The 56,980-nt window shown below is 64.2% G+C and carries 52 protein-coding genes and 1 rRNA gene (1 of these 53 cut by a window edge); 29 read left to right on the top strand and 24 right to left on the bottom strand.

Annotation, left to right across the window (positions count from 1 at the left end; genetic code table 11):
• The 5 genes in view from ACR65J_RS05370 to ACR65J_RS05350 are tightly spaced (at most 52 nt apart) and all read left to right on the top strand, a layout consistent with a single transcriptional unit that may run on beyond the window.
• Positions 1–313, top strand: partial view of a proline racemase family protein gene (locus ACR65J_RS05370; RefSeq protein ID WP_440166764.1) — the end only. The gene continues 764 nt to the left of window position 1, outside the view; the window shows 313 of its 1,077 coding nt (coding positions 765–1,077); its start codon lies beyond the left edge, outside the window; its stop codon occupies positions 311–313.
• Positions 314–358: 45 nt separating this feature from the next.
• Entirely contained in the window at positions 359–1,834 is a 1,476-nt protein-coding gene (locus tag ACR65J_RS05365; RefSeq protein ID WP_440166762.1) for a gamma-aminobutyraldehyde dehydrogenase, read from the top strand.
• A gap of 5 nt (positions 1,835–1,839) precedes the next feature.
• On the top strand, positions 1,840–2,613 hold the full coding sequence (locus ACR65J_RS05360) for an SDR family NAD(P)-dependent oxidoreductase (protein ID WP_440166760.1): 774 nt from the start codon (positions 1,840–1,842) through the stop codon (positions 2,611–2,613).
• Positions 2,610–3,356, top strand: a complete 747-nt coding sequence (locus ACR65J_RS05355) for an SDR family NAD(P)-dependent oxidoreductase (protein ID WP_440166758.1) — start codon at positions 2,610–2,612, stop codon at positions 3,354–3,356. The genes ACR65J_RS05360 and ACR65J_RS05355 overlap by 4 nt, the downstream gene beginning before the upstream one ends.
• 52 nt (positions 3,357–3,408) lie before the next feature.
• Complete coding sequence (locus tag ACR65J_RS05350) at positions 3,409–3,675, top strand: hypothetical protein (RefSeq protein ID WP_440166756.1); 267 nt, start codon at positions 3,409–3,411, stop codon at positions 3,673–3,675.
• Positions 3,676–3,991: 316 nt separating this feature from the next.
• Here ACR65J_RS05350 and ACR65J_RS05345 read toward each other — a convergent pair whose 3' ends face one another.
• From ACR65J_RS05345 to ACR65J_RS05320, 6 genes are all read right to left on the bottom strand, one after another.
• Entirely contained in the window at positions 3,992–4,738 is a 747-nt protein-coding gene (locus ACR65J_RS05345; RefSeq protein ID WP_440166754.1) for an aspartate/glutamate racemase family protein, read from the bottom strand.
• Positions 4,739–4,872: 134 nt separating this feature from the next.
• A complete protein-coding gene (locus ACR65J_RS05340; protein ID WP_440166752.1) occupies positions 4,873–5,151 on the bottom strand; it encodes an HPr family phosphocarrier protein in 279 nt (92 codons plus the stop codon).
• Positions 5,152–5,188: 37 nt separating this feature from the next.
• Positions 5,189–6,034 (bottom strand): PRD domain-containing protein, encoded by an 846-nt coding sequence (locus tag ACR65J_RS05335; protein ID WP_440166751.1) that lies wholly within the window; start codon positions 6,032–6,034, stop codon positions 5,189–5,191.
• A 99-nt stretch (positions 6,035–6,133) separates the two neighbouring features.
• Entirely contained in the window at positions 6,134–7,546 is a 1,413-nt protein-coding gene (locus ACR65J_RS05330; RefSeq protein ID WP_440166749.1) for a glycoside hydrolase family 1 protein, read from the bottom strand.
• Between the two features lie 51 nt (positions 7,547–7,597).
• Positions 7,598–9,493, bottom strand: a complete 1,896-nt coding sequence (locus ACR65J_RS05325) for a beta-glucoside-specific PTS transporter subunit IIABC (RefSeq protein ID WP_440166747.1) — start codon at positions 9,491–9,493, stop codon at positions 7,598–7,600.
• 484 nt (positions 9,494–9,977) lie between these two features.
• Positions 9,978–10,442 (bottom strand): Lrp/AsnC family transcriptional regulator, encoded by a 465-nt coding sequence (locus tag ACR65J_RS05320; RefSeq protein WP_440166745.1) that lies wholly within the window; start codon positions 10,440–10,442, stop codon positions 9,978–9,980.
• A gap of 120 nt (positions 10,443–10,562) precedes the next feature.
• On the opposite strand from ACR65J_RS05320, the gene ACR65J_RS05315 reads away from it, so the two are divergent.
• The 11 genes from ACR65J_RS05315 to ACR65J_RS05265 all read left to right on the top strand — a co-directional run bounded on the left by ACR65J_RS05315 (position 10,563) and on the right by ACR65J_RS05265 (position 21,029).
• Positions 10,563–11,792 carry a MalY/PatB family protein gene (locus tag ACR65J_RS05315; protein WP_440167410.1) on the top strand — a complete coding sequence of 410 codons (1,230 nt, stop codon included), beginning with the start codon at positions 10,563–10,565 and terminating at the stop codon, positions 11,790–11,792.
• A 14-nt stretch (positions 11,793–11,806) separates the two neighbouring features.
• Entirely contained in the window at positions 11,807–12,271 is a 465-nt protein-coding gene (locus ACR65J_RS05310; RefSeq protein WP_440166743.1) for a RidA family protein, read from the top strand.
• A gap of 130 nt (positions 12,272–12,401) precedes the next feature.
• Positions 12,402–13,844, top strand: a complete 1,443-nt coding sequence (locus ACR65J_RS05305; RefSeq protein WP_440166741.1) for an amino acid permease — start codon at positions 12,402–12,404, stop codon at positions 13,842–13,844.
• A 57-nt stretch (positions 13,845–13,901) separates the two neighbouring features.
• The gene (locus tag ACR65J_RS05300) at positions 13,902–14,273 is read left to right on the top strand and encodes a carboxymuconolactone decarboxylase family protein (protein ID WP_440166739.1); all 372 of its coding nucleotides are present in this window, start codon (positions 13,902–13,904) and stop codon (positions 14,271–14,273) included.
• Positions 14,274–14,369: 96 nt separating this feature from the next.
• On the top strand, positions 14,370–15,452 hold the full coding sequence (locus ACR65J_RS05295) for a branched-chain amino acid aminotransferase (RefSeq protein ID WP_440166737.1): 1,083 nt from the start codon (positions 14,370–14,372) through the stop codon (positions 15,450–15,452).
• Positions 15,453–15,559: 107 nt separating this feature from the next.
• Complete coding sequence (locus tag ACR65J_RS05290) at positions 15,560–16,810, top strand: MFS transporter (protein WP_440166736.1); 1,251 nt, start codon at positions 15,560–15,562, stop codon at positions 16,808–16,810.
• Between the two features lie 57 nt (positions 16,811–16,867).
• Complete coding sequence (locus ACR65J_RS05285; protein WP_440167409.1) at positions 16,868–16,930, top strand: thioredoxin domain-containing protein; 63 nt, start codon at positions 16,868–16,870, stop codon at positions 16,928–16,930.
• A gap of 358 nt (positions 16,931–17,288) precedes the next feature.
• Positions 17,289–18,182 carry a LysR family transcriptional regulator gene (locus tag ACR65J_RS05280; RefSeq protein WP_440166734.1) on the top strand — a complete coding sequence of 298 codons (894 nt, stop codon included), beginning with the start codon at positions 17,289–17,291 and terminating at the stop codon, positions 18,180–18,182.
• 140 nt (positions 18,183–18,322) lie between these two features.
• The gene (locus ACR65J_RS05275) at positions 18,323–18,604 is read left to right on the top strand and encodes a hypothetical protein (RefSeq protein WP_142118113.1); all 282 of its coding nucleotides are present in this window, start codon (positions 18,323–18,325) and stop codon (positions 18,602–18,604) included.
• A 167-nt stretch (positions 18,605–18,771) separates the two neighbouring features.
• Entirely contained in the window at positions 18,772–19,815 is a 1,044-nt protein-coding gene (locus ACR65J_RS05270) for an alcohol dehydrogenase catalytic domain-containing protein (RefSeq protein WP_440166733.1), read from the top strand.
• The gene (locus ACR65J_RS05265) at positions 19,812–21,029 is read left to right on the top strand and encodes a flavin monoamine oxidase family protein (RefSeq protein ID WP_440166732.1); all 1,218 of its coding nucleotides are present in this window, start codon (positions 19,812–19,814) and stop codon (positions 21,027–21,029) included. The genes ACR65J_RS05270 and ACR65J_RS05265 overlap by 4 nt, the downstream gene beginning before the upstream one ends.
• Before the next feature lie 123 nt (positions 21,030–21,152).
• On the opposite strand, the gene ACR65J_RS05260 is transcribed toward ACR65J_RS05265, so the two are convergent.
• Positions 21,153–22,205, bottom strand: coding sequence for an LLM class flavin-dependent oxidoreductase (locus ACR65J_RS05260; protein ID WP_440166731.1), 1,053 nt, complete (start codon positions 22,203–22,205; stop codon positions 21,153–21,155).
• Between the two features lie 246 nt (positions 22,206–22,451).
• Here ACR65J_RS05260 and ACR65J_RS05255 point away from each other — a divergent pair, with 246 nt between their 5' ends.
• The 7 genes from ACR65J_RS05255 to ACR65J_RS05225 all read left to right on the top strand — a co-directional run bounded on the left by ACR65J_RS05255 (position 22,452) and on the right by ACR65J_RS05225 (position 30,646).
• On the top strand, positions 22,452–23,462 hold the full coding sequence (locus ACR65J_RS05255; RefSeq protein ID WP_440166730.1) for a LacI family DNA-binding transcriptional regulator: 1,011 nt from the start codon (positions 22,452–22,454) through the stop codon (positions 23,460–23,462).
• Positions 23,459–24,436, top strand: a complete 978-nt coding sequence (locus ACR65J_RS05250; RefSeq protein WP_440166728.1) for an ABC transporter permease — start codon at positions 23,459–23,461, stop codon at positions 24,434–24,436. The genes ACR65J_RS05255 and ACR65J_RS05250 overlap by 4 nt, the downstream gene beginning before the upstream one ends.
• Positions 24,437–24,443: 7 nt before the next feature.
• Positions 24,444–25,403: a carbohydrate ABC transporter permease gene (locus ACR65J_RS05245; protein ID WP_440166726.1), complete on the top strand. Its 960-nt coding sequence runs from the start codon at positions 24,444–24,446 to the stop codon at positions 25,401–25,403.
• A gap of 72 nt (positions 25,404–25,475) precedes the next feature.
• Positions 25,476–27,083: an ABC transporter substrate-binding protein gene (locus ACR65J_RS05240; RefSeq protein ID WP_440166723.1), complete on the top strand. Its 1,608-nt coding sequence runs from the start codon at positions 25,476–25,478 to the stop codon at positions 27,081–27,083.
• Between the two features lie 111 nt (positions 27,084–27,194).
• Entirely contained in the window at positions 27,195–28,703 is a 1,509-nt protein-coding gene (locus tag ACR65J_RS05235; protein ID WP_440166721.1) for a glycoside hydrolase family 32 protein, read from the top strand.
• Between the two features lie 26 nt (positions 28,704–28,729).
• Positions 28,730–29,659 (top strand): carbohydrate kinase family protein, encoded by a 930-nt coding sequence (locus tag ACR65J_RS05230; protein WP_440167407.1) that lies wholly within the window; start codon positions 28,730–28,732, stop codon positions 29,657–29,659.
• Positions 29,660–29,701: 42 nt separating this feature from the next.
• A complete protein-coding gene (locus tag ACR65J_RS05225) occupies positions 29,702–30,646 on the top strand; it encodes an alpha/beta fold hydrolase (protein WP_440166719.1) in 945 nt (314 codons plus the stop codon).
• Positions 30,647–30,725: 79 nt separating this feature from the next.
• Here ACR65J_RS05225 and ACR65J_RS05220 read toward each other — a convergent pair whose 3' ends face one another.
• The 6 genes from ACR65J_RS05220 to ACR65J_RS05195 form a co-directional block, all read right to left on the bottom strand.
• On the bottom strand, positions 30,726–31,232 hold the full coding sequence (locus ACR65J_RS05220) for a gluconokinase (RefSeq protein ID WP_440166717.1): 507 nt from the start codon (positions 31,230–31,232) through the stop codon (positions 30,726–30,728).
• Positions 31,232–31,543 (bottom strand): putative quinol monooxygenase, encoded by a 312-nt coding sequence (locus tag ACR65J_RS05215; protein ID WP_440166715.1) that lies wholly within the window; start codon positions 31,541–31,543, stop codon positions 31,232–31,234. The genes ACR65J_RS05220 and ACR65J_RS05215 overlap by 1 nt, the downstream gene beginning before the upstream one ends.
• The gene (locus ACR65J_RS05210; RefSeq protein ID WP_440166713.1) at positions 31,540–32,463 is read right to left on the bottom strand and encodes an NAD(P)-dependent oxidoreductase; all 924 of its coding nucleotides are present in this window, start codon (positions 32,461–32,463) and stop codon (positions 31,540–31,542) included. The genes ACR65J_RS05215 and ACR65J_RS05210 overlap by 4 nt, the downstream gene beginning before the upstream one ends.
• Positions 32,464–32,466: 3 nt before the next feature.
• Positions 32,467–34,386: a TRAP transporter large permease gene (locus ACR65J_RS05205; RefSeq protein WP_440166711.1), complete on the bottom strand. Its 1,920-nt coding sequence runs from the start codon at positions 34,384–34,386 to the stop codon at positions 32,467–32,469.
• A gap of 83 nt (positions 34,387–34,469) precedes the next feature.
• Positions 34,470–35,501: a DctP family TRAP transporter solute-binding subunit gene (locus ACR65J_RS05200; RefSeq protein ID WP_440166709.1), complete on the bottom strand. Its 1,032-nt coding sequence runs from the start codon at positions 35,499–35,501 to the stop codon at positions 34,470–34,472.
• Positions 35,502–35,596: 95 nt separating this feature from the next.
• A complete protein-coding gene (locus ACR65J_RS05195; protein WP_440166707.1) occupies positions 35,597–36,949 on the bottom strand; it encodes an NAD(P)H-dependent oxidoreductase in 1,353 nt (450 codons plus the stop codon).
• A gap of 234 nt (positions 36,950–37,183) precedes the next feature.
• Here ACR65J_RS05195 and ACR65J_RS05190 point away from each other — a divergent pair, with 234 nt between their 5' ends.
• Entirely contained in the window at positions 37,184–38,218 is a 1,035-nt protein-coding gene (locus tag ACR65J_RS05190; RefSeq protein ID WP_440166706.1) for a LacI family DNA-binding transcriptional regulator, read from the top strand.
• Here ACR65J_RS05190 and ACR65J_RS05185 read toward each other — a convergent pair.
• Positions 38,204–38,644: a hypothetical protein gene (locus tag ACR65J_RS05185; protein WP_440166704.1), complete on the bottom strand. Its 441-nt coding sequence runs from the start codon at positions 38,642–38,644 to the stop codon at positions 38,204–38,206. The genes ACR65J_RS05190 and ACR65J_RS05185 overlap by 15 nt on opposite strands.
• A gap of 384 nt (positions 38,645–39,028) precedes the next feature.
• Between ACR65J_RS05185 and ACR65J_RS05180 the strand changes: the two genes are divergently transcribed.
• Positions 39,029–39,607 (top strand): pentapeptide repeat-containing protein, encoded by a 579-nt coding sequence (locus ACR65J_RS05180; protein WP_440166702.1) that lies wholly within the window; start codon positions 39,029–39,031, stop codon positions 39,605–39,607.
• Positions 39,608–39,771: 164 nt separating this feature from the next.
• On the opposite strand, the gene ACR65J_RS05175 is transcribed toward ACR65J_RS05180, so the two are convergent.
• From ACR65J_RS05175 to ACR65J_RS05155, 5 genes are read right to left on the bottom strand one after another with little or no spacing between them, the layout of a single operon-like run.
• Positions 39,772–41,145, bottom strand: a complete 1,374-nt coding sequence (locus ACR65J_RS05175; protein ID WP_440166700.1) for an NtaA/DmoA family FMN-dependent monooxygenase — start codon at positions 41,143–41,145, stop codon at positions 39,772–39,774.
• Between the two features lie 12 nt (positions 41,146–41,157).
• Positions 41,158–42,219, bottom strand: a complete 1,062-nt coding sequence (locus ACR65J_RS05170; protein WP_440166698.1) for an LLM class flavin-dependent oxidoreductase — start codon at positions 42,217–42,219, stop codon at positions 41,158–41,160.
• The gene (locus tag ACR65J_RS05165) at positions 42,216–43,271 is read right to left on the bottom strand and encodes an ABC transporter substrate-binding protein (RefSeq protein ID WP_440166696.1); all 1,056 of its coding nucleotides are present in this window, start codon (positions 43,269–43,271) and stop codon (positions 42,216–42,218) included. The genes ACR65J_RS05170 and ACR65J_RS05165 overlap by 4 nt, the downstream gene beginning before the upstream one ends.
• Positions 43,272–43,280: 9 nt before the next feature.
• The gene (locus ACR65J_RS05160) at positions 43,281–44,090 is read right to left on the bottom strand and encodes an amino acid ABC transporter ATP-binding protein (RefSeq protein ID WP_440166694.1); all 810 of its coding nucleotides are present in this window, start codon (positions 44,088–44,090) and stop codon (positions 43,281–43,283) included.
• Positions 44,090–45,118: an amino acid ABC transporter permease gene (locus ACR65J_RS05155; protein WP_440166692.1), complete on the bottom strand. Its 1,029-nt coding sequence runs from the start codon at positions 45,116–45,118 to the stop codon at positions 44,090–44,092. Before ACR65J_RS05155 ends, ACR65J_RS05160 begins: the two co-directional genes overlap by 1 nt.
• A gap of 281 nt (positions 45,119–45,399) precedes the next feature.
• Between ACR65J_RS05155 and ACR65J_RS05150 the strand changes: the two genes are divergently transcribed.
• The 4 genes from ACR65J_RS05150 (at position 45,400) to ACR65J_RS05135 (ending at position 50,871) form a co-directional block, all read left to right on the top strand.
• Positions 45,400–47,331, top strand: coding sequence for an FAD/NAD(P)-binding protein (locus ACR65J_RS05150; protein ID WP_440166690.1), 1,932 nt, complete (start codon positions 45,400–45,402; stop codon positions 47,329–47,331).
• Positions 47,332–47,351: 20 nt separating this feature from the next.
• Positions 47,352–47,897 carry a GNAT family N-acetyltransferase gene (locus tag ACR65J_RS05145; protein WP_440166688.1) on the top strand — a complete coding sequence of 182 codons (546 nt, stop codon included), beginning with the start codon at positions 47,352–47,354 and terminating at the stop codon, positions 47,895–47,897.
• Between the two features lie 48 nt (positions 47,898–47,945).
• A complete protein-coding gene (locus ACR65J_RS05140; RefSeq protein WP_440166686.1) occupies positions 47,946–49,724 on the top strand; it encodes a helicase HerA-like domain-containing protein in 1,779 nt (592 codons plus the stop codon).
• Between the two features lie 154 nt (positions 49,725–49,878).
• Positions 49,879–50,871 (top strand): hypothetical protein, encoded by a 993-nt coding sequence (locus ACR65J_RS05135; protein WP_440166684.1) that lies wholly within the window; start codon positions 49,879–49,881, stop codon positions 50,869–50,871.
• 68 nt (positions 50,872–50,939) lie between these two features.
• Here the strand turns inward: ACR65J_RS05135 and ACR65J_RS05130 are convergent, their stop codons facing one another.
• From ACR65J_RS05130 to rrf, 5 genes are all read right to left on the bottom strand, one after another.
• Entirely contained in the window at positions 50,940–51,809 is an 870-nt protein-coding gene (locus ACR65J_RS05130; RefSeq protein ID WP_440166682.1) for a type IV toxin-antitoxin system AbiEi family antitoxin domain-containing protein, read from the bottom strand.
• 168 nt (positions 51,810–51,977) lie between these two features.
• Positions 51,978–53,996, bottom strand: coding sequence for an NHL domain-containing thioredoxin family protein (locus ACR65J_RS05125; protein WP_440166680.1), 2,019 nt, complete (start codon positions 53,994–53,996; stop codon positions 51,978–51,980).
• Positions 53,996–56,152: a bifunctional copper resistance protein CopD/cytochrome c oxidase assembly protein gene (locus ACR65J_RS05120; protein WP_440166678.1), complete on the bottom strand. Its 2,157-nt coding sequence runs from the start codon at positions 56,150–56,152 to the stop codon at positions 53,996–53,998. The genes ACR65J_RS05125 and ACR65J_RS05120 overlap by 1 nt, the downstream gene beginning before the upstream one ends.
• Before the next feature lie 118 nt (positions 56,153–56,270).
• Complete coding sequence (locus tag ACR65J_RS05115; RefSeq protein ID WP_011693739.1) at positions 56,271–56,555, bottom strand: HU family DNA-binding protein; 285 nt, start codon at positions 56,553–56,555, stop codon at positions 56,271–56,273.
• A 350-nt stretch (positions 56,556–56,905) separates the two neighbouring features.
• Positions 56,906–56,980 (bottom strand): 5S ribosomal RNA (gene rrf, locus ACR65J_RS05110); the annotation flags it as partial.

Here is a 56,980-nt window from a genome sequence, read left to right as displayed (position 1 = left end):
CCCGTCGGACCCGTCCACCTGGACTGGTGCGCTGGACCGCTCCCCCTGCGGGACCGGCACATCGGCCCGGATGGCAGCCCTGCACGCCCGTGGGCAGCTGGCCATCGGCGAAGACTTCTCCCACCACAGCATCATCGGCAGCGAATTCATCGGGCAGCTGACAGGAACAACGACGGCGGGCGGCCGCGAAGCGGTCCTTCCCACCATCCGGGGCCGCGGCTGTGTGACCGGCCGCACCCAATGGCTGCTGGACCCCACCGACCCCTTCCCCTCCGGCTACACCGTCGGCGACATCTGGGCCCCGGGCGCCTAAAGCACCCACTTAGACACTTTTCCGAAACAACTGAAAGCAGGAGTTGTGAGCCAGTTCATTAACGGCAAACTCGCCGACGGCAGCACCAGCGAAACCGTGGACGTCATCGACCCGTCCAACGGCAAAACCATTCGCACCATCACCCTGGCCGGAAGCGACGACGTCAAACAAGCTGTGCAGGCAGCCCGCGACGCGTTCCCCGCCTGGTCCCGTGCCACCCCCGGTGAACGGTCCGCCGTCCTCACCAAGTTTGCCGCGCTCATGGAAGAACGCGCCGAAGAATTTGCCCAGCTCGAATCCCGCCAGGCCGGCAAACCCATCCGCCTCACCCGCGAATTCGACGTCCCCGGCACCATCGACAACATCGCCTTCTACGCCGGCGCAGCCCGCAACCTCGAAGGCAAAGCCACCGGCGAATACTCCCCCGACCACACCTCCTCCATCCGCCGCGAAGCGATCGGCGTGATCGGTTCCATCTCACCCTGGAACTACCCGCTGCAGATGGCCGCCTGGAAGATCCTGCCCGCCGTCGCCGCCGGCAACACGATCGTCCTCAAGCCTGCGGAGATCACGCCGTTGACCAGCCTGCTGTTCGCAGAAGTGGCCACCGAAGCAGGCGTCCCTGACGGCGTTATCAACGTCCTCACCGGCCGCGGCTCCACCATCGGTGCCGAACTGCTGCGCCACCCGGACGTGGACATGCTCTCCTTCACCGGGTCCACCTCCGTAGGCCGGACCGTCCTGGACGCCGCAGCCACCACCGCCAAGCGCGTCCACCTCGAGCTCGGCGGCAAGGCCCCCTTCGTCGTCTTCGACGACGCGGACCTTGAGGCAGCCATCCATGGTGCCGTCGCCGGATCACTGATCAACACCGGGCAGGACTGCACGGCCGCCACCCGCGCCATCGTCCACCGCTCGCTCTACGAGAAATTCATCGAAGGCGTCGCCGACCTGTACGCCAAGGTCAAGCTCGGGCCCACTGCCGACCCCGCCACCGACCTCGGCCCGCTCGTCTCCCGCAAGCACCAGGAAACCGTCGCGGGGATGGTGGACCGGGCCCGCGGCTACGCCCGCGTCATCGGCGGCGGCATCCCTGAAGGGGACCTGGCGGGAGGCTCTTACTACCGGCCCACCCTGGTCGCCGACGCCACCCCGGACAGCGAAATCTTCCGCGACGAAGTCTTCGGCCCCGTCCTTGCCGTCACCCCGTTCGACACCGACGACGAAGCCATTGAACTGGCCAACGACACCCCCTACGGCCTGGCCGCTTCGGCATGGACCAAGGATGTCTACCGTGCCCTGCGAGCCACCCGCGAAATCCGCGCCGGCGCCGTCTGGGTCAACGACCACATCCCGATCATCAGCGAAATGCCACACGGCGGCTTCAAGCAGTCCGGCTTCGGCAAGGACATGTCCACCTACTCCTTCGACGAATACACCGTGGTCAAGCACGTCATGTTCGACCTCACCGGACAGCAGGCCAAGGAGTGGCACCGCACCATCTTCACCCTGGAGGGGTAGGCAGAATGACGACGACGGGACGTGGGCGCCGCTTCGACGGCAAGACCGCACTGGTCACCGGGGCTGGCGGCGGGATCGGATCCGCCATCAGCCGCCGGCTGGCCGCCGAAGGTGCCCACGTGTTCGTGGCCGATGCCAATGAAACAGCCGCAAAGGAAGTAGCCGACGACCTGACGGGTGAAGGTTTCTCCGCCGAGGCGCTGGTCTTCGACCTTCTCGACCCCGAAGCGTCAGCGGCGGCCGTCCAGCACATCGTTGATGCCCGCGGCCGGATTGACGTGCTGGCCAACAACGCCGGCGTTAACCGACGCGGGGACCTGCTCTCCCTTTCGGAGTACGACTGGGACCTGTCCTTTGCCGTCAATGTGGACGCACTGTTCCACCTGTGCCGTGCGGTGCTGCCGCACATGATCGGCGCAGGTGGGGGTGCCATCGTGAACACGGCTTCCCAGTGGGGCCTGTACCCGGCGCCAGGACACATCGCCTACAACGTCTCCAAGGCCGCCGTCGTCGCCTTCACCAAAAACCTGGCCCGCGACTACGCCCCGAACAATATCCGGGTCAACGCCGTCGCACCCGGCGAAGTGCACGCGCCCATGCTCGAAGCCGGGCTCGCCCGCAGCGGCCGCACTGTGGCCGACCTTGACGCCCTGGTCCCGTTCGGCCGGATTGGCAAACCGGAGGAAATCGCCGCCTTGGTGGCCTTCCTCGCCTCCGACGAAGCCCCCTACATCTGCGGCTCCGTCATTGAAATCACCGGCGCCCAGGCCGTTGCATGACCGGGCCCATGGACGGGAAGACCGTCCTGGTGACGGGAGCGTCGCGCGGCATCGGCCGCGCGACAGTTGAAGTCCTGCACCGCGAGGGCGCGCACGTCGTCCTCCACTACGGGAACGACAAGGATTCCGCCCACGCCACCGCCGACCGGCTCGGCGACCGTGTCCACCTGGTCCAAGGCGATCTTCGGAACCCGGCGGAGCGCGAACGGGTCTGGACGGAGGCTGCCGCCTGGCGCGGCGGCGTCGACGTGCTGGTCAACAACGCCGGCGCCTGGCTCGCCTCACACATTGATAACGACGGCGAGTGGCAACAGGGCTGGCAGGCTAACTACGAACTGAACCTCCTCGCCCCGGCAGACCTGTGCCGGCAAGCCATCCTCGGATTCCGGGAGCGCGGTGGCGGGATCATTATCAACGTGACCAGCCGCTCCGCCCACCGCGGGGACGACGCAGAACACCTCGCCTACGGTGCTGCCAAGGGCGGCCTGCTTGCCCTCACCAAGGGAATCGCCCGCGGCTACGCGAGGGAGAACGTCCTCGCCTACGCGATCGCCCCGGGGTGGGTGGCCACCGACATCGCAGGCGACCTCGCCACGGACCCCGCCGTCCTTGAAGGGCTTCCGTTAGGTGAGGTCACTCCGCCCGGTGAGGTCGCGGAGGTTATTGCCTTCCTCGCCTCCGGCAAGTCCCGACACACCACCGGCGCCACCATCGACATCACCGGCGCCGATTACGTGCGCTGAAAACGCCCACCACCTTCATCGTCCTTGACCTAAAACCTTCGAAAGGAAACCCATGAACCAGCGACACGTTAAGGACTGGCGCACGCTCGAAGGCGCGAATGTTGAAATCCGCTATCAGGGATCCATCGTCTGCAGTGGATTCGTCGATGCTGTTACGGATGACGGCTCCATCCTCTGGATCCACTCAACCGTCGAGGGCCGGCAGCTCTTTGAGAAGGCCAGCTTCTACCAGGTCTGGGCATGCGAAGAGCGAACCGGGTTCCACTACCAGGTATCGATGAGCGAACAGCCGGAACGTGACCCGCTGCCGGCCTCCTGAAATGGACGCGCCCGGTCGATGACTGATTCCCTGAGGTGCCGTTCACTGCACGGGCGCCTACCCTTCTTTCCGTGACTGTGGGGTTGGAGCTTGCAGCAGCAGGCATCGCAGGGTGGCTGCGGCCAGCCTCGGTCCTGCAAGGACGGGATTGCCGAGGTGCGCGGAAAGGGTTTTGCGGCCGGGGAAAGCCAGTACTGGGCCAGCAGGACGGCATCGTATGCAGAACCTTGTTCCTCGCAGGCATTTTGCAGCGTTCTGGCGAGGAGGGCATAACGTTCTACCGCGTCATTAAGAGGCCCAATGTTGGATGCCAGAATCAAGATCCTCTCGTAGGGGCCTTTGAGGACGGCAAGGAAGGCGCTTTCACAGCCGCATCTTTGGCAAAGATGAATTCTCCTGCGGCCCGGGCGTGGAGAGTTGTGGTGTCGATGATGTCGGCATCATTGAGCTGGTCCGCGACGATAGTCATGTCAGTGCATGCCAGGAGGATGGCCTGCGCGCCTCGGTCACGTAACTGGGCTGCGGCGCGTTTGAGGACAGCGGAGGCATCTCCGTCGGTTATACCCTTGACCAGTTCGTTGAAGATCACCTGGTCGATGTGTGCGGCGGTTGCACGGTCGGGGTATTCAATGCTGAAACCGGCTGCTGGGAACACCTCCTCGTACAGGCCTGCTGATTGCGTGAGGCTGGTGCTGAGGATTCCTACACGCTGCAGGTGGCGACGTTGCAGTTCCTGTGCCACCACGGCGCGGATGTCGAGAACAGGCAGTGCTGTCTCCGCTTCCAAAGCTTGAACAGCACTGTGGCTTGTGTTGGAAGTCAACACTAGAAAGTCTGCCCCTCCTGCAGCAAGGTGCTTGCCGGCGTCGATCAGAAGCGCGTTGAGCGCTTCGAGGTTTCCTGCACCAACGGCGCGGGCGGCTTCTTCGAAGTTGATGGTCCATAGCAGTGAGTTCGGAGTGTGGGCCGGGTCCACGTTTGCCGCTGACTGAGTCATCTCGAGGTAGTAGACGCAGTTCGTTTTGGGCGCCAGGCCGATGAGGCCAGGGATTTTCTTTCTCATGGTGAGGTTCCTCGTCGTAGATGCGCGTGGTGGTGATCCTGCTCCAGCTGGCAGTGATTCTCCACCCGACAGTGAAGTAGACGTAGTCGATCACCGCTGGTGAGAATTCCGACCGTCGTGTACGGGAGAGCCTGTCAGGCGTCGTGGTTGGTCTCGAGTAGCCCGACCAGTCGATCCAATGCCTGCTCCGACCCGGTACCTTCGGTCCGCAGAATCACCCGGTCACCGTACTCGAGGCCGAGGCTCATAAGGGAAAGAACTGACGTAGCATCCATTGCTTCGTCAGCAGGCTCTTCCTCGCGTCCGATGGTGATGTCCAAGCCGTCGTATTCGTTTGCTGCTTCCACAAAGACTGTTGCGGGCCGGGCGTGTAAGCCAGACGTGCTCGCGATGATGGCAGTGCGTTCGAACATGTAACTCTTCCGTTCAGTTGTTGAAGAAATTGGGTGATTACTGCAGCCGGAGGTCTTCGACCATGCGGGCTACATGCAGCGTCAGGTAGGTGACTTCGTCTTCAGTAAGCGGCTCGCCCAGGCGCAGCTCGAGCACCGCCTGGAGCTTCAGCGCCGTACCGTAGGCCTCGGGATACGACTCACGGATCGCTTTGCTCAGCGCTGTCGCGCCGTCGTTTAGTTGTTGACCTGTCTGAGCACGGACGAAGAAATAGCGTAAATGGGTGATGAAGCGCGCGGCATTTACAGTGTCGCGATCGAACGGTCGTTCGTAGGCCTGCTCCAGGACCTCGAATAGCTGGGTGAAGACGCCGGTCATTTGGTAAGTGAGCGACAGGTCTCCGGTAGCGAACCCTGCGTTGACAAGATGCAGGGCGATGGGCACTGCTTCGGCCTCGGGCAGGGCTTGTTCAATGCGGGTATTGACGAAATCAAGGACGCGTTGGGCTGTCTTTAGTTCCTCCGGGTAGAGGTGGGACACCTCGCCCCGGAGAGGGTATTCGAGGTCGATGCCTTGACGTATCCGCTTGATCGCGAAGCTGATGTGGTCGGCAAGGCCGACAACCGTGGTGGAGCTTATAGTGTTTGGCAGGTCTTTCCGGGCTATCTGCAGTGCTTCGTCCGCGAGCAGGAGGTGCTCGGGAGGTATTGCTGCCACGAGTGCACCGAAGTTGTCCGCGTCCCGGCCATCCTCGGGGACGAAGACACGAATAACTTTGCTCTCATCTACAGGTTTGCCTGGTTTGGCTTGAAACCCCAGACCGCGCCCCGTGAGGATGACTTCGCCCTTGTCTGGGGTCCGGGCGAGGACGACGTTGTTGTTGAAGACGCGCAAGACCTCCATGTCGCCCTCCTTTCGTTGAGTGCCGGAATCTCTGCTGTACTGGCCGGAGGCAGGAAACCCCACTTCCGGCCAGTATTACAGGCTGCCAGTGAGACTGGCCTAGTTCTTGAGGCTGGCGCCGTTGGTCGCGATGACGTCCTTGTACCACTTGAAGGATTTCTTCGGGTAGCGCTCCAGGGTGCCGGTGCCGTTGTCGTTGCGGTCCACGTAGACGAAACCGTAGCGTTTGCTCATTTGCGCGGTGGAGGCACTGACCAGGTCGATGCATCCCCAGGCGGTGTAGCCCATGAGGTGGACGCCGTCTGCCACTGCTTCCCGGGCCTGCACCAGGTGGTCGTTGAGGTAGGCAATCCGGTAGTCATCGATGACCGTTTTTTGACCTTCAACCTCCACCAGTTGATCTTTCGCGCCGACGCCGTTTTCCACAATGAAGAGCGGTTTTTGCCACCGGTTCCAGTAGTCGTTCAGGGCCACACGCAGGCCCTGCGGATCGATTTGCCAGCCCCACTGGGAGGCCTGCAGCGTCGGATTGACCACCCCGCCCATGATGTTGCCAGGACCAGTGACCTTCTTGCTCGGATCAGCTGTCTCGCAGACGCTCATGTAATAGCTGAACGAGACGAAGTCCACCGTGTTCTTCAGGTCCTCGCGGTCCCCTTCGGTGATGTCCAGCTCGATGCCGTTGTCCCGGAAGTGCCGCAGCAGGTAACCCGGGTACTCGCCGCGGCAGTGGATGTCGCCGAACGCGTAGCTGTCCTGCGCGGTGTGCATGGCTGCAACGACGTCGGAGGGGTCCGGGGTCAGCGGGTAGACCGGCAGCGCCAGGATCATGCACCCCACCTGCGCCTCCGGCATCAATTCGTGGGCCAGTTTGGTGGCGCGTGCCGATGCGACCAGCTCGTGGTGAATTGCCTGGTAGAGGTCCTGCTTGGTGAGCTGATCCTTCGGCGCCGGGATGCCGCCGGACAGGAACGGTTCGTGCAGCACGGAGTTGATCTCGTTGAAGGTCAGCCAGTACTTGACCCGGGACCCGAAGTGTTCGAACAGGGCGAGGCAGTAGCGCTCGTAGAAGCCGATGAGTTCACGGTTGGTCCAGCCGTTGTACTTCCGGGCCAGGTGCAGCGGGGTTTCGTAGTGGCTGATGGTGACCAGCGGTTCGATGCCGTGCTTTTCCAGTTCGTCAAGGACTCTGGAGTAGTAGGCCAAACCTTCGGCGTTAGGGGTTTCTTCATCACCGAGCGGGAAGATCCGGCTCCACGCGATGGAGAAGCGGTACACCTTGAAGCCCATCTCGGCGAAGAGGGCGATGTCCTCCTTATATCGGTGGTAGAAGTCGATCGCCACCTGCTTGAGGTTGTCCGGCGTCGGTTCTTCCGTGGGGGTTTCCGTGATGCCCTTGGGCATCACGTCCTGGATGGACAGACCCTTGCCGCCCTCGTTGTAGGCTCCTTCAACCTGGTTGGCGGCGGTGGCGCCGCCCCAGAGGAATCCTTTGGGGAAAGTGGTGGTCACAGCTGTGGATCCTTTCAAGCAGGAACTGGGAAAGTGGAAGTGAAGAAGGAGTCAGATCTGGACCGTGATCGCGGCGTCCCCTAGGGCCAGTTTCCCTTCGGTGACCGGGTCGACGTTTTGGAGCTGGGCGGTGTTGGTGACCATCACCAGGGTGGTGGTGTCGTAACCGGCTTCGGCCACCAAAGAGAGGTCTACGACCGCGAGCAGGTCGCCGGCGCGGACCTGCTGGCCTCGGGTCACGGCTGCTTCGAAGCCGCGGCCCTGGAGCTGGACGGTGTCGATGCCGATGTGGACCAGGACCTCCACGCCGTCATCTGACTTGATGCCGAAAGCGTGGCCGGTCTTCATGGCTGCCTTGATGGTCCCCGTGATCGGCGCGTGGATGCGGCCATCGGCGGGCACAATGCCCAAGCCCTTGCCCATCGCGCCGGAGGCGAACACCTTATCCTGAACATCTGCCAAGGCCACCGCCTCACCCGTCACCGGCGCCAGTACCTCCACGCCGGGGACTGCGGAAACCTGGACGGGCTCAGCTGCCGCCTGCTTATCCCCGGACGTTCCGGGAACGGAAGTGCCGGCGTCGGCCGCTGCTTCTGCCTCGCGGGGGCCAAAGAGGAAGGTCAAGGTGAAGGCCAGGGCGACCGCGACGCCAGTGCCGAGGAAAAGAAGGGCGATGTTGCCCACCGAGGTGAATGCAGGCAGGCCCAGCAGCGACGGGAAGACAAAGGACGTGGCACCGGTGCCCCCTGCGGCCACGATGGCGCCACCCACAACACCACCGGCGATACCGAAGTAGAACGGCTTCTTCAGGGGCAGGTTCACACCGTAGATGCCGGGTTCTGTGATACCGGCGAGGAAGCCCGAGAGAGCCGCAGGACCAGCCACGGCGCGGCGGGCCTTGTTGTGGGTACGAAACATGACGGCGAGGGTGGCTGCTGCCTGCGCGAGGACGGCCGGCAGCAGCGGGCCGAACAGGAGGGAGTGGCCAGAAGTGGCGATCTCATTGAGCATGCCGGGGACGAAGCCCCAGTGCAGGCCGAAGAGGACGAAGACCTGCCAGAAGCCACCCATGATTGCCCCTGCGAGCCACGGCGCGAAGGTGAACGCTGCGCCGATGCCGGCAGACAGCCCCTTGGCTGCGAAGGTTGTGACGGGGCCGACGGTGATCAGGACCAGTGGGACCATGACCAGAAGGGTCAGCAGCGGGGTGGTGAAGTTTCGGATAGCGGACGGAAGTACGCGGGTCAGGAAACGCTCAAGGTAGCCCTGCAGCCACACGGCGACGAGGATCGGGATGACCGAACTGGTGTAGTTCATCATCACCACCGGGATACCGGCAAAGCTCACAGCGTCTGGCTTTGCGGCAAGGGCAACGATGCTCGGGTAAACCAGTGCCCCGGCAATCGCCATGGAGGTGAACTGGTTGGTCCTGAACTTTTTGGCGGCGGTTACCGCCAGGAACAGGGGCAGGAAGTAGAACAGCGCGTCAGCGGTGGCAGCCAGGATTACATTGGTCTGGGATGTGGGATCGAGCCAGCCAAGTTGAATGGCCAGGCTCAGAAATGCTTTGAGCAGGCCTGCGGCCGCGAGTGGCCAGATGACGGGCGAAAAAATTGAGGAGATCAGGTCAATGAAGCGGCTCAAAAGGTTGCCCTTCGGCGCCGGTTCCTCGTCTGCCGCGCTGTCATCAGTGAGTTTGGTGATTTTTCCGAGCTCAGCGTAAACGGTGGGTACGTTGTCGCCGATTACCACTTGGTACTGGCCGCCGGCCTTCATGACGGTGATCACGCCGGGGAGCTTCTCGACCGCTGCTGTATCTGCTTTCGTCTCGTCCCGCAGCTTAAGCCGGAGCCGGGTAGCGCAGTGGGCGGCACTGACGATGTTCTTCTCGCCGCCTACCCCCTGCAAAATGTCGCCGGCCAAGGACCGGTAGTCCACACTTGCCATGTCAGACCTCTCTGTCTATTTTTGGGCACAAAAAAAGACCCGAGACGCACATAGTGTGCTTCTCAGGTCTTGCCCCGTTTCCGAGTAACAATCCTGCCGACGAAAACCGTCGCTAACATCAGAGCGTACAGGTGATTCCAGTCACGCGCAACACGACCCCTTTGAAAGCGAAGTTATGTGGTGTTGGGGCTACGTTGTCTGGCTTCCCACCGTGCCTGCTGCATGTAAACATCAAATTCGTGGAATTCTATGATCCGGCGCTGGCCAGTGGGGGTGACGATCCAGAAGAGCTCCTTCTCCGGCATGACTGCTTCGGCGGCGCCAAACACCTCATGAGTTCCTGGCGACGAACCCCCAGACTGCTGCCGGCGGACCGAGGCTCGGACGCCCAGGGGGTGTACAGCAGTTCTCCCTCGGCATGCGCTGGAACGTTCAAGATTGAGGCTGTACTGGATGGGCGAGACTGGTCTCGGCCACTTCCTGGCTACTCGATTGAGCGCCGGACAACGGGCAGCGCCCTGGAGGCAATTACTTCCTTCATCACGATGGTGGAGTTGAGGCTTTGCACGCCCGGCAGGCGGCTTAGCACCTTGTCATACAGCTTTTGGTAGGCCTCGCGGTCCGCCGCAACGATGCGGATCATGTAGTCCGGCTCCCCGAACAGTCTTTGGGCCTCAATGATTTCCGGAACATGGCTGATCGCGGCATCGAACTCATCCAGCACGTCAGGACGGGTGAGCGTTGCGAACGCAACGACTTCAAAGCCGAAGCCGGCCGAAGCTGCGTCCACGACCGCACGATAGCTGCGTATGATTCCGCGCGCCTCCAGATCCCGCACGCGCCGCTGGCAGCTCGACAGGCTCAACTGCACAAGCCCCGCCAGTTCAGTGAACGATATTCGCCCTTCAAGCTGCAGCAATGCAAGAATCTCCCGATCTATCCTGTCCATGCCTCAAAATCTAGCATTTATATGAGGTTTTGCCGGAGAAGTTGCAAACACGTTGCACGGCTTTCGTCTTAGTGTGAACTGCATCGCAAATACACCACTAAGGAACGCTTCGTGAGTACCATGCCTGACACAGTTTTGATCCCTTCCCTTGATACCGCGCCGACTTCGATATTCGACGAGGTCGTCGAACGGGGCACCTCCAACTCGATGAAGTGGGCCTATAAGCACGCTCTTCTTTCTGCGGACGAGGCCGCAGCAGATCCGCTGCCCATGTGGGTGGCCGACACTGACTTCAAGGCCCCCCGGGTCGTGCTGGATGCACTGCATGAGGCTGTCGAGCATGGCGTGTTCGGCTACCCGGGCGGGGCCACGAAGAGTTACCTTGATGCTGTCACCGGTTGGCAGGCCAAGCGCTTCGGCTGGGAGGTCGACCAAAAGTGGGTCCTCCAGACTTCGGGCATCATCACGACCCTCAAGACTGCGGTGCAGGCCTTCTCTGCGCCGGGCGACTCTGTCCTCATCCAGCCGCCGGTCTACGCGCACTTCCACAACGACATGCTCATGAACGGCCGGCACCTTGCCTTCGCACCGCTGTCTAGGGTCGGAGACCGGTATGAGCTGGACGCGACGGTGTTCGAGGCCGCTATCCGGCCTGATACCAAAATTTTCATCCTCAGCAACCCCCACAACCCGACCGGCAACGTGTGGACCGAAGACGAACTGCGCACGATGGGGGAGATCTGTGCTCGCCACGGCGTGATCGTCATCTCCGATGAGATTCATCAGGACCTCATCATGGATCCCGCTAAGCGCCACATCCCCTTCGCGTCCCTCAGCGAGGAGTTCGCTCAGAACAGCATCACCTGCACTGCGCCGAGCAAGACTTTCAATCTCCCCGGGTTGCAGAGTGCCAACGTCTTTGTTCCCAACCAGCGGATGCGGGAAGAGCTCGCCCGCCAGTATGACCGGAACATGTTCCCACTGGTCAACGTCCTTGGCATGGTTGCCGCAGAAGCTGCTTACGCCCACGGCGAGGCCTGGGTGGACGAGATGGTGGCTTATGTCCGGAGCAACCATGAACACTTCGCCGCGTCGATCAACAGCGCGCTTCCGCAACTGAAGGTCCTGCCGGCCGACTCGCTCTACCTGGCCTGGATGGACTGCCGGGGCCTTGGCCGGAACGCGGAAGAGCTGGACAAGTTCATGCTCACCAAGGCCCGCCTCTGGCTGGACAAGGGCCAGAAATTCGGTCTCGAAGGACACGGCTACATGCGGGTCAACCTGGGTTGCCCACGCAGCACTGTCGACGAAGCCATTAACCGGCTCACCGCAGCCCTCATCAGCAACTGAAAGAAGAGAATTCCATGACCATCACCATTGAACACCGTCTGTCCGAACTCGGCGTCGTCCTCCCCGCCCCTGCACGGTCGGTAGCCAACTACCAGCCCTACGTCCGCACCGGGAACCTGCTTTTCACCTCCGGCCAGCTGCCGATGCGCGACGGTGCCTTCACGTCAATGGGCAAGCTCGGCGAAGGCGTCGACATCGCCGCCGGTCAGGAAGCCGCGCGCTGGTGCGCTGCGAACATCCTCGCCCAGGCCAAGGACGCCCTGGGCGACCTGGCGAAGATCAAGCGCCTGGTCAAGATCACTGTCTTCGTCGCCAGCGCGCCGGCCTTCACCGACCAGCACCAGGTCGCCAACGGTGCATCTGATTTCCTGGTCGAGGCGCTCGGCGAGGCAGGAAACCACGCCCGCTCCGCCGTCGGGGTTCCCTCGCTGCCGATGGACGTCCCGGTCGAAATCGAAGCCGTCCTCGAACTCCACTGATTCAACCGCGGGACACTCCCGCATCAAACTCATTCACCAAGTACGCACTGGCGACCGCACACCACTGACGACCCAAAGGCATGCCAGAAACCATCTGATCCCCCAAGCCCCTTCAAGGAAGAAGAGCGCTATGAAATCTCCCCAACGCGTTCAGGCATATGAAAAAGAGAACCTGAAACGGGATCTCAAGAGCAGGCACCTGCAAATGATTGCCATCGGCGGGGCCATCGGAACTGGATTGTTCTACGGCTCCGGCTGGGCCATCCAGACCGCAGGCCCAGCCATCATCATCACCTACATCGTCGCCTCAGCCGCCATCTACTTCGTGATGCGCGCCCAAGGCGAAATGTCCGTCGAGGAACCCGTCTCCGGCGGATACATCTCCTACTCAAGCCGCTACATCCACCCCTTCATGGGATTCCTCAACGGATGGAACGCGTTCATTTTCCTCCTCGCCACCAGTGCGGCCGAACTCAATGCCCTGGGCAAATATGTCCAGTACTGGGTCCCCGATATGCCGATCTGGGTCACCGCGGCGATCGCGGTACTCATCATGTTCGTCATCAACGTCGTCGGCGTGAAGTTCTATGGCGAGGCAGAATTCTGGTTCGCCATCATCAAGGTGGTCGCGATCGTCGTCCTGATCATCTTCGGTGCTGCAATGATCTTCTTCGGGCTCGGGAACGGGGGCCAGCCCCTCGGACTGGGCAACCTGACGGAACACGGAGGCTTCTTCCCCAACGGCATCAGCGGCTCCATCCTGTCCGTCGTGATGGTCGCCTTCGCATTCGGCGGCATCGAGAACCTGGGTCTGACCGCCGGCGAAGCCAAGGACGTTGAAAAGACAATGCCCAAGGCCGTAAATGCCACGTTCTGGCGTCTGATGATCTTCTACGTTGGAGCCATCACCATCCTGGTCACCATCTTCCCCTGGACCTCCCTGACCGGAAAAGGCAGCCCGTTCGTCGAGGTCTTCACAAGGATTGGCATCCCGGCGGCCGCAACGATCATGAACCTCGTGGTGATGACCGCAGTGCTCTCCGCGGTGAACTCCAGTATCTTCACCAACAGCAGGACCTTCTACAACCTCTCCCTCCAGGGCAAGGCCCCGGCGTTCCTCGGCAAGGTCAACAGCAAGCAGGTCCCCTCCGGCGCCGTCATCGCCGTCTTCGTCATCATGCTCGCCGGTGTGGGTCTGAACCTGGTCATGCCGGATCAGGTCTTCGAGATCTTCTCCTCGGTGACCACCTTCGGACTGATCTGCGCCTGGGGCTCGATCGCGCTCAGCCACCTTCGGTTCCGGAAGCTGCGCATCCAGAACGGACAGGCTGACGCGATCAAGTACAAGTCGCCCTTCTACCCCTACGCCGATTACATCGCGCTCGTATTCGTTGCCGTGATCCTGGTCTGCATCGCCATCCTGCCGGACATGCAAGTCTCACTGATCGTCTCTGTGGCCTGGGTCGTGGTAGTCGCCGTCGCCTACAGGGTCTACCGCAAGCGGCAGTCCCCCGAGAAAGTCGAAACCGCTACCGAGGACTCCGTACCCGTCCCCGACCACATGGGCAGCTGACCCCGCCGCCCGTTACTCCTTACCTCCAATAGAAACCACTCACAGAAAGTTGTCTCCATGACGTATCACGACCACAATGACCGCCAGTTTTTCCGGAACCTTCGCCAGGGTGCTCCCGCCGCCGTCGACGCCTTCCAGGCGCTCGACAAGGCAGTCTTCGAAAACCCGGACAACGTCATTCCGCTCAAGTACACCGAGCTCATCGCCGTCGCCGTTGCGTTGGCTACCCAGTGCCCCTACTGCATTGAGGCACATTCAAACGCCGCCCGCCAGGCCGGGGCCACCGAACAGGAGCTCGCAGAGACCATCATGACAGCCACTGCGCTCAGGGCAGGCGGCGGTCTTACCCACGGCTGGCAGGCCCTGAAGTTCTTCCAAGGTGAAGACGCCGCTTCCAGCCCAAGCGTCCCAGCGGCATCCTTGTCCTGAGCAACCTCACGGCTAGAGCCCGCGTCCCGGAAATATCCGGGGCACGGGCTTCAGCCCGTTCACTACCGACCGATCCCCAGCAGAGAGAACACCGGAATGACCGCCTTTCCACTGACCCCCGCACCAAGCCCGTTGCCCCCCAATGACAGGGTGGCTGTCCTGGCGGACCCCGGATTCGGAAACCACTTCACCGATCACATGGCCACTGCCTCCTGGTCCATGACGGACGGCTGGCACGACCAGGAAGTCGGCCCTCTCCAAGCTTTTAGCGTCCACCCGGCGACGTCGGTGCTGCACTATGCGCAGGAAATCTTCGAAGGACTGAAGGCCTACCGCCACGCTGACGGCTCGGTCTGGCTCTTCCGTCCCGAAGCCAACGCCGCCCGATTCGCACGATCCGCCACACGGCTTTCGTTGCCTGTCCTCGATGAGGAACTGTTCCTGGACGCCGTCACGGAACTCGTCCGGGCCGACCACGCCTGGGTCCCCGAGCATGGGAAGGAGCACAGCCTCTATATCCGGCCGTTCATGTTCGCCTCGGAACCATTCCTTGGCGTCCGAGCCGCGGCCGAAGCAAAGTTCTGCGTTATCGCCTCCCCCGCCGGCCCCTACTTTCCTGACGGGCCCACGGGAATCTCCCTGTGGGCCAGCCGGACCCAGACACGCGCAGCCAAGGGGGGAACCGGGGACGCGAAATGCGGCGGAAACTACGCCACCGGGCTCGCCGCCCAGGCCGAAGCCCGCGCCAACGGATGCGACCAAGTCCTCTACCTCGACGCCGTCGAACACGAATGGCTTGAGGAATCAGGCACCATGAACCTGTTCATCATCACAACCGACCGCGAACTCATCACCCCTGGCTTGGGCACCATTCTGGAGGGCGTGACCAGGGACAGCATCCTCGCTCTCGCCGAAGAACACGGACTAACGCCGGTGGAGCGGCGCATCGGACTGAGCGAAGTGCAGACGCGCTGCGCGGACGGCACCATCACCGAGATCTTCGCCAGCGGCACCGCAGCGGCCATCACCCCCGTCGTGTCAATCCAAGGCGAAGACCTAGATATCACCATCGGAACCGGTGAACCGGGCCCGAACACCCTCGCCATCCGTGAACACCTCCTCGGGCTCCAGTACGGCGACCGGCCCGATTCGAGGGGTTGGCTCCAGCGGGTGATCTAGCACGTTCAGAAGAACGCAGGGATAGAGATACGGAACCGAAGAAGAAGATGACCAGGACCCAAATATCCACGTTGCCCGCCAGCCACATTGAAAGCGCAGGACAGGACGTGGAGCGCCTCCAGCGCCGCACGATGGTCGTCCTTTCGGCGATGCAAGTCGTGGGCACGGTCGGTGTTGGCATCGCTCCTTCCATCGGCGTGCTCCTGGCCGGCCAGGTCACCGACAACGAAGCATGGGCCGGGCTGGCCCGTACCTCAAGCACACTCGGCGCGGCCTTGCTGGGCTTTCCCCTGGGCAACCTTGCGGCACGCCGAGGGCGGAGAGTTGCACTGGCGAGCGGGTGGTGGGTTGCTGCGGCCGGCTCCGGCCTTCTTGTCGCTGCCGCTCAATGGAGCCTGGTCGTTCCCTTATTCATAGGCTTGCTGCTTATCGGAGCGGGCTCCGCGGTCAGCTTGCAGGCACGGTTTGCCGCAACAGATCTTTCCACCCCCCGTCACCGCGCACGGTCGCTAGCGCTCATTGTCTGGGTGGGCACCATCGGCAGCGTCCTCGGCCCGAACCTTGGGGTGCCCGGTGAAGTCATCGGCCGTGCAACGGGCCTGACGGTGTTCGCTGCAGCGTTCCTGATCGCCTCAGGATGCCTCGCCGCTGCCGGAGGCCTTGTTTTTACGCTGCTGCGGCCCGACCCCCTTCTGCTCGCCCGAGCCCATGCCGTCAACGAGTCCGGTTGCCCGGGCAGCCGCGCGGTGGCCGCCCCGCCTGCAGGGCGTGGCCGGCCCCGGGCCATGCTGGCCGAGCTCCGGCGGAACCCGCCCGCGCGGCTGGCCGTCGTAGCGATTCTTACCTCTCAGCTCGTCATGGTGGCGATCATGACGATGACGCCGGTGCACATCGAGCACGAAGGCGGATCGGTGACGTTCATTGGCATCACGATCAGCCTCCACATCGTGGGGATGTATGGGGTTTCCCCCATTGTGGGCATCGCGGCGGACCGGATCGGCCACCGCCTGACTATCGCAACCGGTATCGTCCTCCTTGCGGTTTCTCTGACGATCGGCATGATCAAGTCGAACGACATGGGATGGATGATGGCATCGCTGATCCTGCTCGGCCTTGGCTGGTCCTTCGGCAACGTCGGAGGTTCCGCCCTGTTCAGTGTGGCGGTATCCGGCCAGGCACGGGCCGCCTCACAAGGAGGCCTCGATGCCCTTTCCAACCTTTTCGGAGCCGCGGCCGCCTTCACGGCAGGTCCGATCCTGATGTTCACCAGCTTCTCAGCCTTGGCGGCCATCGCCATCATTGCTCTGATACCTCTGACCGCGCTCACGGCCATCGCCCCGAAAGGAATCCCGTCCTGACCCACCCGAGATCTCACCCTCCAGTACTTCGAGCGGATCGTCTCCGCCGACGGCATCGTGCTGGCCGATTTCTGGGCCTCATGGTGTGGGCCTTGCAGGGCGTTTCGGCCCGGTGTTTGAACAGGCCTCCGAGCACAAGCCCCGACATCGTCTTCACCAAGCTACGGAAGCTGAGCCGGAACTCTCATCCCGGGCACAGATCAGCTCGATTCCTGCGCTGATGATCTTCCGCGACGGGATCCGCCTCTATTCACAACCAGGGGCGCTGCCTGCTGTTGCGCGGGACTCACTGACGGAGCAGGTGCGCGCCCTCGATGTGGACGCCGGCCGGGCACAAAATCCCGGACAGGCAAGAGGAGACACCGAACGACTCCCTCCAGTCGTAGGCCCCAGCCTGAGTACGAGCTCGGGAGCAGTGGCCGGCCTCAGAGTCCAAGGGAACTCCGTTCCCAGAAGCCCTCAGCGATAGCCTGTGCTTATGGGTGAACGAGTGAGCATAGAAGGCCTGCGGTACGCGCGGGCCGTCGCGGAAACGGGGTCTTTCAGTGCCGCAGCGAGGACGTGCGGAGTGACCCAACCCGCCTTGTCGAACGGGATCGCGAAGCTGGAGGCATCGCTGGGAGAGAAGCTGTTCGATCGTTCCCCCCGCGGTGTAGCACTCACCAGATTCGGAGACACGATGCTGCCGCGCATCGAGCAGGCCCTCAGAGCATTTGACGACGTCCACGCAGAAGCCGCGAGGTGGAACGAGCCCTTACCTGAGACGATCCGCCTCGGCGTTTCTCCCCTGATCAACCCAAAGCTCGTGGCCAGCGCCTACCGGGCCGTCTGCGACGAGCCCGGGGAGGACGCGCGCAAGCAACTGGTGCTGCGAGAAGCAAACATGAGCGAACTGCGCGGTGCCCTCGTGGACGGCGACCTGGACATCATCATCGTTCCCTCCGTGGCGCCGATGCCCCGCTACGAACACAGGGTCATCGATTCCGAGCCATTGGTCCTGGTGGAAACCCGGCCAGGCGCAGGACGGGCCCGCGTAGAGGACCTCGCGGGAAAACAGCTGATCCTGATGCCTGACACGTGCGGCCTTACCGCCTTCACCCGCAGCCTGATCCGCGAGCACGACCTCGCGATCACCGCCTACCCGGGCGAGGCCGGCACTTACCGGGTCCTCGAGGAATGGTCGCAGCTCGGGCTCGGGTCCGCCATGCTCCCGAAGTCGAAGCTTGCTGCCGCCGATACGACGTACCGCGAAATCCTCGATACCGACGGAAGCGTCCTGGAGATCTTCTACGAGACGATCTGGAGCCCCCACTCCCCCATTGCCAACCAACTCGTCCATCTCGCAGGCCGACTTGTCGAGCACAACAGCTGATCAAGCCTCGGACCACGCAGGCATAACGATAGGTTATGTCCGTATTCATTACCGTCCTCTACCGTGGAGGCGCTGCTGTTCATAGCGTTGGGAAGGCGCAGCCACCTGCTGCGAATCCTTTACGACTATTGGAGCTCAATATGGCCTACCTGGAAATCACCCTGAAGATCGACGATGCCGACCGCGAGGCCGCGGCCGCCGTGTACGAGAAGTTCAAGCAGCCGTTCCTGGACACCGTTGGCGGTGCCCAAAGCAAACAGCTCCTGGTGCGCGAGGAAGACGTGCAGGTCCTGCACGGATTCGGCTCCACTGACTGCGCGCAAAAATATCTGGCCACTGATCTCTTCACCCAGGACGTCGTAGTCGCGCTCGCTCCCCTGCTTAAGGCCGAGCCGGAAGTCCGGATCTACGAGACCGTCTGACGCTCGCCCTCGTTCAGGACCGGACGGTCCGGACGCCGCGGGCGGAGTCTTGGGCCCTGCGGAACTGACGTTCCACCGGAGGGAGTGGGCATCGCTGGTGTCCCACTCCCTCCGCCCGGTCAGCGCCACCCAGAAGAAGCCCCCAGCACCTGATGAAAGGACCATTGGTGTCCACCACCCCCGTTACGCCCGGACTGGCGGCCATGCAGGTCGCGGAACCCGGCCAGCCGCTGAACCTCGTTCACAGGGCCCTGACCGCGACCCCGCCTGGCCACGTACGGGTTGACGTTGCCGCCACAGGCATGTGTCACGCCGATATCGGCACAGCACGCGCCAGGGGGAAGGGTGTCACCTTTCCTGTGACGCCCGGCCACGAAGCCGCCGGGACTATCGCAGAGATCGGTGAAGGCGTCACCAGTTGGGAATCTGGGAACCGAGTAGCTGTGGGCTGGTTCGGTGGCAGCTGCGGCCAATGTACATATTGCAGGCGCGGTGACGTCGTTCACTGTCCGCAACGGAAGATCCCCGGACTGTCCTACCCCGGCGGATGGGCCCAGACCATCACCGTCCCGGCAGACGCCCTCGCCAGGATCCCCGACGGCATGGCATTTACCGAGGCGGCACCAATGGGCTGCGCCGGGGTCACCACCTTCAACGCTCTCCGCGAAGCTTCCGTCCCGGCAGGCGGGACCGTAGCGGTCTTCGGCATTGGCGGCCTCGGACACCTCGCCATCCAGTTCGCCGCGAAAATGGGCTACCGCGTTGTTACCATCGCCAGGGGCGAAGAGCGCACCAAATTTGCCCACCAACTCGGCGCGCACCACTACATCGACAGCACCGCCGAGGACCCGGGAACGGCCCTCGCTGCACTCGGAGCCGCGGATCTGATCCTCTGCACTGCTCCCACAACCGGGCCCCTGGAAGGCCTCCTGCACGGACTCGCCATCCGAGGACGCCTCACCATTATTGGAGTGGACGCAGCCAGCCTCTCCATTCCGGTCGGACAACTCGTCATGAACGGGCAACTCATCACCGGCCACCTCACCGGCAGCGCTCTAGACACCGAAGAAGCCATGCGGTTCGCGCAGCTCAACGACGTGAAACCCATGACCGAACAGATGCCCCTTGCCCAAGCGAACGAAGCTCTCACCCGTCTTGCTGCGGGCGAAGCCCGCTTCCGAATTGTCCTCGACCCGACGGATGCCCCATGACCTCTCCGGATGCCTCTTACGACGTCGTCGTCATTGGAGCCGGGCTCGCTGGCCTCGTGGCAACGTACGAACTCCTCCACGCCGGCCACAAAGTCCTGTGCGTCGAAGCCCGCGACCGTGTTGGAGGACGGGCATTCAGCATCAACTCCGCAGAGGCGGGCATCGACCTCGGCGCTACATGGTTTTGGGAGAACGAACTGCGGGTCCGATCGATGCTCGAAACCCTCGGGCTCGCGAGCTTTCCCCAGTCATTGGCGGGAGACGCACTCTTCGACACCGGCCAGGATGGAAGCCGGCGGCTGCACGGCAACCCTGTTGGCTCCCCATCTCTCCGCTTCGAACGCGGAGCACATTCCCTCCCCATCGAACTGGCCCGCCGTCTTCCGGAAGGATCGCTCGCCCTGAACGAGCCTGTCGAAGCAATCACCGTCGATGGCGATGACGTCCAGATACGCACCCACAGACGGGAGCTGAGCGCACAACGTGTTGTCCTCGCCGTCCCACCCGCCCTGGCAGCGGAGTCTATTGAGTTCGTCCCAGTCCTCCCGCACGACCTCAAAGAGCTTTGTAAGCGTACTTCGGTGTGGATGGGCGGAATGATCAAGGCCGTCGCGGTCTACCCCGGCCCGTTCTGGCGCCGCATCGGCCTCTCCGGATCCGCCATCAGCCACAGTGGTCCTTTCCGTGAATTCCACGACCACAGCGGACCGGGCGGGGAGCCTGCAGCGATCTTCGGATTCGCTCCCTGCGCAGGACTCCCCCGACAAGGAACCAACGCCATTGCGCACGCATTCAACGACCAGCTTGTACGGCTGTTCGGCGCCGACGCAAGCAATCCCACCGAAATTCACGTCATGGACTGGAGCGCCGAGCCCTACACACAGCCGAGAAACCAGGAAGATGCGGGAACAAGCAGCTACGGCAACCCACTCTTCCAACAGCCCATCCATAACCGCGTACACTGGGCGTCCACCGAGACCGCGACCGCGTACGCTGGCCACCTCGAAGGAGCAGCTATCGCAGGCCGCAGTGCCGCTCAGGCGATCACTATCTCAAGGGATACCCGTTCCATGACCTCGCCCGAAATGAGATTTCATACACCGCCTACGGGCATCCCTTCCCCGGAAGTGAGTGCTCCTAAGTTGAACCGCGGCATCAGTTGGCGTACACCCCAACCTGACGTCAGGTTGGGGTGTAATTTTGCGTCAGAATAGGGCCTGTTGGGCACTTTGCGGACGGATACGACCAACAGTCTTAGGGTCCAAACTGACATGTTGGACTTTAGAGGAGTCTGCAGGTGAGGCTGCCAGGCAGGCGTACGACCCTAGCGTGCGCTCTTACGTCGCCGGGTGGTTTCCTCCCCCTGGTGTCCATCCCAGAGCCGGACCCAGTTTCCCTGCCATATCAGTAAGAATCTGCACATAGTCCTCGTGGTCAAAGCTGAACGGAAGGGCGAAGGCCACCTCGTCCACTTCCTGGAAGCCGGCGTGCGCGTACAGCTGCTCGGCGATCTGCTCGCTGGTGCCAATGAGATCAGCCGCGAACATCATGCCTTTCGGCCCCTGCGGAGCAGCAGTACGCGGGGTGCGTTCGTCCACATACCGCTGGTACTTCTCCCGCTGAGCAGGAGTCGCCGAGTCAGTCGGGATAACCACCAGACCCTGCGAAACACGCGCCCCAGCATGCCCCGTCAAAGCTGCAGCCTCACGGAACGCCCGGATCTGCGACTGCTGGACCAGGGCGAAGTCCGGCTCCTGGTCCTTGTCCGGGAAGATCACGCTGCTGGAGAGTAGATTGAAACCGTTAGCACCGGCCCACACCGCTGACTTCGTGCTGCCGGCCCCGTACCAAAGGCGGTCCCGCAGCCCGGGCGAATGAGGCTCAACGCGGTTGGAGAACTCTTCCACCACGCCCTGCTTGCCCGAGAACTCGCGCACCGGCTCACCCGCCACCAACCGCGCAAACCGCTCCACCCGGGCGTAGCTGAAGTCCTGCACCTCCGCGGTATCGGGATACAGTTCATGCTTCACGGTCTCGTACTGCATCGGCTCCCCCACGCTCACCCCGGGGTTGAGGCGTCCCCCGGCGAGCAGGTCCACGGTGGCCAGGTCCTCGGCCAGCCGCAGCGGGTTTTCCCAGCCCAGCGGAGTCACGGCCGTGCCCAGCTCGATCCGGGACGTGCGCTGGCTCGCCGCAGCCATCACCGCGACCGGGGACGAGATCCCGAACTGCAGGTGGCGGTGGCGCAGCCAGGCGCTGTCGAACCCCAGCCGCTCCCCCAGTTCGATGATCTGCAGCATGGACTCGTGGCCGGCCGCCGGATCAGCGGGATCGAACAGGCCAATGGTCAGGAACCCCAGCTTCCGCAGGGGATTGGCGGGATGCGGCATCGGCTTCCTTCGGGAGGGCGGGTGACTGAACCTCAGAATATGCGGCCCGACCCAGCGTTCTCCTGAAGCATGGCGGAACGTGACGATCTGTCAACGGAGCATGTGCGCTGCCAATGTTGACGTAATGCTTGACTCCCCCTCGTGATTCACCTTACAGTTGTGCAAGTTATACGAATAACTAGCTAGAACTTCAAGCGACCCGAGGAGGTGCCCATGGCTGGATCACGGCCAAAGTCAGGACCGACAATGCACGACGTCGCTGCTGCCGCCGGCGTCTCGCAGGCCACAGTGTCCCTGGTACTCAATTCGGCTTCAGGATCGCGGTTCTCGGAAGAGACCCGCAAAAAGGTCCGGGACGCCGTGAACCAGCTTGGCTACCGAACCAACGCTCACGCCAAGACACTGCGCGAAGGCGTGGCCGGCATGATCGGGTTCATTGGCGATACCGTTGCCACCACCCCTTTTGCCGGCGCCATCATCGAAGGCGCACAGCAGCGGGCGTGGGAGGACGGGCTGCTCCTGCTGACCGTCAATACCGGCGGCGACAAAGAGCTTGAGGCCGCGTCCCTGGACGCGATGCTCTCCTACAAGGTTGCCGGAGTGGTCTACGCGGGCATGTACCACCGCCGCCTGGATGTCCCGGAAGCGTTAGCCGGCATCCGATCCGTGGTGCTGAACTCACAGGACCGGGCCGGACGGGTTGCGAGCGTGGCTCCCGACGAAGTCAAAGGCGGAAATGCAGCCACCCGTCGACTGCTCCAAGCCGGTCATTCCCGGATCGCGATGATCAACATCGAGAGCCTTGAAAGTGAGCTGCCCGCCGCCGTCGGACGTTACGAGGGTTACCGGAAAGCACTTCAGGAAGCAGGGGTGGAACTGGATCCGGATCTGGTCCGCTTTGGCAGTGGCGGCGAGGAAGACGGCTACAAGTACGCGATGGAGCTGCTGACCTCCAGCAACCCGCCCACCGCGATTTTCTGCGCCAACGACCGCGGCGCCTGGGGCGCCTACCAGGCGGTGTCGGATTTGCGCCTGTCGATTCCTGGGGATGTGTCCATTGTGGGCTTCGATAACCAGGCAACATTGGCGCCGTTCCTCCGGCCGGGCCTGACCACCTTTGAATTGCCGTTCGTCGCCATGGGCCGGCGCGCGGTCGAGCTGATTCTCCAGGACGCGGAACCCGATGGCCGGGTCGAGCTCATGGACTGCCCTCTTATCGAACGGAACTCTGTGACTCATCCAAAGGAGATGCCATGAGCAGCCGCACCATCCCGGCGCGGCGGGGCCGTCCAGCTGCGACGCCGCTGCCGCAACGGAAAAATTCTCTTTCGCTCCGCCTCAAAAGAATTTCTCGGGCCTGGCAGTTATACGTATTACTAGCACCCGCCGTCGTCTACATCCTGGTCTTCAAGTACTGGCCCATGTACGGCGTGCAGATCGCCTTCAAGAATTACAACCCCGTGGACGGGTTCACCGACAGCCCATGGGTGGGCCTGACGCACTTCATCAGGTTCGTGAACTCCTACCAGTTCGGCCAGGTGGTCGGAAACACCCTGTGGATCGCCATCCTCGGCCTCCTGGTTGCTTTCCCCATCCCGATCATCCTGGCGCTGCTGGTCAACCAGCTGCAAAGCGAGCGGTTTAAGAAGTTCACCCAGACCGTGCTGTATTCGCCAGCCTTCATCTCCACCGTTGTGGTAGTGGGCATCATGTTTGTCCTCCTCTCCCCCAGATCCGGCTTGGTGAACAATGCCATCCAGCTGGCCGGCGTCGAGCCCGTCTTCTTCATGGGTTCAGCGGAGTGGTTCCGCCCCATCTATGTCATCTCGGATGTCTGGCAGAACGCCGGCTTCTCGATGATCGTGTACCTGGCAGCCCTCGCAGCGATTGATCCGGCACTGCATGATGCGGCAAAGGTTGACGGCGCGTCCAAATTGCAGCGCATCCGGCACATCGACCTGCCCGGCATCATGCCGGTGGTAACCATCCTGTTCATCCTCGCTATCGGCAACCTCCTGAACGTTGGTTTCGAGAAAGCGCTGCTGATGCAGACCCCGTTGAACATCTCTTCCTCGGAAATCATCCAGACCTACGTCTACCACGCAGGGCTGCAGCAAGCGCAGTTCAGCTACTCGGCCGCCATCGGCCTGTTCAACTCCCTCCTCAACCTGGTGTTGCTGCTCGTCTTCAACACGATCGCGCGCCGGGCCAACCAAGCGACCCTGTGGTGATGCCGATATGTCCGTGACTGCCAACCCCCGCACCATCGAGAACCCCACCCGGCCCGTCAGCCCCGGCCAGCGAAAGCAGAGCCTGCGTGAGAAGTACGGTGACCGTGCCTTTAGTATTGGCGCCGCCGCTGTCCTGCTGCTGTCCATCCTCGCCGTCGTTTACCCGCTGTACTTCATCGTCATCGCCTCCGTCAGCGACCCGAACGCAGTCTACGAAGGCAAGGTCTGGCTCTTCCCCTCGGGGATCACCACCGAAGGGTACGAACGGATCTTCGCCGACAGCCGGATCTGGAATGGACTGGGCAACACCCTCATTTACACCGTTCTGGGCACCGTCATCAGCGTCTCCACCATCCTCTGTGGCGCCTACGCCCTGTCCCGCAAGGACATGCCCGGCCGGAAAATTCTGATGTTGCTGTTCGTCATCACCATGTTCTTCGACGGCGGACTCATCACTAAGTACCTGGTGGTCCGCGACCTGGGCATGCTCAATACCGTCTGGGCCGTCGTACTGCCCGGAGCCGTAGGTGTCTGGAACCTGATCATCGCCAGGTCCTTCTTCGAACACACCATTCCGAATGAACTGCGCGAAGCCGCCCAGATGGACGGGGCAACCGACTTCAAGTTCTTCTTCAAAATGGTCCTCCCCCTGTCCAAACCACTGATCATGCTCATGATCATGATCCACGTCGTGGCGCACTGGAACTCGTTCTTCGACGCCCTGATCTTCCTCAACGACGACTCCAAGTACCCGCTGCAGCTTGTCCTGCGCAACATCCTTATCCAGTCCGACGTCTCATCCACCGGTACCACCGGCGGGGACATCGCCTCCTATGCCGCCGCGCAAAGGATCGCAGAGCTCACCAAGTACGCCATGATCGTCGTCTCGAGCCTGCCCCTCATGATTGCCCTGCCATTCATGCAGAAGCACTTCACCAAGGGCGCCATGATCGGCGCAGTCAAATAGCCCTCCCCACGTACCACGCCCAGGCAACCGCCCCCGGGCAACCAGCACCCCACCTCAGAATAGGAATGACCCATGGCCTTCAGCCGTAAATACGCTGCCCTCGGCGCTATCTTGGCCGGAACATTGACGTTCACCGCCTGCTCCGGCGGCGGCTCCCACTCCACGGAGGTCAAAGACGCCTCCGCCGACTTCGGTTTCCAGGAAACCGGCTTCCCGATCGTCAGCAAGCAACTGGACCTGAAGTTCTCAGGGACCAAGACCGCCCTGGCGCCGGACTACAACACCATGACGGTGGTGAAGGACTGGGAAAAGGCCACCAACATCCACATCAACTGGGAAAACCTCCCAGAGTCGGTGTTTCAGGAGAAGAAGAACCTAATCCTCGCCAGCGGCGACCTGCCCGACGCGTTCTTCAACACCGGCCTGACCGACGCGGAGATCGCCACCTACTCTGCCAGCGGCACCCTCATCCCACTCGAGGGCCTCATCGAGAAGAACGCCCCCAACCTCTCCAAACTGCTCTCCGAACGGGCCGACATTAAGGCCGCCATCACCTCCTCGGACGGGCACATCTACTCCCTGCCTTCAGTCGAGGAACTCGGCCTGGTCCAGTTCCCCCACGCCCTGGCCATCAACACGTCATGGCTGAAGAAACTGAACATCCCGATGCCCAAGACCATCGGTGAGTTCCATGACGCGCTGCTCGCCTTCAAGAACCAGGACGCCTCCGGGACCGGCCGCACCATCCCCCTGAGCTTCATCCCCGGCTCCTGGTGCGGAGACATTGTTGACCTGATCGCCGCCCTGGGCGGGGTGCCGGACAACATGGACCACCGCATTGTCCAGGACGACAAGGTCATCTTTACGGCCACCCAGGACGGCTACAAGAAGGCCCTCCAGACCCTGCACGAGTGGTACCAGGAAGGCCTGATCGATCCCGAGTCCTTCTCGCAGGACGACAAGGCCTACCTGGCCAAGGGCAAAGCCGCGACCGAAAACCTCGGCTCTTTTGTGTGGTGGGAAATCCCCGAGATGGTGGGCGCAGACCGCACCAAGGACTATGCCCTCGTCCCCGTACTGGAAGGGGCTGATGGCAAGCGGATCGCCAGCCAGTCGAATAACCAGGAAATCGCCCGCGGTGCCTTCGCCATCACCCGGGCAAACAAATACCCGGCTGCCACCATGCGGTGGGCCGACAACCTTTACGACCCCATCCAGTCAGCCCAGGCCAACTGGGGTCCGATCGGCGAGACCCTGCAAAAGGACGCCAGCGGCCTGCTGACCCAGGTGCCGGCGCCGGCAGGCACCAGCGAAGGCGAACGCCGCCAAAAAGTTGCCCCCGGCGGCCCGAAGGCCAACACCGCTGAAAACTTCAAGACTGTCGTCGCCCCGGAACCGCGGGCAGCGGAACGCCAGAAGACCGTCAACGAGCTCTACAAACCCTTCGCCGGCAATGACGGATACCCGCCGGTGGCCCTGTCAAACGAGGAACTCCAGCAGATCAGCACCATCCAGACTGACGTCACTTCCCTGGTGAAGCAAAACACTGCCAAGTGGATCGTCTCGGGAGGTATCGAGCAGGAATGGGACGGATACGTCTCCCAGCTCAAGAACGTCGGAGTCGACAAGATGATCGAGGTCTACCAGCAGGCCTACGACCGCTACAAGAAGAACTCCTAGCTCCAACCAGTGGGGTGGGCCGGCTCCAGAGCGGCCCACCCCACTGCCGGGTACCCGTATACGCGGATGCTCCCAAAATCTGAACCTGCACAGAAACGAGACACAGCCTTCATGACTGCCGCCACCGCCACGACAGCCGAAACGTTCCGGCCGGCCCTGCACTACGCCGCACGGAACACCTGGCTCAATGACCCCAACGGCCTGATCTTCCATGAAGGCGTCTACCACCTGTATTACCAGAACAACCCCCTGGACAAGGTCTGGGGAAACATGTCTTGGGGACACGCCACCTCAACCGACCTGCTCACCTGGACAGAGCACCCCGTCGCCATCAGCTGCGACGAGAATGAGGACATCTTCTCCGGCAGCATCGTCTACGACCGGAGCAACACCAGCGGTTTCGGCACCGAGGCCGTCCCCCCGCTCGTGGCCATTTACACCAGCGCCTTCAAACCCGGCTCCGGGCATGAGGGCGTCCAGGCGCAGTCCCTGGCCTACAGCCTGGACGGCGGCTACACCTGGACCAAGCACACGGGCAGCCCGGTGCTGGACCGCCATTCCGCAGAGTTCCGCGACCCCAAAGTCATAAAGTACGACGGCGGTGCGGGCACCTACTGGGTGATGGTCGCCGTCGAAGCCAAAGACTTCCAGGTGGTCCTGTACAAGTCCGACGACCTGAAGAACTGGGAACTGCTGAGCACCTTCGGCCCGGCGAACGCCACCGGCGGCGTCTGGGAATGCCCCGACCTTTTCCAGTTGCCCGTGGACGGAGACCCGGAAGACCTCAAGTGGGTCCTGACCGTCAACCTCAACCCCGGCGGACCCAACAGCGGCTCGGCCGGCCAATACTTCGTCGGCGATTTCGACGGGACCACCTTTACCTCTGCCACAACCGTCACCGAAGGCCAGCAGGACCCCAGCAGGCTGGCTGAATATCAGTGGCTCGACTGGGGGCGGGACTATTACGCCGCCGTCTCCTTCAGCGACGCCCCCGACAACCGCCGCCTCATGATCGCCTGGATGAACAACTGGGAATACGCCCAGCGCATCCCCACATCACCCTGGCGCAGCCCCATGTCCCTGGCCCGCGAGGTGACGCTCGCAGCCGTTGACGGCAACCTTCGCCTTGTCCAGCAACCAGTGGGCGACTGGTCAACCCGGGCTGACTCCTCCCGGGATTTCAGTCTGTCCCGAACCACTATCTCCGACGCCGTGCAGCTCCTGGATGGCGCCGCCGGCGCAGTCCAGCGCATCGAAGTCACGTTCACCCCCGGAACTGCCGGCGAATTCGGCCTCATTCTCCGTGGCGACGGCGTGGTCGGAACCCGTGTGGCGGTCCGCCCTGAAGAAGGATTTCTGGTCATTGACCGGCGGCAATCGGGCCAAACGGACTTCCACGAATCCTTCCCATCCATCGATACCGCCCCCGTCAGCACAAAAAACGGTTCCTACCAGCTCACCATTTTCGTGGACCACTGCTCTGTCGAAGTCTTTGCCCAGGGCGGCCACGTCACCATGACCGAACTGATCTTTCCGGCAGAGACCAGCACCGGCCTGGCTGTCTACGCGACCGGCGGCTCAGCAACCATCAACCGCCTTCAGGTCACACAGTTCGCATAGGACGCGGGAAGCCGGGAATGACAGAAATGCACGAGTACGGGAAGCCGAACCCCGCACCCCAGGCGCTGGACGCCGTCGTCATCGGGGAAGCCCTGATTGACATCGTCACCACATCCGATGGCACCAACGAGCACCCCGGCGGATCCCCCGCCAATGTGGCTTACGGCCTGGCCCGGCTGGGAATCAACACCGGGCTGCTCACCGCCATCGGCGATGATCCCCGCGGCGCGGCACTCGAGCAGCACCTTGCCGGCGGCGGAGTGAAGCTCATGCCCGGCTCCCGCTCACTGGAGAAAACCTCGACGGCGGCAGCCACCATCACCCCGGATGGCTCGGCCAGCTACGCCTTCGATATCACATGGGACCCCGCGCCGCTCGACCTGTCACATACCCCGCCCAAGGTCCTTCACACCGGCTCCATCGCAAGTTCCCTGGCCCCGGGCTCCAAAAGCGTCAAAGCCATCCTCCAGCAACTCCGCGACAAGTGCACCATCACCTACGATCCCAATATCAGGCCGGACCTGCTCGGCAGCCAAGCCGAAGAACGACGCAATTTCGAAGAGCTGGTCTACCTCGCAGACGTGGTCAAACTCAGCGACGAGGACGCTGCGTGGCTCTACCCGCACAGGGACGTGGAACAGGCAGCCGACCACATCCTGGGCCTGGGAGCGGACCTGGCCGTCATAACCAGGGGTTCGTCCGGCTCGCTGCTGGCTGCAACATCAAGCCGCGTCCACGTCCCGGCCGTGAAGACCATCGTCGCGGATACCATCGGCGCCGGTGACTCCTACATGTCCGCACTGATTCTGGGACTCCTCAACCGTGGAGCCAACGGTTACGCACCCTCCGTCCTGGAGCAGCTGGGGCGAACGGCCGCCGCGGCGGCGGCAATCACGGTGTCCAGGCCCGGCGCCAATCCCCCGACCGCAGAAGAGCTCCGCTCCCGGCTTCAGTAGACTCGCCACAAGCCAGCGACGGCGCCGGCACGGGAGGAACATATGTCACTGCAGGAAATCGAGTTCACGTCGGCCAACGGCCGCGACACCATCCAGGCGTGGGTCTACGAACCCATCGGCCAGCCCAAGGCGATCGTGCAACTGATCCACGGGCTGGGCGAGCACTCCCGCCGCTACCTCCACCTGATCTCCACCCTGGTGGACGCGGGGTTCATCGTGGTGGCCGGCGACCACTCCGGGCACGGCCGCACCGCAATGCAGCAGGGCACCTGGGGCGACGCCGGCGAGGACGCCGCCAGCGTAGTGGTTGCCGATGAGGTCACCCTCCAGGCCAAGGCCAAAGAAGCCCTCCCCTCGCTTCCCTACGTCGTGTTCGGCCACAGCTGGGGCTCCATGATTGCCCGCGGGATGGCCGTGGACCCGCGGACACAGCTGTCCGGCCTGGTCCTCTGCGGCATCGCCGCCCAGATGCGCGGCATCGAGAAAATGGTCGACCGTCCCGAACTGGCCAGGCTTGCCTCCGGCGAGCGCGGTGCAGAGCCGGCACCCCAGGAACTGGTGGCCCAGTTGTTCGACGGCTTCCTGGGCCGCTTCGGCGAAGGTGCCGGACCTACCGCTTGGGTGGCGCTGAATGCGGACGTGGTGGCCGACCACGGCCGGGACCCCTTCAACAACTTCGGCGCACCCCTGAGCGCCCGCTTCCTGCAGGGCTTCGTGGACCTCTACGACCAGGTCACCTCCGACGACTGGTACAAACAGCTCCCCGCCGAACTCCCCGTCCTGATCCTCGCCGGCGACCAGGACCCCGTGACCAACTACGGCGAGGGCGCCTACCACGTGGCCAACCGCCTGGCCGATTCGGGCCACGCGGACGTCCGCACCCGCGTCTTCCCAGGCGTCCGGCACGAGGTGCACAACGAACCCACCACCCGAGCCGAGACGGAGCGCGAGACGGTCGAGTTCATCCAGCGAGTCGTCGGCAGCTGACGGTCCCCAAGCACCTCCCGCGGAAGGTACGACGACGGCACTCGCCCGCGCCGTCGTCGTCCCTTCCAGCCCGGCAAATTCAGCCCTCTGCTGCTTGCTTCAACAGCTTCCGGATCCGTTCCACTGTCGTGTCGATGCCTCCCGTCGACTCGACCATCAGGCCGGATTCGTCGTTGTGGAGTTCCTCCAGGGTTTCCAGCTGGGAGGTGAGCAGCGACGCCGGCATGAAGTGGCCGGGGCGTTGGGTGAGGCGGTCCTGCAGTGCCGGCCTGTCGGCTTGCAGCAGGATGAACGCCGTGTCCGGCGCGGCCGCACGGATGGCATCCCGGTAGCTTCTTTTCAGAGCTGAGCAGGCAACAATGGTTGCGTTTTCCGTGCTGGCGGACAGCTGGGTACCCACGAGGTGGAGCCACGGCCACCGGTCCTCATCCGTGAGGGGAACACCTGCGGCCATTTTTCTGACGTTTGCTTCGGGGTGCAGGGTGTCGCCATCGATGAAGCTGGCCCCGAGCTGGCTGGCGAGCGCCTGGCCCACGGAGGATTTTCCGGCACCGGAGACCCCCATGACCACGATGCTTTGGGGCATTAGAGGGCGCCTTGCCGGGCGGTGCCGGCGGGAATGGGAACCAGGCGGGTAACCTCGACAGGCTCCGCCAGGAGTCCTTCGAGCGAAGCGTTGAGGCGCTTGACGGCGTCCCCGACTCCGTGTGCGTCGAGCAGTTCAGCCGTCTCCCACTTCTCGATCATCACAATCTGGCCGTTGGGCGCGTCGTGGATGGCGTACAGGAGGCATCCGGGTTCTTCGTGGACCTCGGCGATGGCGGGCTCGAGGGCTGCGACAACCTGGTCGCGGGCGCCGTCGTTGGGTGTGAATACTGCTGTGACGACGATGGTCATGATGGTTCCTTAACTCGATTGTTGGTAATGCTGAGGTAGATGCCAGTGTGGTCAAGATCCCCGAGGCCATCGGTGACCATTGTTTGGAATTCCGTTCTAAGAGTGGTGGCGAGGGGCAGCGAGAGCCCGGCGTCCGCCGCGGCCTCCGTGACGAAACGCAGGTCTTTGAGCTGGTTCTTTGCCGAACCGCCGCCATGGAAATCCTCTGCGATCCAGCGGGCGCCTTTTTGTTGGAGGACCTCGGAGTTGGCCAGGCCGCCTTTGAGGATTGCCTGGACCTTTTCCAGGTCCAGGCCCGACGCCTTCGCCAACGCCATCGACTCGGACAAGGCGGCGACCGTCGCCGCCACCACGATCTGGTTGCAGGCTTTGACGATGGCCCCGGCCCCCGCCTCCCCGAACCACAGGACGGTGGAGCTGTAAAGCTCTAAAAGCGGAGTAAGCCATTGGACGACGCCAGCTGGCCCACCCGTCATGATGCTCAGCCGGCCCTGCTCCGCCCCGATGGTCCCGCCGCTGAGCGGTGCATCGATCACGATTACGCCGTAGAGGGACTTGCAGCGGGCGGCGAAGGCGGCGACCGCCGTGGGTGACACGGTGCCGTGGATGACCAGGACAGGTTCAGCCACGCCTGCGTGTGCCCATCCCGCGAGCAGGCCGTCCTCCCCTTCCAGGAGAGCTTCGACCTGGGGCAGGTCCGGCAGGACGGTGAGGACAACATCCGCGGCGGCATCGGCCGGCCGCGGGGCTACTGTCCCTCCTTCGATGGCTTCGGCCTTGTGGAGGGTCCGGTTCCACAGAGTCAGAGGAACCCCGCGGTCGATAAGGTTCCTGGCGATGGGGGCTCCCATGGGGCCGGTGCCGAGCAGTGAAACCGAGGTGCCAGGGTCAAGGGGTGAGGAAGGTCTGATTTCTGTCATGGATTAGAAGGGGATCAGGCCGGCGAGGGCGGGAAGGAAGGTGCTGAACCAGGGCACGGCGGCGAGGACGAGGAGGCCCACGAACACCGCCACCAAGTACGGCCAGAAATGCTTGAGGCTGTTTTCCACGGTTTCGCGGGCAGTGGCACAGGCGACATAGAAGCCAACCCCTGCCGGCGGGGCGAAGGAGCCGATGCCCATGGAGATGATGAGGACCATGGCATACTGCACAGGATTCACGCCGAAGTCGGTGGCGATCGGCAGGAGCAGCGGGGCGAAGATGAGCACCGCGGGGAGGCCTTCGAGCAGCTGGCCCATGATGACCAGCAGCACCACAGTGAAGAGCATGAACAGGATGGGAGAGTCACCCAGCCCGGACATCAGGTCGTGGATCTGCTGGGAGACGCCGGCCAGGGCGAGGGTCTGGGCCAGGGGTGACGCTGCCGCGATGATGAACAGCACCATGCCCGCCGTCGTCGTCGTTTCGCGCAGGGTGTCGCCGAGCAGGCGCCTGCTGCCGCGTCGGTAGGCTGCCGCGAGTACAAAGGCGTAGGCGACGGCGACCGAGGAAACTTCCGTGGGGGTGGCGAATCCGCTCAGGATCCCGACCACCATGCCGACGGGCAGCAGAAGCGTCGGCAGGGCGAAGAAGGTGGCGGAGCCGCGGGCCCGCCATGTGGCCTTGGCGCTTGGAACGCCTCCCTGCTTGCGCGCCCTCAGGAACACCATTGCCATGACCACCAGGGCGAGGAAGGCTGCCGGCACGAAGCCTGCCAGGAACAGGGTGGTGGTTGAGATGGTGGTTATGGAGCCCAGGATGAGCAGGACGATGCTGGGCGGAATGGTTTCGCCCATGATGGCAGACGCCGACAGGACGGCCACCACTTCGCCCCGCGGGTATTTACGTTCTTCGAGCATGCCGCGCATGGTGGTGCCAACGGCTGCTACGTCAGCGACTTTGGAGCCGGAGATGCCGGAGAAGATGTACATGGTGACCACCACCACCTGCAGCAGGCCGCCGCGGAGATGGCCGATCAGTGCGTCGACGAGCTTGGCCAGCGGCAGGGTAAGGCCCGCGGAGTTCATAACCGTACCGGCCAGGATGAAGAACGGGATGGCCAGCAGGACGAAGCCCTTGGCGCCGGAGGCCATGCCGATGGGGATGGCGCTGACGTCGGAAATGCCGCCCAGGTACAGGTAGATTCCGGAGGCGAGGGCCAGGACAAACGCAATGGGCAGTCCCAGGAACAGCAGGCCGAACAGGGCCACGAGGACCACCACGAGCAGGACGTTCGGGGAGGCGTAGTAGAACAGCGGCGGCGAGACGAGGACGACGGCGACGAGGGCCGCCGCGATTCCGGCACCAACGGCGGCGGGACGCCAGGGCTGCCGCCGGAGTTTGACGAGGGCAAACCACGCGATGAGGACCATGCCCACCGAGAAGGGCATATTGACCCAAAACACTGGCAGCTGAAGGATGGGGGTCTTTTCCTCAAGCTGCTGCACGAGGGTGGGAACGAACAAGGCAAGCGCACCGGCGCTCATGACAAAGACGAGCCAGTCCACAAGCGCCGCGAGGTAGGGCTTCCAGGTTGCGGGCAGGCGCATGATGAGCGCCTGGACGGACATGTGGGCGCCCTTCGGGTAGGCGATCGCACCCCCGATGAAGGCAATAGTCAGCAGGGCAATTTCGGACACCTCCTGTGTCCAAAGCACTGAGTCACCAGTGATGACACGGACGGTGATGTTCAGGAGAATGACCACGAGCTCCGCGAGAATCGCCGCCCCCACAACCCATTCGAGCGTCTTGTCGAGCCATGCTGCGCCGCTCCAGCGGGCTGGCACGTGGTCGTGGTGAAGGATTTCCTCCGCTTCGAGGGGAAGGACTTCCTCGTAGTCCTGGGGAGCAACGGTGGGTTTCATGGTGTTCCAGACTGTCGACATTGATAGCGGGATTTCGGTGGAGAGTGGGTGGGAACCCCTGGGAGGGCTCCCACCCGCCGTCGTTACTTCTTGCCGGCGAAGGCGATGGCCTGGTCGAAGAATTCCTTGCCGATGAGCTTGGAAAACTCCGGGTAGAGACTTTGGGAGGTGGCCTTGAACTCAGCGAGTCCGGACGCGCTGAGCTCGTTGGCCTTCATGCCCTTGGCCGCCAGCTCATCCAACTGCTTCTTGGACTGTTCCTCGTCGTAGCCCGTCTTGAAGGTTGCCGTTTCCTCGGAAGCGGTGGTGAGTGCCTTCTTCTGGTCATCCGTCAGTGAATCCCACTTCTTCGATGACAGGGCCAGCACCCAGGCGTCGTTGATGTGGTTGGTCATGGAGACGTATTTCTGCACCTCGGAGAACTTGTTCGTCCAAGGAACCTCAATCGGGTTTTCCTGGCCGTCGATGGTTCCGGTCTGCAGGCCGGTGAAGACTTCCGAGAAGGCCATGGTGGTGGGGCTTGCCCCCAGCTTTCCGAAGAAGTCGGTCCACAGGGTGTTGCCCGGCACCCGGATCTTCAGCCCCTTCAGGTCGGACGGCTGTTCAATCGCGCGCACAGAGTTGGTGATCTCCCGGCCGGTCCGGGTCAGGAAGGAGAGCGCCACAGTGTCCTTTGCGGCAAGCTTGTCCTTCAGGACCTTTCCGGGTTCCCCGGCGAGGAACTTTGCTTCTTCCTTCGTGTCCGCGAACAGGTAGGGGATGCTGATGCCGTTCATCTCCGGCACCACCGAGGCGTACACGGAGGTGGACAGGATGAGCCCGTCGAGCGATCCGCCCTGAAGCCGGGTGACAGCGGCATTCTGGTCTCCGCTGAAGCTCGTGCCGTTGGGTACCACGGTGACCTGGACGGAACCATTGGAGGTCTTCTTGACCTGGTCGGCAAAGTGCTGGGCGCTCACGCCGACGGAGGAGGTCAGCGGATCCGGGATGGAGAGCTGGATCTTGGCCACCGGACCGGTCTGGCCGGCGGGGGTTCCGCCGGCACAGCCGGACAGCAGGGCGGCAGCCAGGCTGGTAGCCAGTACCCCGGTGATGGCGCGGGTCTTGAGGTTCATTCGATGCCTTTCTTCATTGGAAGGATGCGGTGCTGCGCGGCAGCCACGGCGGACGGCCGAGGGCAGCGGGTTGGCTTGGAGCCAGGGGAACTGGTTCAGGAGACAGTGACGGGGGTGGCGATGAGCGCTTCGGTTTCCCGGCGGAGTTCCAGCGCCTGGGACAGGGAGTCATCAATGATGACATCGTCCCAACCAACGATCGCTCCCTTGGGCACATCGTTACGCAGCTCCACATGGTGTGCCAGGGCGACCGGCAGGGCGCCGGTAGCAACCGAGTGCTTCGCGGAAACCAGCTTGCCCCAGACCGTGAAGCCACCCTCGCCGTCGAGGAATTCCCCGGCCTTGAGATCCTTCTTGGCGGTGGCCACCACGTCACCGTAGAAACCGACCGGCCCGCCGGTGGGGATGCCGCGGAGGGCTGCGTTGGCAATGGACATGTTCAGTTCGAGGCCGACGTAGTGGTACGGGCGGTACAGGGCGGCGTACTGGCCGGTGGGGTCCGGGTGCCAGGGGTATTCGTTGAAGCAGCCGGAGACGTAATCGTTGGTTGCCTTGACCACGACGAAGACGCCTTCCTGGGTGTTGTGGCTGATCCAGCTGCCGTCGCGGTTGACGCTGGACATGACGTCGACGCTTCCCTCATGGGCAAGGGAACCACCGACGGCGGCAGGGCGGCAGATCGTCGCGATCTCCTCAACGTTGCCGGGCGTGAAGCTCAGGCCGGAATCGGAGGGTGCGAGCCCTGCTCCGTTGGCAACCGCTGCCATTTCGATGGCTGCCTTGGTCCCGTCGCGGAAGGAGGTGTGCATGTAGGGGTTCAGCTGGCCGGAGTCCGTCAGTTCCTTGGAGAACTCCCAGTTTTCCCAGACGTTGTCCGGGTTCATCTCGTGGTAGTGCTCCAGGTATTTGGCGCCCTTGCCGGCGCAGACCACGTCAAAGCCGCTGGTGCGGGCCCAGTCGACGAGTTCCATGATGAGGGCCGGTTGGTCCCCATAAGCCATGGAGTAGACGACCCCTGCTTCCTCGGCCCGCTTGGCCAGCGCCGGGCCGGCGAGGGCATCGGCTTCGACGGTGACCATGATGATGTGCTTCTTGGTTTCGATCGCCTTCAGGGCGTGCTTGATGCCGACGATCGGGTTGCCGGTGGCTTCGACAATGACGTCAATGTCGACGTCGAACAGCTCATCGGCATTCGCAACGATGGCCGTGGATCGGTCCCGCAAAGCTGTGGCGATGTCCGGAGCAACCTGCGCTGCAGGCCACTCCACCAGCTCGAAGGCGCCTTGGGCCCGCTTGACGTTGATATCGGCGATCGCGACGACGTGGATGCCGGGAATGTTGTTGGCCTGGGCCAGGTACATGGTCCCGTAGCGGCCGGCGCCAATCAGTCCAACACGGATGGGACGCGCTTGCTGCTCGCGCTCGCTGAGGAGTTTATGAAGGTTCACGGAATCTCTCTAAGGGGTGCCTGGCGAAAGAAAGCACCTCCGGCAGGCCGGATGGCACAACTTCTTTGTCGCATTCGGTAGGGAAAACTATCCGGAGTGGAACCGGTTCCACTTTTGTACCAGCCGCTGGTAAGCTGTGTCAACGATCACCTTCCCGGCCCTTCGTAATGAAGCGAACCGGCAAAGGGATGGCGTAGGTAATGACGACGAGGGCTTGTGTCTCAAGGAGGAGCGGTGCGCAAAGCGCCTACTATTCGCGATGTGGCGGCGGCTGCAGGAGTGTCCGTCTCCGTGGTCTCACGGGTCCTTAACCCGGATTCGGGGCCGGTGGCGCCTACTAAAAGGCAGGAAGTCCTGCGGGTCATCGACGAACTGGGGTACCGGCCCAGGGCGGCCGCGCGAGAGCTCAGCGCGGGGCACGCACTCACCATCGGCCTGGTGGTCACCGACCTCTCCAACCCGTTTTTCGCCCGCCTGGCCGACAGGATCGTCTGGGAAGCGCGCAGCCATGGCGTCCAGGTGGTGTTGATGACCACGCAGGAAGATCCGCACCTGGAGGCGGACTCCCTGGACACCCTGCTCGACCGGTCCGTGAGCGGCGTTATTGCCACTCCCACCGGGGGCAACATTGAAAAATGGAGGCGCCTGCGGGACCTCGGCGTCAACGTCGTCTTCATCGACCGTGCCATCGAGGAACTCGAAGACGTCGACGTCGTGAGCATCGAGAACTTCGACTCGGCCCAACGCTCAACCGAGCATCTCCTAAGCCTCGGCCACACCCGGATCGGGCTGATCACGGGCCCGCTCACCACCTCCACCGGAAGTGCCAGGCTGAACGGCTACAAGGCCGCCCACCAGAACGCAGACCTGCCCGTAGACCCCACGCTTATCCGTGACGTGCCTTTCCGCGGGGACGCTGGTGGCGGCGCCGTCGGATCACTGCTTGCGATGCGTCAACCGCCAACGGCACTCATCGTTGCCAATACCGCACAAGTGCAAAGTGCCGTCCGGCGGCTCGTCCAGATGGGCATCGACATCCCGGACGAGCTTTCCCTCATTGTCTTTGACGACAATCCCTGGACCGAACTGACCACTCCCCCGTTGAGCGTCATCCGCCAGCCGCTCGACATGCTTGCCGTTCACGCCATCGAGCTGGTCCTCGGGCGGATGCAGGGGAAGCTGCCGGATGGGGCACGGCGCATCGAGGTCAAAGCCGACTACCTGCCGCGCAACAGCTGCGCACCCCTCATCCTGTCAAGCGCTCGCTAGGGTCCGATTCGGCGAAGAGCTCTTTGCGCGGTTCCGGTCCAGGATCAGCGCGAGGGCAATTCCGAACATCCAGACGTCCTTCGCCAGCGCGGTGCCTTGCCGGCTTGGCCGGATCCCGTCCGCCAAAGTCATTTCCGGAATTCTTCGATACATGGTGAGAAGGGACCCGGAGAAGAGGCCAAGGCCCAGCCCGGCCAGCCGGCTCGGCACGAACGGCGCCAGGAGCGTTGCGCCCAAGGTCATCTCGGCGTAGCTGAGCAGCTTTCCAAACGTTTCCGGCTCCATCCGGGCCAGCTGCGGGTACACCTTGGCCCCCATGCTCTGCATTTGCGCGGCGCTGTCCTTGTCCAGGTTCCGCTTGCTGTAGCCGGCGTTCAATATGAAGGCTCCGGTGGCCAGGCGGAGGGGAATGTGGCTCAGTTTCATCATTAAAGTTTAGTCCTGCATCTCCGGACCGGCCTAGGAACTATACGCCCACTGCTCCCGCACCGTCAGCTGCAGCCTGACGGTCCCAAGCGAAGCACCTTCCATGGAAGGGTCGACGACGGCACTGCCAGCGTGGAGGCTCTATTCCATTGAAGGGCAGACCTCCGAACCGATAACAAACCAAGGGGTCAAGAAGCTCTCTGTGTGATCATCCAGCGAATACCCCCCTTTTGCAGAGAACCCCTAAAAGTAACCCGCAATTACAGGTCCGCTATTGCAAGTCTGCCCCCTACTGCGGACCATATCTGCATAAGCCTGGGGGATCGGTTCAGTGCTTATGACGATACGGGTGAGACCATGCGTAGAAGTAGAGTCCGACAGCGAGTGTCGGAAGGAATCGTCATCGGACTAATCGTCGGCGTAATCACCTTCCTATTTACAGCGTGCTTTGAGCTGCAACGAGCAAACAACGACCAACGAATAGAGAACTTGCGTTTTGTCAGGGAACGCTCTTCTGATGATCCGAACCTTCCTCGTCCGTTCAGAGGCCTGGATCTTGAGAGGCAAAACCTGTCGGGCCTGAGACTTCCGGGTGCGCAACTGGTTAACGCAAACCTAAACGACGCGGACCTGAAGTACGCCTTCCTTCCGGCCGCCGGATTTAATGCGGCCCATCTCGAAGGAGCAGATCTGAGTGATACCACGTTGCACGAGACCAAGTTCATCGCCGCGCACCTGAAGAGCGCCAAGATAGTTCATGCATATGCCATTTCAGCATCCTTTAAAGGGAGCGACTTATCAGGCACTGATTTCAGCAGAAGCTCTCTCCAAGGGGCGGATTTCACCGACGTAAAAAATTTGGATAGCGCCGCCTTGTCTGACGTTTGCTGGGACTCCTCAACCATCTGGCCTGAGGGCTTCACTCCTCCCCCAAGTGCGGAAGCAGTCAACTGCCCCTCCTGAAGCCTGCCTGGCGAGGAACTACGCCCACTGCTCCCACACCGTCAGCTGCAGCCTGACCGTCCCAAGCGAAGCACCGCTGGAAGGGTCGACGCTGGCACCCGCCTCAGCGCCGTCGTCGTCCCTCCCAGCAAGGCCGGCCCTTCCAGCCAAGCGAGCCCAGTGCATCAGGCGCGGACCGCCTGGGCAGGCGTGTCGCAAGTGCGCACCGGCGTCTCCAGCCCCAGCTGCTCCCGGAGCGTGCTGCCCCGATACTCGGTGGGGTACACGCCGCGTTCCTGCAGTTCCGGCACCAGGTGGTTCACGATGTCATCCAGTCCCGTGGGGACCAGCCACGGCGAGATGTTGAACCCGTCCACGGCGCCCACCCGCGCATACTCCGCCAGCTGGTCCGCCACCGCGGTGTAGGAGCCGGTGAAGGTGGAGTCGATCCGCGCTGTCTTTGAGGTGACGAACTGCCGGATGGACAACCCCTTGTCCTTCGCCTCCGCCCGCCACTGGTCCGCCAGCTGCCGGGCCTTGGCACCGTGGAAGCCGCTGCCGCGCGTCTCGGACGTCTCCTCCACCACCGGATCGATCTCCGGCAGAGGCCCGTCCGGGTCGTACGACGACAGCTCCCGCCCCCAGAACTGCTCCAGGTACGCAATGGCCTGCTGCGGGCCGATCTGCAGGCTCCGCACCCACTCCTTCGTTTCCGCTGCCTCGGCTGCGCTGGGCGCCAGGATGAACTCGCTGGCCGGCATGATCTGCACGGCGTTCGCAGCGCGGCCGGCGGCCAGGGAACGCTCCACCAGGTCCTTGCGGAACTTCACGGCGTCGTCGAACTTCGGGTGTGCCGAGAAGATCACGTCCGCCTGCCGGGCCGCGAAGTTTCGGCCCTCCGGCGAATCCCCGGCCTGGAACAGCACCGGCCGGTACTGCGCACTGCGCGGCAAGCGCGGCGTCACATCCACCGTGTAGTGCTGCCCCTCATGGAGCACCCGGCGGGCGGGACCATCCGGAGTCTCCCAGGAATCCCAGATCCGCTTGGCCGTTTCCACGAACGCCTCCGCATGCTTGTACCGGTCCGCGTGGTCCAGGTAGCCGCCGCGGCGGAAGTTCGCCCCGGTCCAGGCGTTGTCAGTGGTCACGATGTTCCACGCCGCGCGCCCACCGGAGATCAGGTCCAGCGAGGCCAGCCGGTGCGCAAGGTCTGCGGGATCGTTGTACGTGGTGTTCTGGGTGGCCACCAGGCCGATGTTCCTGGTCACCGACGCCAAGGCGGCGAGCATGGTCTGGGCGTCCGGGCGCCCCGCCACGTCCAGCGCATGCGGACGGCCCAGGTGTTCCCGGAGGCGGAGTCCCTCGCCCAGGAAGAACGCTGCGAACAGTCCCCGTTCGGCGGTCTGGGCGATGCGGCGGAACGACTCGAAGTCCGTCTGCGAGCCTGATTCGGGGGCCTTCCAGATGGTCCCGGAGTTGACGCCCTGGAAGAAGACGCCGAACTGGATCTGACCGGACGAAACGAAGACCTCGGATTTAGCACGGGTGTGCTGTGTCATTGGATTTTTCCCTTACTTTCCGGTGCCGGCAACGGCAGATGCGTAGCGGCTGGCAGGGCGCGCCAGGCCCAGCAGGTCGCGGAAGGTCCCGTCCTGCACCACCGGACGCAGCGCGCCGCGGCGGCGGAGCTCCGGCAGTACCAGCCGGCCCAGCTCTTCCAGGTCAACAAAGAGCGACGCCGGATGCAGCCGCACGCCGTCGGCCTCCTTAAGGAGGTCCGCGAGGAAGTCCGCGAGACCGGCTGCAGAACCCACGAAAGCCGCCCGGCCGCCGTCGAACGACACACTCCGCACAGCCGCGGCCTGCCCGCGGGAATCCACGACGACGTCGAGCTCGGCAACCAACGCAACGCCCGTGCCCGCCCGGGCCCGCACGTCGCGGACCTCGATGGCGAGGAGCTCAGCCGTTGGCGCGGACACCAGCACGGCATCCACGGAGTTCGCCGGCACAAGGCCCTCACCGATCAAGGAAGCCGGGACCAGCACCGGCAACTGCCCCTGCAGCGGCCGCGGAATGATGGACGGCCCCTTCACGGAATACCCCGCGCCGGCAAAGCCGGCAGGCGTCTCGAAATCCACGTAATGCAGCTTGTCCACGTCGATGTACCGCCCGGTGGCAACATCCCGGATCACGGCGTCGTCCTCCCAAGAATCCCACAGCCGCCGCGATACCTCGATGGACGCGGCGGCCTCCTGCCCCAGCGCGGCACCTGTGACGGAAGAACGTCCGACGGCGGCAGCGGCCTCAGGCGATTCCGCGGCGGACACAATCCACCCGGCCCGGCCGCCGGAGACATAATCCAGGCTGGCCAGTTGCGTGGAGACGTGGAACGGCTCCGTATATACGGTGTCCACCTCCGGGACCAACGCAATGGTTCGGGTTACGGGCCCGGCGAACGCCGCGCGCTGCAGCGCGTTGGCCCGGCCGCGAGCGGGCGCATCGGTGAAGGTGGCGGCATGGAAGCCCGCCGACTCGGCTGCCAGCACGGCGCGGGTGAGGTCCGCGCCGTCCCAGCCGGCGCCGTCGAGCTCGATCGCCAGGAAGCCCGGCTGGCTGGTGTCTTCAGCGTTCATGATGCCTTTCCTGCCTGTGAGGGAGCGGCCGTAGCCTGTGTGGCCGCGTAGTTTTCCGCTGTGATGGTTTTGGATTCCGGCAGCGCCTCCTCGGACAGGCCCCAGCGCTCCAGCACCTTGCCGTAGGAGCCGTCCTTGATGACGGAGTTCAGGGCCTCGGTAATCACCGGCGCGAGCCCGTTGCCGCGCAGCGTGGTGGCAGCCACCAGGGTCTCGGACGGCCAGCCGGCGTTGACCTTGCCCACCACCTTCAGGTCGTCACGCGTGTTCTCCCGGTACACGGTGGACGGGTAGGGCGCGATGTTCAGGTCCGTGCGGCCGGAGGACAGCGCCAGGATGGTGTCCGCGTCGGACGAGTAGTACTGCAGCGTGGCCGCCGCCTTGCCCTTGGCCTCGAGTTCCTTGTTCCAGGCCAGCAGGATCTTCTCCTGGTTGGTGCCGGAGCCCACCGAGACGCGTAGGCCGGAGATGTCATCGGCGCCCTTGATGTCGTAGGTGGAGGACTTCTTCGCTTCGAACCCCATGTAGGCGGCGCGGTAGCTGGCGAAGTCGAACAGCTTCACCCGGTCCTTGTTCACGCCCACGTTGGAGAACACGGCCTCGAAGTCGCCGGACTGGGTCTTCAGCGGCCAGTTCTCCCAGGACGTGACCTGGACGTCCAGGTCGAGGCCCAGCTTGTCCGCTACCAGCTGGGCGATGTCCAGCTCGGAGCCGATGGGTGTCTTGTCGTCTGAGGCGTGGAAGGACAGCGGGATGGACCCGGCGGTGGTGGCGACGGTGAGCTTGCCGTCCTTGCTGATCAGTTCCGGGACCTTGGCGGCGAGCGCGGCGTCCTTGTCAGCCCGGATCCGCTGCTGGTCCGGCGAGGTGTTGTAGACGACGCCGTTGCGGGCCGTCGTCGTCTGTGCCCCTGCGCTGGGGTTGCCGGCGGCGGAGGCGCCGGGGTCAGTGCAGCCGGCGAGCGCGGCTGCGCCCAGGAGTGCGGTGCCAAGGAGGACGACGGCGGGACGCACCGCGGGTGCGCGGCGGCGGCCGCTGATGGGGAAAGCCATGGGAGTTCCTTAGATGTTGAAGGCCGGTTCGAGCACCTTGGAGAAGAAGCTCCGGGTGCGCGGTTCCTGGGGGTTGCTGAAGATGTCCTGCGGGGTGCCCTGTTCCACGATCTGGCCCTGGTCCATGAACACCACGGTGTCCGCCACGTCCCGGGCGAAGCCCATCTCGTGGGTGACGATGATCAGCGTGGTGCCGGACGTGGCGAGCTCGCGGATGACGTCCAGGACCTCGTTGACCAGCTCCGGGTCAAGGGCGGAGGTGGGCTCGTCGAACAGCAGGATCTTGGGGTCCAGGGCCAGCGCGCGGGCAATCGCCACGCGCTGCTGCTGGCCGCCGGAGAGCTGGCGCGGGTAGGCGTCAGCCCGGTCCTTGAGGCCAACCCGGTCCAGCAGTTCCAGGCCGCGGCGGCGGGCTTCCGCCTTGGAGCGTCCCTGCGCTACGACAGGGGCCTCCGCCACGTTCTCCAGCGCGGTGAGGTGCGGGAACAGGTTGAAGCTCTGGAACACCATCCCGATTTCGGTGCGCTGCTTGAGGACGTCCTTTTCGCGGAGCTCATGCAGCCTGTCACCGCGGACCTCGTAGCCCACCAGTTGGCCGTCGATGGTGATGTGGCCGCCGTCGACCTTTTCCAGGTGGTTGATGGTGCGCAGCAGGGTGGACTTGCCGGATCCGGAGGGGCCCACGATCACGGCCACTCCCCCGGGTTCCACCCTGAGGCTGACGCCTTTGAGGACTTCGGTAGCGCCGAAGGATTTGCGGACGCCGGTGAGTTCCACCAGGCCGCGCGTAGCGGTGGGGGCGGTGAGGGTGTCAGTCATCAGGAGTTCCTCCGGGTGGGGACAGCGGCGTGGGTGGCGAAGAACGTGCGGGCCTTCTGCAGGGGCGTCAGCGGCAGGTTCCGCACCGCGCCCTTGGAGTAGTGCCGCTCGATGTAGTACTGGAACACGCTCAGCACGGAGGTGATCACGATGTACCAGAGGGTGGCCACCAGCAGCAGCGGGAGGACCTGCTGCGTGCGGTTGTAGATGACCTGCACCGTGTAGAACAGCTCGGAGTAGGCCAGGACGTAGACGATCGAGGTGCCCTTGACCAGGCCGATGATCTCGTTGAACGCGGTGGGCAGGATGGCGCGCATGGCCTGCGGCAGGACGATCCGGGTGGAGCGGCGCCAGGCCGGGATGCCCAGGGCGGCCGCGGCTTCCAGCTGGCCCTGGTCCACGGACAGGATGCCGCCGCGGATGATCTCCGCCGAGTATGCCGCCTGGTTCAGGGTCAGTCCCAGCACTGCTGCCGCGAACTGGCTGATCAGTGTGGTGGTCTGGACCTCGAAGAACCGGACATCGGTGAACGGGATGCCTAAGCTGATTTTCTCGTACAGGTAGCCCAGGTTGTACCAGAGGAGCATCTGCACCAGCAGCGGCGTGGACCGGAAGATCCAGGAGAACGTCCAGGACACCGAGACCAGCAGCGGCGACGCTGAGAGCCGCATCAGGGCCAGGATGAACCCCAGCACGAACCCGAGGATGCCGGAGATCGCGGTCAGCTTGAGCGTTTCCACCAGCCCGTTGACCACGGACTGGGCGGTGAACCACTGCGCCACCACGCCCCACTCCCAGCGCGGGTTGGTGGCCAGGGACCAGGCCACCGCCAGGACGCCAAGCGCGACGACGGCGGTCCCCACCCAGCGCCACGGATGCTTTGCTGCCACTACCCGGTAGGACGAGTAGTCCGGGGCCTCCCGGGCGGCCGCCCCACCTTCCGGCCGTCCGGTTTTCGGTGGCGCTTCCGCCGGCGGTGCCGGCTGCGGCTGTTGTGACTGCGCCACCGTCGTTGCTGCTGAACTCATGTGCCACCTCGCTTCTCGTCGTGGGATCAGGTCGGGCCGTTTCCCGGGGGCTGGGACCGAGCGGCCCGTTGCTGGCTGCAAATCTAGGACCGGCCGGAACGGGCCAGCAAGGCGCGCAGTTGCATAAGTTCACGGGGCTTCGTGCGGCGTCATGAGTCGGTTTTTTGCGTCCCGTAACGTGCCATGACGCGGGATTAACGGGCGTGACCAGGCGCTCGACCGCCGTCGACACGGCTGCCTAGCATGGGCACTCAATCCAGCCCCGGCCGTCAGGAGCACCCATGCCAGCCACCATCCCGGCGATCGTCTTCATTGGCGGCGGACCACGCACGGCGGGTGTGCTCGAACGGATCGCCGCCAATAGGCCTGAGGTCTTCGCGGGCCCGCTGCAGATCCATGTGGTGGAGCCGCATGTGCCGGGTTCGGGCCGCATCTGGCGCTACGACCAGGACCCAGGGCTCCTGCTGAACTCCATGGCGGCGGACATCACCATGTTCACGGACGCGTCCGTGGAGTGCGAGGGCCCCGCCGCACCAGGTCCAGGGCTCGCCGAATGGGCCGCCGGCGTGCTGGACACCTCCATCCTCGACGTCCCTGACTTCCCGCAGCAGCTCCGGGACCAGCTGCGGTCCCTCACCGGCGCCACCTTCCCCACCCGTCAGCTGCAGAGCCAGTACCTGGAGTGGTTCTTCCGCCGGACTGCCAAATCGCTAGGTCGCAGTGTGACGGTCCACCGGACCACCGCCCTCGGCATTGCCGCTGTGGATGGCGGCCATGAGGTGGAGCTCGCCAATGGCCGGACGCTGCACGCTGACATCGTTGTCACCGCCGTGGGTCACACGGACTCCCGCCCCGACGCCGTCTCCGCCGGGTTCTCGGACTTCGCCGCCCGGCACGGCGGCTACCACGCGGCACCCAGCTACACCACCGACGTCGACTACTCCCCCATCGCCCCCGGGCAGGACGTGATCGTTGCCGGGATGGGCCTGGCGTTCGTTGACCTGCTTGTCCTCCTCATGGAGGGACGCGGCGGCAGGTTCGAGGAAACGGACGACGGCGGGCTGCGCTACCTTCCGTCCGGACGTGAACCACGGCTGTGGGCAGGGTCGCGCCGCGGGGTGCCGTACCACTCGAAGATTTCCTCGACCCTGCGCGGCCAGGCTCCGGGACCGCTGCGCTTCTTCACTGCTGCCGCCGTGGATGCCCTCCTGGACGCCCACGGCGAACTGGACTTCCGTGAACACCTGTGGCCGCTCATCGCGAAGGAAGCCGGCTACTACTACTACCGGGAACTCCTCACCGGCAGCCCCGAACGGGGTGCCATGGAGTGGGAGGTGTTTGCCGCCCGCTACTCGGAGGTGGACTGGTACAGCGGCGGGCGCGCGGACCTCGTGGCGGCCGCCGTGCCGGACCGGGGCCTGCACCTGGACCTGGAGCGGCTGGACCGGCCCTTGGGTGGTGTCCGCTTTGCCGGCCACCAGGATGTACAGGATGCCGTGGCCGGGTACATAGAAGATGACCTGGCCCTGCGCGACAGCCCCGACCATCCGGAAACCCTCGCACTGTTCCTCGCCCTGCTGCACGTGTACATGGAGGTGGGGCGCGTGGTCCCGGCGGAGCGCCTCAACGCGAAGTCCCAGCAGGTCATTCACGGCTGGTGGCATGGCTTCTTCAGCTTCGTGGACTCCGGTCCGCCGCCGCACCGCCTCCGCCAGATACTGGCGCTGCACCGGGCCGGACTGCTGCAGTTCCTCGGCCCCGGCCTGGACGTCGCGGCCGACGAAGCCACCGGAAGGTTCCGGGCTACATCACCCCAATCCGGGGTTTCGGTTTCCGCCACGGCGCTGATCGAGGCGCGGCTGCCGGCCACCTCGGTGGCCCGCTCCCTCAACCCGGTGCTTTCCTCGCTGTATCGGAGCGGACTGGGCAGCGAGCAGCAGCTGCTGACCTCGGATGGGATCCACTCCACCGGGAAGCTGCTGGTCTCCTCCGGGCACCACCTGGTTGACGCGGATGGCCGGGCCCAGGCCACCCTCTTCGGCGTCGGGCCCGGAACATCCGGCTGGGGTGCCGGCGCCTTTGCCAGGCCCAACACCAACGCGGCGCCCTTCCGCGAGAATGATGCCCTGGCCCGCACCATCCTCGGCCTTGCCCGGGACGTCGCTGCCCGGGCCACAATTACTCCAGAACCAGCCGCCGTCGGAAAGAGTTGACCAGTGACAAGGAATGACCAGTGACCGCAGAACCCTGCCTCCGTCCCGTCCCTCTCAGCCCCAGGCCACTGGATTCCGCCAGGCTCTCGGTCCTCAGACTGCCCATGGATGATCCCCGGGTCCGGCCGCTCCTGGACGAGCTCGCCGTCGAATATGACACCCGGTACGGGGACCTGTCCGGGCGCACGGCCGCCGCGGACGAGCTGAACCGCTACCCCGCGGCCGAATTCGAGGAGCCGCACGGCGCGCTCCTGGTGGTCCAGGAGGACGGCGAGTCGATCGCCGGAGGCGCGTTCCGCCGCTACGACGAAACCACCGCGGAACTGAAGCGGATCTGGACACACTCGGCCCACCGCCGTCGTGGTCTGGGACGCTTGGTGCTGGCCGAACTCGAAGACCTCGCCGCCGCCCGCGGCTACTCCAGGCTGTACCTGACCACCGGGCCACGGCAGCCCGAGGCCAAGCACCTGTACTTGAACGCCGGATACCAAGCGCAGTTCGACCTGGACGCCGACCCGGAAACCATCGGGCCGCTGGCGTTCACCAAGGACCTGCCGAAAAATTGACTGCCCGGTCTGCCCGCGAGGCGGGGCAGCCGCCGCTAAGCTGGCGCCATGGCCACCAAAACCACAGCAGAGAAGCTTGCCACCATCCAGCAGGGCTACACGCTGGAAGGCGCCACGATCGAACTGGGGGCCGCCATCATCGACGGCGAGCTCCACAAGGACGCGCCGGTGCGGCTGCCGCTGGCCATGATGAACCGGCATGGGCTTGTGGCCGGCGCCACCGGTACCGGCAAGACCGTGACGCTGCACATGATGGCCGAGCAGCTGTCCACGGCGGGCGTGCCCGTGTTCCTGGCCGACATCAAAGGTGACCTCTCCGGCCTGGCGACGGCCGCCGTCGGCAGCGACAAACTCAGGGCCCGTACGGACAGCATCGGCCAGGCGTGGGAGGGCAAGACCTTCCCCGTGGAGTTCCTGGCGCTCGGCGGCGACGGCAACGGCGTCCCGGTCCGCGCCACCGTGACTTCGTTCGGTCCCATCCTGCTGTCGCGGATCATGGAACTGAATGACACGCAGGAGTCCAGCCTGCAGCTGGTGTTCTATTTTGCGGACAAGAACGGCCTGGAGCTGATCGATCTCAAGGACCTCCGCGCCGTGATCCAGTTCCTCACCTCTGACGAGGGCAAGGACAAGCTCGAGGAACTCGGCGGCCTGTCCAAGGCCACCGCCGGCGTCATCCTGCGGGAGATCGTGAACCTGGAGGCGCAGGGGCTGGAAAAGTTCTTCGGCGAGCCGGAGTTCGACACCGCCGAGCTGCTGCGGACCGCCCCCGACGGCCGCGGCGTGGTCACCTGCCTGGAGCTCCCGACCCTGCAGACCAAGCCCATGCTGTTCTCCACGTTCCTCATGTGGCTGCTGGCAGACCTGTTCGAGGACCTCCCCGAGGCCGGCGACCTGGACAAACCCAAGCTCGTGTTCTTCCTCGACGAAGCCCACCTGCTGTTCAACGGCGCCACCAAAGCCTTCCTGGACGCCATCACCACCACCGTCCGGCTGATCCGGTCCAAGGGCGTAGGCATCTTCTTTGTGACCCAGACTCCCAAGGATGTCCCCGCCGATGTGCTGGGGCAGCTGGCCAACCGGGTCCAGCACGCCCTGCGCGCATTTACCCCGGAGGACGCCAAGGCCCTCAAGGCCACGGTGTCCACCTTCCCCCTGAGCGACTACGACCTGGAAGAGACGCTGACTTCGGCGGGCATTGGCGAGGCTGTCATCACCGTCATGAACGAAAAGGGCGCGCCCACTCCCGTGGCGCTCACCCGGCTGCGGGCCCCGGAATCCGTCATGGGCCCCAGCGAGGACGCCCTGGTCCGGAGCACGGTGGCGGGTTCGGCGCTGCTGGGCAAGTACGGAACTGCGGTGGACAACCCCTCCGCCTATGAGAAGCTCACCGGCAAGGCCGCCGCCTCCACAGGACCGGCGGCACCTGAGCCTGACCGGGCACCTGCCACTCCTTCAGCTCCGGGCGCTCCGGGCGCGTACGACGTTGACGCCGAGGCCCGCCGGATCGAGGAGGAGATCCTGGGCAGGCCCAGCAGCAGGCCCGCGCAGGCACCCGAACCCCAATACAGTGAGCCTCAATACGACGAACCGCGGGCCTCCGAAGCGCGGGAGTCCAAGCCGCGGGCCAAGGCCACCCGGACGCGCCAGCCCCAGCCCCAACAGCCCGAGCCGCAGCCGGGCGGCATGATGGGCGACCTGGGCGGCGTACTCGGGGGTGCCCTGGGCGGCGGCCTGAAGAGCATGGCGCGGTCCATGGGTACCCAGTTGGGACGTGAACTGCTCCGCGGAGTGTTCGGAACCTCGTCCCGGCGACGTCGCCGCTGACCCCGCCACCGGTGTCCGGGGAGGCTGCCCAGGGTTCCTGTTGAGGCTGTCCCGGGTGCCGCCGTCGGGCGTTAACCGGGTGGTGCCGTGCACATTAGGGGGGACACCAACTTTAGAGTGCGTCCGCACTGACGTTACTGTGTAGAACGTGCAGATGAGTCAAGCGTTGGTGAGGATCGCGGCCGGATGGCTGCTGGGCCTCATGCTTGCCGTCGCCGGAGCCATTGTGGCCATCAACGTTGTGAACAACACCGTGGCCAGCCCGCAGCAGCCTGTCAGGGAATACCTGGACGCGCTCAGGAGCGGGGACGGCGGACGTGCGCTGGGGCTCCTCCGGGCCGCGGTTCCGCCCAGCAACGCCGCCATGCTGGACGGCACCGGCTTGCAGACGGCAGCCTCTCGCGTCACGAATGTGTCCATCGGGGACCCCCAGGAACGCCCGGGAAACCAGGTCATGGTCCCGATGGAATACACCATTGACGGCAGCCGGCTGCACACGGAATTCCTGCTGCAGAAGACCGGTACCGAGTGGCTGTTCTTCAACACGTGGGCATTCGTCCCGTCACGGCTGCCCACCGTAGATATCACCGTGGTCAATGGCAACGAGGCCGTGGTCAACGGCGTTCCGGTGAACATGCCCAACGGCCGCAATTCCTTTGCCGTGTTCTACCCCGGCGAGTACGAGGCCTCCCTGGACGGGCAGTACTTCTCGGCTCCCGCCACGCGTGCCACCGTCACCGCCAAGGACGCCCCGGTGGCGCCGCTGAACCTGCTGACCCAGGCCACTGACAAGCTGAAGAACGATGTTGCCGCCAAGGTCAGGGAATTCCTGGACGGCTGCGCGGCCGAAGCCATCAAGGAGCAGAAGCTCCAGCCGGACTGCCCTTTCTATTACGCCAGCAACAACCGGGTCCAGGACGGCAGCATCCGGTGGAGCGTCACCGAATACCCGAATGTCTCGGTGGAGCCTTTTGACGGCCGATGGGTGGTCTCGCCGCTGGACGGCAAAGCCAAAGTCGAGGCGCTCCAGCAAAACGCCTTCACCGGGGCCTGGTACCCGCTGGACGCCGAGGTGGACTTCAGCTTCACCACCCGCCTGGACGTATCGGGCGACACGGTCAAGGTCACCCCGCAGCTGAGCTTCTAGCCCTGTCCCTGCCACCTGCGCCAGACTGGCCCAGTTTTGAAGCCATGCGGGACGGGTTGTTCACTGTCCTAGGCCCAATCCAGCCGAAATCTGGGCTGGTTTGGCAGAGGCCACCGCAGTGAGCCCCGGGCCAGCACCTCCCGGACCTGCGCCAGGACGGAGTCAGGCGCATAAACCACGTCATCGTAGAAGAACCTAAGCACAGGCAATCCGTGACGGACCGCCTGGTTGTCCCTGCGGCGGTCCTTTTTGAATTGCCGGGGTTCAAGGTGGAAGGCGATTCCATCGATTTCCACAATCAGGAAACCCTCCAGCAGGAAGTCCACCCGGCCAATGCCGTCTATCCACACCTGCGTCTCGGTGGCTATGCCGGCTTCCCTGAACAGCACCCGGGCCAAGGTTTCCAGGAGAGAGTCTGCGCCGCGTTCAACCTGTGACACCACGTTCCGTGCCTTGCCGGACCGGTTGCCGTTCAGATGGCGGAACAGGAAGGACGGCTCAATGTCCCCTCTGTTGTAGGCGCACTCCACCATGACCAGCGACTCGAGTTCAGGCAGGCACAGCAGCGCGTGCAGCAGGACGTCGGGCAGTGCGGCAAGGGTCCGATGATGGGCCTGCTGTGTCAACGGAAGTCGGTGGCTGACACAGCGGGCTGCACTTCTCCCGTTGCTCTGCCAGTAGTGGGGCCGCGGCGGGGGTTGAAGCTGCCAGAGACCGTACTGCGAGGCGGCGGACGCGCAGGTCAGGAGGCTCCGGGCCAGTCCTGCTGCCACCAGTTCGGCGTCAGCACCGGGAAGGGCCAGCAGCCCGCGCTCCAGCCGCACCACATGGCCGCTACGGATTGCGCGTCGGATGTCCGTATCCGTTGCACCGGCGGCGATAACGTCACGCCGCAGCAGCACTCCTCCAGCCGATTTGAGGATTTCCGCAGGTTCCATCACGCCACGATGTCTGCTCCGTGTGGCCGGCGACAGGCATCACGGGCGCCATGTGGACAAACCGCTCCCCAGACCAGCCCAGTTTTCGGGCTGCTGGAACAGAACCGGCCCGGTCTTCAGGCCTTAACAGTCTGAAAACCGGGCCAGTGCGGCACAACCTTCGCCGGGTCAGTCCATCCCGCGCAGGTCGAGGACCAGTTCGGTGTCGCCGTCGGCCTGCAGGACTACCGGGATGCCCCAGTCCTGCTGGTACAGGTGGCACGCGGCGTGGTCCGGGATCTCGCCGTCCTCGGTTTCGGGGCCGTCGCAGGCCGCGGCGCGGGCGGTAATGTGCAGCACGCCTTCCGGAACGTCCGCGGACAGCTCCAGGGTCCGCAGCAGGCCCACGGAGGTTCCGCCACCGGATACCAGTAATTCGGGCGGCGTGGAGGAGATCTTCAGCTGCGTGGGATCGCCCCAGCGGTCATCGAGCTTCTGCCCGGTGGGAGCCGTGAAGCGGACGGTCAGGTCCAGCGTGCCCGGCGCCACGGGGCTCTTGGGCCGGTGGGTCTGGGAGGCGCCCTCATCCACCTGCTGCGCTTCCTTGGGGATGGGAACGTACACCAGCTGGTGCTTGTTTGCCTCGACCACCACCAGGAGGGGCTCCGAGCCCGCGGACTGGGTGTGGTCCACAATCACGTCGGACGGTTCGGACAGGCCGCGGGCCAGCGTGGACACGGTGCCGGACGCGGGGTCGTAGCGGCGCACGGCGCCGTTATAGGTGTCCGCGATCGCCACGGAGCCGTCCGGCAGGACGGTCACGCCGAGCGGGTGCTGCAGCCGTGCCTCGGCGGCGGGGCCGTCGCGGAAGCCGAAGTCGAACAGGCCCTTGCCTACGGCGGACTCCACGGTGATGGACGCATCGTCAGCGATAACCAGCTTGCGGAGTGCCGAGGTTTCGGAGTCTGCCACCCAGATGTTGCCGTCCGCATCCTCGGCCAGGCCGGAGGACTGGGCGAACCAGGACTCGTGGGCGGGACCGTCGAGGAGCCCTTCCAGGCCGTTGCCGGCGATGATCGATACGGCGCCGGTGACGGGGTCGAAGCTGAAGATCTGGTGTGTCCCGGCCATGGCCACTACCACCGCATTGAGCTTGCGCGACCACACCACATCCCACGGCGAGCTCAGCGCAACTTCCAGCGGGTCGGTGCCCAGCGAGCCGCTGAAGCCCGCGCCGTCCTCATCCACCCGCGCCGGGCCGGTTTCCAGCAGGCGCTGGATGCCGTTGCCGGCCAGGGTGGAAGCCTTGCCGTCCGTGAGCGACAGTCCCCGCAGGCGGTGGTTGACAGAGTCTGCAATGACGACGTCGTAGCCCGCCTTGGCTGCCACGTCTTCCGGGAGCAGGACCAGGCCCTGGGGCTCATTGAACTGGGCGCTGGCGGTGTCCCCCGCGGCGGGTCCGTCGGCGTAGCCCTTGGTGCCCGATCCGAAGGTGGCCAGGACGGTTTCGAAGTCGGTGCCGAGCTCCACCAGGCGGTGGTGGCCGGTGTCGGTGACCAGCCAGGATCCCTTGTCGGCAGCAACGGACGCCGCGGCACCTGCTGGCGCGCCGCCGTCGGCCGTTCCAGCCGTGGACCCGCGCCCCGGCGGGAGGAAGAGTGCCTTGCCGGGGAAGCGCAGGGTACCGGACGTCGCCTCGGGGGCCACGTAGGGGCCGGAGCCGCGGTGCAGGGTGCCCTTGGCCTCGTGCTCGGCGATGAGTTCGGGGATCAGCACCGCGAGCCCGTCCGCGTGGCCTTCGCCCGAAAGGTGCGCCACGATGTAGCCCTCGGGGTCGATGACCACCAGGGTGGGCCAGGCGCGGGCGGTGTACGCCTTCCAGGTGTCCAGCTCGGGGTCGTCCAGGACAGGGTGGTGGATCTCGTACCGCTCCACCGCTGCGGCCAGGGCCACCGGGTCCGCCTCGTGCTCAAACTTGGGCGAGTGGACTCCCACGGTGACCAGGACGTCCGAGTACTGCTGCTCGAGCGGCCGCAGCTCATCGAGGACGTGCAGGCAGTTGATGCAGCAGAAGGTCCAGAAATCGAGGAGCACGATCTTGCCGCGCAGGGCTTCAAGGTCCAGGGACTTGCCACCGGTGTTCAACCAGTTGCGGCCCACCAGTTCGGAGGCCCGGACCCGGGCATGGGTGCGTACGGTTTCGCTCATCAGCGTCCTTCCAGCTTGTTGCGTTCAGCCAGCTTGGCGTCGCGTTCGGCCAATTTGGCAAACATATCGTTGTAAGCGGTCAGATCGGCGTCGTTATTCCTGTCCGCCGCACGGTCAACCCGTTTGGTCTCCCGCTGGTCCGACCTGGACCACATGACGGCGACGCCTATCGCCACCAGCAGCGTTGGCACCTCGCCAATGCCCCACGCCACCGCGCCGCCGGCCTGCTGGTCAAGGAGGGCCGATGGTCCCCAGGTACGGCCCAGGTTGCCGAAGTAGTCCGCTGCCATCAGGCCTGTGCCGCCCATGATGGACACACCGAAGAAGGCGTGGAAGCCCATGGTGGCCAGGAGGAGCAGCAGCCGCATGGGATACGGGGCCCGGCGCGGCAGCGGGTCCGTACCGATCATGCTCAGCACGAAGATGTATCCGGTGAGCAGGAAGTGCAGGTTCATCAGTTCGTGGCCCACGTGCTCGCGCATGGCGAAGCCGAACAGGTCCGAGTAGTAAAACAGGATGATGGAACCGGCAAAATTGGCAGCCGCGAACAGCGGATGGGTGACCAGCTGCGAGAACTTCGAGTGGACGAAGACCAAGAGCCACTCGCGGGAGCCGCGGGAGCCGTCGCCGCGGGCGGGCAGGGCACGCAGGGCCAGGGTCACCGGCGCACCCAGCACCAGGAAGATCGGGGCCACCATGGTCAGCGCCATATGGTCCACCATGTGCGCGGAAAACAGGATGCGGCCATAGACCGACGGCGGCCCGGACGTGATGTACGTCAGCACCACCAGGCCGATGACCCAGTTCACGGACCGGAACCACTGCCAGGAGTCGCCGCGCCGGCGGACTTTGGCAACGCCCAGGAAGTAGGTGACCAGGCCGAAGAGGGCCACGCCGACCCAGATCCAGTCCAGGCGCCACTCAGTGAGCCAGCGTTCCGGCGTGAGCTCAGGGGGCAGGTCGTAGCCGCTGAGGATGAAGGCCGGTGAGGCATTGGGCGCCAGTTCCGTTGGCTGCGGTGGGGCTGAACGGCCCAGGGCCACGGCGATGCCCGACGTGGCGCCCATGACCAGCAGCTCCGCCAGGACCAGTTGCCACAGCACCCGCCGTGAAGACATGGTGGCCCCCTTGCGGCCCAGCTGCGGGATGACCCACTGCCGGTGCATGAAGCCGATGCCGCCGAGGACCACTGCCGCTGCTGTTTTGGCCAGGATCAGCTGCCCGTAAGCGGAGCCGAAAAGATCCGACCAGCTGGTGACGCGGATGCTGGCGTTGATGATTCCCGAGGCGAAGACCAGGACAAAAGCGAAGCCAGCCAGGGTCGAGAAGCGGCGCAGCGTGGGCTCGGTGATGTCTGTTGCTGTCCCCGGTTTGCTGCCTGTCAGGATGCCGGACAGCAGGGCCAGGATGATGATGCCGCCCACCCAGGTGCTGACACCGAGCAGGTGCAGTCCGAGCGAGTTGATGGCGCCCTCGTGGTCCGACGAGCTGGAGGAGTGTCCGATCAGGGCCGTGGGCACCAGGCCGATGAGGGCCAGGATGAGGGTAAGGGCCAGGCCGCCGAGGGACCGGACGCCGAACAGCGCGGTTGTCACCACTGCGGCAATGATGGTGACGGCAAGCCAGGCCCGGCCCGTATCGATGTCCGTCATGAAATAGACCAGGGCCTGGGTAAAGGCGGGATCACCGGACAGCCCTTGACCGGCGACGTCTGCGTAGGTGAGCACCAGGACCGCGATGGCGGACAAGGTCCACACCGCGCCCGCGGCGGCAGCCACAGCCAGCACGCGGGTGAACGCGGGATGCTCGGCCGCGCCGCCTGCGGGTGCTTCCCGGCCCCGGCCACGCGCGTTGAGGTTTTTCGGGAGGATGCCGACGGCGAAGATCAGGCCGCCGACGACGGTCGCCAGGGACACGTTGTGGATAGCCTTGCTGATGGGCAGCCCCCAGCGGACCAGGGCTCCCGGATCAGCGACGCTGCGGGCCGCTGCTGCACCGGAGAAGATCAGTGCTGCCGCGAGGCCCAGGAAAAGCGCTGCCAGGCCTGCCAGCTGCCAGGGCACGGGGATCCCCCGGCTTCCGGCGTCCCGGACCGCAGCTCCCTTGCCAGGATTGGTCTGGGGAGGTGTGGAACGTGGTTTTGCGGCAGAAGACACCGTTCCATTGTCCGCTACGCCCGCCCGGGCGGCGAATCCGGGTTAAACGCCAAGGAGCGGCAACCTGTGGGGTTGCCGCTCCTTTTCCGGCCGGCTGTGTGCCGGCCGGGAATAAGCTCTACTTCTTGGAGACTGCGGCCTTCAGCTTGGAGCCGGCGGTCAGCTTAACGCTGTGGCCTGCTGCAATCTGGATGGTTTCGCCGGTCTGGGGGTTGCGGCCGGTGCGCGCTGCGCGGTCGGTACGCTCAACGGCGAGCCAGCCCGGGATGGTGATCTTCTCGCCGGCGGCGACAGAAGTCTCGAAAACCTCGAACAGTGCGTCGAGGACGGAGTTGACGGCAGCCTGGCTGGTGCCGGCCTTGCCAGCTACCTCTGCAACAAGTTCACTACGGTTCTTAGCCATTGATGTCCTCCTGGACGGTTCTGATTCTGGAGCCTGCACACGGCATGCGCGCAGGCCACTGTTCGAAAACTTACCAGCTTGGGCGGTTGCGGGCCGCAAATTCCGCGTGTTTCCGCCACTTTTTGAGGTTAATCACCGATTCTTCGGGCGTTTTCACCTTCTTCAACCCATCACGGGCATCGCGCAGCACAGCGGTCCACGCTTGGGTAACAGGTAAGTACGACGGCGGCCGGCACCTCCCAGCCACTGGCCGCCAAGATCAATGTCCAGAAGGCCCGCGACGTGCGGTGTTGTGGTGGTTAAAGTCGGAGGGCCCTGACATTCCTTGTCAGGGCCCTCCATTAATGATGTTCCGGCGGTGACCTACTCTCCCACACCCTCCCGGGTGCAGTACCATCGGCGCTGTGGGTCTTAGCTTCCGGGTT

This window comes from Arthrobacter sp. SAFR-044 (assembly GCF_059414985.1).
The sequence above is the reverse complement of the archived record's forward strand: the minus strand, read 5'-3'. Positions and strand labels throughout refer to the sequence as shown.

What these genes read in the sequence shown, in the direction of transcription:
- ACR65J_RS05360 (WP_440166760.1), top strand. Translation starts at nt 1,840, where the DNA reads ATGACGACGACGGGACGTGGGCGCCGCTTCGACGGCAAGACCGCACTG.
- ACR65J_RS05355 (WP_440166758.1), top strand. Translation starts at nt 2,610, where the DNA reads ATGACCGGGCCCATGGACGGGAAGACCGTCCTGGTGACGGGAGCGTCG.
- ACR65J_RS05350 (WP_440166756.1), top strand. Translation starts at nt 3,409, where the DNA reads ATGAACCAGCGACACGTTAAGGACTGGCGCACGCTCGAAGGCGCGAAT.
- ACR65J_RS05345 (WP_440166754.1), bottom strand. Translation starts at nt 4,738, where the DNA reads ATGAGAAAGAAAATCCCTGGCCTCATCGGCCTGGCGCCCAAAACGAAC.
- ACR65J_RS05340 (WP_440166752.1), bottom strand. Translation starts at nt 5,151, where the DNA reads ATGTTCGAACGCACTGCCATCATCGCGAGCACGTCTGGCTTACACGCC.
- ACR65J_RS05335 (WP_440166751.1), bottom strand. Translation starts at nt 6,034, where the DNA reads ATGGAGGTCTTGCGCGTCTTCAACAACAACGTCGTCCTCGCCCGGACC.
- ACR65J_RS05325 (WP_440166747.1), bottom strand. Translation starts at nt 9,493, where the DNA reads ATGGCAAGTGTGGACTACCGGTCCTTGGCCGGCGACATTTTGCAGGGG.
- ACR65J_RS05320 (WP_440166745.1), bottom strand. Translation starts at nt 10,442, where the DNA reads ATGGACAGGATAGATCGGGAGATTCTTGCATTGCTGCAGCTTGAAGGG.
- ACR65J_RS05315 (WP_440167410.1), top strand. Translation starts at nt 10,563, where the DNA reads ATGCCTGACACAGTTTTGATCCCTTCCCTTGATACCGCGCCGACTTCG.
- ACR65J_RS05310 (WP_440166743.1), top strand. Translation starts at nt 11,807, where the DNA reads ATGACCATCACCATTGAACACCGTCTGTCCGAACTCGGCGTCGTCCTC.
- ACR65J_RS05305 (WP_440166741.1), top strand. Translation starts at nt 12,402, where the DNA reads ATGAAATCTCCCCAACGCGTTCAGGCATATGAAAAAGAGAACCTGAAA.
- ACR65J_RS05300 (WP_440166739.1), top strand. Translation starts at nt 13,902, where the DNA reads ATGACGTATCACGACCACAATGACCGCCAGTTTTTCCGGAACCTTCGC.
- ACR65J_RS05295 (WP_440166737.1), top strand. Translation starts at nt 14,370, where the DNA reads ATGACCGCCTTTCCACTGACCCCCGCACCAAGCCCGTTGCCCCCCAAT.
- ACR65J_RS05280 (WP_440166734.1), top strand. Translation starts at nt 17,289, where the DNA reads ATGGGTGAACGAGTGAGCATAGAAGGCCTGCGGTACGCGCGGGCCGTC.
- ACR65J_RS05275 (WP_142118113.1), top strand. Translation starts at nt 18,323, where the DNA reads ATGGCCTACCTGGAAATCACCCTGAAGATCGACGATGCCGACCGCGAG.
- ACR65J_RS05265 (WP_440166732.1), top strand. Translation starts at nt 19,812, where the DNA reads ATGACCTCTCCGGATGCCTCTTACGACGTCGTCGTCATTGGAGCCGGG.
- ACR65J_RS05260 (WP_440166731.1), bottom strand. Translation starts at nt 22,205, where the DNA reads ATGCCGCATCCCGCCAATCCCCTGCGGAAGCTGGGGTTCCTGACCATT.
- ACR65J_RS05255 (WP_440166730.1), top strand. Translation starts at nt 22,452, where the DNA reads ATGCACGACGTCGCTGCTGCCGCCGGCGTCTCGCAGGCCACAGTGTCC.
- ACR65J_RS05250 (WP_440166728.1), top strand. Translation starts at nt 23,459, where the DNA reads ATGAGCAGCCGCACCATCCCGGCGCGGCGGGGCCGTCCAGCTGCGACG.
- ACR65J_RS05245 (WP_440166726.1), top strand. Translation starts at nt 24,444, where the DNA reads ATGTCCGTGACTGCCAACCCCCGCACCATCGAGAACCCCACCCGGCCC.
- ACR65J_RS05240 (WP_440166723.1), top strand. Translation starts at nt 25,476, where the DNA reads ATGGCCTTCAGCCGTAAATACGCTGCCCTCGGCGCTATCTTGGCCGGA.
- ACR65J_RS05235 (WP_440166721.1), top strand. Translation starts at nt 27,195, where the DNA reads ATGACTGCCGCCACCGCCACGACAGCCGAAACGTTCCGGCCGGCCCTG.
- ACR65J_RS05230 (WP_440167407.1), top strand. Translation starts at nt 28,730, where the DNA reads ATGCACGAGTACGGGAAGCCGAACCCCGCACCCCAGGCGCTGGACGCC.
- ACR65J_RS05225 (WP_440166719.1), top strand. Translation starts at nt 29,702, where the DNA reads ATGTCACTGCAGGAAATCGAGTTCACGTCGGCCAACGGCCGCGACACC.
- ACR65J_RS05220 (WP_440166717.1), bottom strand. Translation starts at nt 31,232, where the DNA reads ATGCCCCAAAGCATCGTGGTCATGGGGGTCTCCGGTGCCGGAAAATCC.
- ACR65J_RS05215 (WP_440166715.1), bottom strand. Translation starts at nt 31,543, where the DNA reads ATGACCATCGTCGTCACAGCAGTATTCACACCCAACGACGGCGCCCGC.
- ACR65J_RS05210 (WP_440166713.1), bottom strand. Translation starts at nt 32,463, where the DNA reads ATGACAGAAATCAGACCTTCCTCACCCCTTGACCCTGGCACCTCGGTT.
- ACR65J_RS05205 (WP_440166711.1), bottom strand. Translation starts at nt 34,386, where the DNA reads ATGAAACCCACCGTTGCTCCCCAGGACTACGAGGAAGTCCTTCCCCTC.
- ACR65J_RS05200 (WP_440166709.1), bottom strand. Translation starts at nt 35,501, where the DNA reads ATGAACCTCAAGACCCGCGCCATCACCGGGGTACTGGCTACCAGCCTG.
- ACR65J_RS05185 (WP_440166704.1), bottom strand. Translation starts at nt 38,644, where the DNA reads ATGAAACTGAGCCACATTCCCCTCCGCCTGGCCACCGGAGCCTTCATA.
- ACR65J_RS05175 (WP_440166700.1), bottom strand. Translation starts at nt 41,145, where the DNA reads ATGACACAGCACACCCGTGCTAAATCCGAGGTCTTCGTTTCGTCCGGT.
- ACR65J_RS05170 (WP_440166698.1), bottom strand. Translation starts at nt 42,219, where the DNA reads ATGAACGCTGAAGACACCAGCCAGCCGGGCTTCCTGGCGATCGAGCTC.
- ACR65J_RS05165 (WP_440166696.1), bottom strand. Translation starts at nt 43,271, where the DNA reads ATGGCTTTCCCCATCAGCGGCCGCCGCCGCGCACCCGCGGTGCGTCCC.
- ACR65J_RS05160 (WP_440166694.1), bottom strand. Translation starts at nt 44,090, where the DNA reads ATGACTGACACCCTCACCGCCCCCACCGCTACGCGCGGCCTGGTGGAA.
- ACR65J_RS05155 (WP_440166692.1), bottom strand. Translation starts at nt 45,118, where the DNA reads ATGAGTTCAGCAGCAACGACGGTGGCGCAGTCACAACAGCCGCAGCCG.
- ACR65J_RS05150 (WP_440166690.1), top strand. Translation starts at nt 45,400, where the DNA reads ATGCCAGCCACCATCCCGGCGATCGTCTTCATTGGCGGCGGACCACGC.
- ACR65J_RS05140 (WP_440166686.1), top strand. Translation starts at nt 47,946, where the DNA reads ATGGCCACCAAAACCACAGCAGAGAAGCTTGCCACCATCCAGCAGGGC.
- ACR65J_RS05135 (WP_440166684.1), top strand. Translation starts at nt 49,879, where the DNA reads ATGAGTCAAGCGTTGGTGAGGATCGCGGCCGGATGGCTGCTGGGCCTC.
- ACR65J_RS05130 (WP_440166682.1), bottom strand. Translation starts at nt 51,809, where the DNA reads ATGGAACCTGCGGAAATCCTCAAATCGGCTGGAGGAGTGCTGCTGCGG.
- ACR65J_RS05125 (WP_440166680.1), bottom strand. Translation starts at nt 53,996, where the DNA reads ATGAGCGAAACCGTACGCACCCATGCCCGGGTCCGGGCCTCCGAACTG.
- ACR65J_RS05115 (WP_011693739.1), bottom strand. Translation starts at nt 56,555, where the DNA reads ATGGCTAAGAACCGTAGTGAACTTGTTGCAGAGGTAGCTGGCAAGGCC.